Below are 57,671 nucleotides of genomic sequence, written 5' to 3'. Positions count from 1 at the left end.
AGGAAGCCCAGCTGGCTCACCGTACCGTAAGCGAGAATGAGCTTGATGTCGGTCTGCCGCAGCGCGCGGTACCCGCCCACGAGCATGGTCGCCAGGCCGAGGCCCAGCACCACCGGCTGCCAGAAAGACGTCTCGGAGAAGCCCGGGGCCAGCCGCGCAACGAGGTAAATGCCTGCTTTGACCATCGCTGCGGCGTGCAGGTAGGCGCTGACCGGGGTGGGAGCGGCCATGGCTCCCGGAAGCCAGAAATGGAACGGGACCAGCGCCGATTTGGTGATGGCGCCGACCAGAATAAGTACGACGGCGGCGCTCACCATGGTGCCCAAAGGTCCGGCCATGAGTGCGGGCGCCTGCTGGAGGATGTCCGAGATACGGTAGGTGCCTGCCGCGTAGCCAAGCATGATCAGGCCCACCAGCATGGCCAGGCCGCCGGCGGTGGTGACCATCAATGCCTGGAGTGCCGACCGCCGTGCCGCCAGCCTGGTCCGGGCAAACCCGATCAGGAGGTAGGACAGGATGGTGGTGAGTTCCCAGAAAATGAACAGCAGCAGGAGATCGTCCGCCACCACCAGGCCGAACATGGCCCCCGCGAAAGCCAGGAGCTGGGCTCCGAAGGCGCCGAGGTCGTGGTCCTTCCGCTTGAAGTACCGTGCGCAGTAGACGAGGACCAGCGAGCCGACGCCCAGCACCAGCAGGGACATGACCCACGCCAGGGCATCCATGCGGAAGGCGAACTCAAGCTGGAGGCCCGGAATCCAGGGGACCACTTCGGCCACCGCCCCGGGCTCCGAGTAGATGGGGCCGTGCTGGAACAGCAGCCAGAAGAAGGAGGCAGCGGGAACAGCCGCGAGTGCGTAGAAAGCGTTGCGGCCCCAGGCCCTGAAGAGCAACGGAGCCACCACAGCCACCGTAAAGTGCACGGCAAGGACTGTGATCACTGTTTTCTCCGCAACGTCAGGGATTCGATTGTCAAAAGTTAGGGCAGGCGGTCATTCGTAAGGTTCGGGAAGGCCCAGTTTATCAAGGCGCTGCTGCCGCTTCCCCCGTACGTGTTGTATCCTCCGGCCACATTCCCCGCCGTCACGGGATTCGGGTCCGCCGCCTGTTCGCCACGGGCGGATACGATGCATCGTATGAACAGCGCCAGCGCTCCCGGGGCCACGCACCCGTCCTCGGAACTTGAATCCGGGAATCAGGCCACCAGCAAGGGCAGGGTCCTCGCCTGGGCGTCCTGGGACTGGGGATCGGCAGCCTTCAACGCCGTGATGACCACGTTCGTGTTCACCGTGTACCTCACCTCCAACGCCTTTGGCGGGGAAGACCAGGCATCGGCGGTTTTGGGCGGGGCGCTGGCCGTTGCCGGCATCGCCATTGCGCTGCTGGCTCCGGTCACCGGGCAACGTTCGGACGCCGGGGGACGCCGCAAGCTGTGGCTGGGAGTCAACACAGCCGCCGTCGCCATCCTTACTGCGCTGTGCTTCTTTGTGTTTCCCCGGCCCGAGTTCCTCCTGCTCGGGGTGTCCCTGATCGCCCTGGGCAACGTGTTCTTCGAGTTCGCAGGCGTGAACTACAACGCCATGCTGGCCCAGGTCTCAACCCCGCGGAACATCGGGAAGGTCAGCGGACTCGGCTGGGGTGCGGGATACCTGGGCGGCATCGTCGCGCTGCTGATCGTCCTGCAGCTGTTCGTCCAGCCCAGCTTCGCGTGGTTCGGGGCATCCACGGAGGACAGCCTGAACATCCGGCTCGTGGCGGTTTTCTCCGCCCTATGGTTCTTCGTCTTCGCCCTGCCAGTGCTGTTCGCCGTCCCCGAACTGCCCAAGGCCCCGCAAGCCCACAGGCTGGGAATCGTGGCCAGCTACGGGCTGCTGATCCGCCGGATCAAGGCTATCTATGCCACCAGTCCGCACACCATCTACTTCCTGCTGGCGAGCGCGGTCTTCCGCGACGGCCTTGCAGCTGTCTTCACTTTCGGCGGAATCATCGCCGCAGGCACCTTCGGTTTCGAACTGTCCCAGGTCATCTTCTTCGCGATCTTCGGGAATGTGGTGGCTGCCGTGGGCGCTATCATCGGCGGTTTCCTTGACGACAAAATCGGGCCCAAGGCAGTGATCATCGGGGCCCTGGTGGGCCTGCTGATCGCCGGCACCGTCATCCTGGTCCTGGGCAACGGCAATTACGTCTTCTTCGGCATGTCATGGCCCGGCAGCACAACGTTCTGGGTCTTCGGGCTGTTCCTCTGCCTTTTTGTGGGGCCTGCCCAGTCCTCGTCCCGGGCATACCTGGCCCGCCTTGCCCCGCACGGTGAATCGGGCGAACTCTTTGGGCTCTATGCCACCACTGGCAGGGCCGTCAGCTTCCTGGCGCCGGCGCTCTTCACCCTTTGCATCACCCTGGCCACCCCGCTGGTGGCGCCGGGCGAGGCCCAGCGCTGGGGCATCCTGGGAATCATGGTGGTGCTCCTGGCCGGGCTCCTGGTACTGCTGCCGGTGAAGTCACCGGACAAGGCCCCCATCGCGGTGGTTCCCGCAGCCTGACTTTCCGCAGGTATTTTATGCCAGCAGCTGTTGACCTCTCCTGTTATCGATCACATAATATTGATGGTCAGCATTTGAATCCTTTCAAAGACGAACGAGGAGCACCATCCATGGAGCAGGTCCCACACCGCCCGCGCGCCGGCATCATCGGTACGGGCGGCATAGCCCACGCCCATGCAGAAGCCCTCGAACTTTCGGGCGCAGAGCTCGTCGTCGCCGTGGACATTGACGCAGACCGCGCGGCAGCGTTTGCGGCGAAGACGGGCTTCGCCCGTACGGCGCCAAGCCTGGCCGCGGCTGCAGAGGCGGGCCTGGACGTCGTCGCAGTGTGCACGCCGCCGTCGTCGCATGCTTCCCTTGCCCTCGAGGCGCTCTCCCTTGGCCTGAACGTGGTACTGGAAAAGCCTCCGGCGCTCTCACTGCGGCAGATGCGGGAACTGCAGGAGGCGGAGCGCGCATCGGGAAAGCACGTCAGCTGCGTTTTCCAGCACCGCTTCGGCAGCGGCGCCCGGAAGCTGGCGGCCCTGCAGGAGTCCGGAGTCCTGGGCAGTGCACTCACCGGCTTCTGCAACACCCTCTGGTTCCGCACCCAGGAGTATTTCGATGTTCCGTGGCGCGGCCTGTGGGACGTTGAAGGCGGCGGTCCCACCATGGGCCACGGCATCCACCAGTTCGACCTGCTGCTCCACCTCTGGGGCCCGTGGCAGGAAGTCACCGCCTTCGCCGGGAGGCTGGCGCGCCGCACGGAAACCGAGGACGTCTCCACCGCAATCGTGCGTTTCGAGTCCGGCGCCCTGAGTACCGTGATCAATTCGGTCATTTCGCCGCGGGAAACCTCCCAGCTCCGGTTCGACTACGAAAACGCCACGGTGGAACTTGAGCATCTCTACGGCTACGACGACTCCCACTGGCGCTTCACCCCGGCACCGGGCCAGGAGCACCTCGCGGGCCTCTGGGCAGACGGATCGGCCGCCGCACCCAGCGGGCATCCTGCCCAGTACGCGGAGATCATCGAAGCCATCAGCTCGGGTGCCGTCCCGCCGGTTACCCTCGCCGAGGCCTACCCCACCATGGAACTCGCCGCCGCGATCTATGCGTCCGCCATCACCGGCAAGACCGTCCGCGGCGGCGAGATCAATGAAGGACACCCGTTCTTCGACCGTGCCGACGGCCGGCTGGAACCCTGGAAACTCGAAAAGAGCAACGCATGAGCACCGCCACCCCCACCTCCTCCGCCACCTCCACCAGCCCCTTCAGCTGGTTCGACGACGGCGCCGCAGTCGCTGTATCCCTCGACGGCGTGCCCGTCCTGACGTACACCTACGCCGCCGACGATCCCCAAGTGGAATCGCCCCGGCCCTACTTCCATCCGGTCCGGACCCGGACCGGCGACCTCGTGAGCGCCTACCGCCCGCATGACCACGTCTGGCACAAGGGGATCGCCTGGTCGCTGCCGCACCTGGGGCCGGACAACTTCTGGGGCGGTCCCAGCTACCGCCGCGGCCACGATTACCAATGGCTGCCCAACAACGGTGCCATGCGGCACGGCGGGGTGCACCAGGCAGCGGACGACGCCGGCACGTTCAGTTTCGCCCATTCGCTGCAGTGGATCACGCAGTCGGGGTCCCTCGTGGTTGAGGAGGAACGGTCCTTCCAGGTAGTGCCGGGCGAAGACACCAGCTACACCCTGGTCTTCGACTCAGCCATGACCAACGTTTCCGGGGCGGACATCCACATCGGCTCGCCCACCACCGAGGGACGGGACAACGCCGGGTACGGCGGGCTGTTCTGGCGCGGACCGCGGTCCTTTGCCGGCGGAGCGATCATTGGACCCGGCGGGGCGACCGGTGAAGAGCTGCGCGGCCAGCGTGCGCCTTGTCTTTCCTTCGTGGGCCAGCACGATGAAACCTGCCGCTTCTCCACCGTTGTAATGGTGGACGACCCCCACAGCGACCGCCCCCAGCCCGAGTGGTTTGCCCGCTCCGAGCCCTTCGCCTGCATGGGTCCGGCGCCATTCTTCAGCCAGGAAGTTTTGTTCGAGGCAGGTTCCACCTTGCGCTACCGGTACGGGGTTGTCATCGCGGACGGCGAATCGGACGCCGCCCGGGCTGAAGCACTGGCCACTGCCGCCCGCGGTGTCCTGACGGGTGGGGCTGCGTCCCGGGCAGGACGATGAAGGGCCCACGCGGCACAATGCCCCAGGCCCCAGGGTTTCCCGGGGGCACTGCCGTGACTGGCCTGCGCGTCTACGACTGGGAGGCTGCCGACGGTCGTTGCGGCGGCTCACCGCACCTGCATACCGTTTCCACGGAGGCCTACCTCGTAACCGCCGGCGCCGGCCAGGTCCACACCATCGCGATGGACGGCACCGCGGAACACGACCTCGCCGCCGGATCGCTGTTGTGGTTCAGTCCAGGCACAGTGCACCGCCTGGTCAATACGGATGGGCTCACGCTCAACGTGATCATGGCCAATGCAGGCCTGCCCGAAGCGGGGGATTCCGTGCTGACCTTCCCACGGCACATCCTGCAGGACCCGGACCTTTATGCGGAGCACGCCGCCCTTCCCTCCGGTTCGGACCAATCAGTTGCTGCTGCTGCACGCCGGCGGCGGGACCTGGCCCTGGAAGGATACGCCGAGCTGCATCAATCGGTCCTTCGCAGCGGACCGGAGGCCCTTGCAGAGTTCCATCGCCTCGCGGCGGCGCTGGTCCGGCCAAAGGTGGAGCGTTGGAAGGAAATCTGGGCGGCAAGTGTCCGCAGCCAGGCGGCTGCAACCGGACAGGCCCTGCAGGAGCTGGAGGACGGCTCGCCCGCCTCCATGGCGGGAGCTGCAGTGTTCCAGGCCCGGCAGCGGGCGGGTGAAGGCTACGGAATGTGCGGGCGCCTGACCACGTGGGATGATTCGAGGCTGTGACGCAAACCCCCGCCGGATCCCGGCAACCCGCGCGCGCCGCCACCATCTATGAGGTGGCCCGGCTCGCCGGTGTTTCGCACCAAACGGTCTCCCGGTACATGGCAGACCGCTCCAAGCTGAGGGCAGCCACCGCCGAGAAGGTGGAGCAGGCCATGGCGGAGCTGAGGTACTCGCCCAACCTCACTGCGCGTTCGCTGCGGACCAAGGCCACACACCGGCTCCTGGCCCTGGTGCCCGGCGCCTCGCCATACTTCCCGTCCCGGATGCTCAACGGCGCCGCCGCCACCGCCCACGCTGCCGGCTACCAGCTCGACGTCGTGGCCCTTGAAGGAACGGGGCCGGAACGGACAGCGGGGCTCCGGCGGATCCTCGACGGCGGCCACTTCGCCGGTGCCCTGTCCTTTGTGCCGATTTCGGGCAGCGACCTCCTGCAGGCACAGGAACGCATCCCCGTGGTGGTTGCCGGGGAGTACGACGACAGGATGCGCGGCCAGGGCCGGATCTCTGACGGTTCCGCAGCTCAGGCCATCGTGGCGCACCTCGCCGGCCTGGGGCACCGGCGGATTGCCCATATCGCCGGTCCGCAGGAGTGGCCTGCTGCGCGCAACCGCCTGGCCGTTTACCGGCAGGCCATCAGCCAGGCAGGCATCGAGGACAGTGGCGTGGCCGACGCTGACTGGAGCTCCGCCTCCGGTTACAAGGCAGCCAGGGGCCTGATGGCCGACACCTCCATCACCGCCATCTTCGCCGCCAACGACCAACTGGCCATCGGCGCCCTGCGCGCGCTGCACGACCTTGGCCTTAGCGTGCCGGCGGACGTCAGCGTGGTGGGGTGGGACGACCACCCGGAGTCCGCCTTCCTGGTGCCCTCGCTGACCACCGTGCAGATGGACCTGGAGGCCCAGGGAAGCAGCACCATGCACCAGCTGCTCGCAGCCCTCGACCCTGATGCCCCGGCTCCCCAGGAGCCCGGCCCCACCGCGATGCGGCTGGTCCTGCGGGAATCCTCAGGGCCCGCCCCAAGTGGGCGGAGGCATACTAGGCTTAAGCCATGAACGTGGATGAGACGGACCTTCCGGGCCTCGGCCGGAGGAAGGATTTTATGACAGCATCCGGCCGCCGTATCGGCGTCGTGGAGCTGCGGGAAGGCCAGACGGAACTTATCGTGTCCACCTGGGATGATCCCGATACCTGCCAGGCCTCAATCCCCTTAACCGGTGACGAAGCTGCAACCCTCGGAAACCTCCTGGGCGGCCAGCACCTGGCCATGAAGCTGACCGAAGAACATAAAAATGTTCCCGGCATCGTCACCCGGCAATTCTCGATCGCACCCGACTCCCCGTTCCAGAACCAGCCCATGGGGAAGGCCTGCATCCGCACCCGCTGCGGCGTTTCGATTGTGGCCATCATGCGCGAAGGCGAAGTACTCCCCTCGCCGGGACCCGACGTCGTCCTTCACACTGGCGATCTGCTGGTGGCTGTCGGCACCCAGGAAGGCCTCGACTCGGCGGCCGATATCCTGCGTAACGGATAAACGCAATGGACCCGCTGGCCCTGACCCTCATCGAACTGGGGGCCGTTGTGTTCTGCCTTGGCCTCTTGGCAAGGCTGGCCGGACGGATCGGAATGTCGCCCATCCCGCTGTATCTCTTAGGCGGGCTCGCCTTCGGGGCCGGCGGGATCGTCAAGCTCGAAGGTATGCACGAGTTTGCACACCTCTCCGGGGAAATCGGCGTTATCCTGCTGCTGCTTATGCTCGGACTGGAATATACCGCCGCCGAGCTTTTTACTGGGCTGCGCCGCTCCTGGCAGGCGGGCGTACTGGACCTCATCCTGAACTTCCTGCCCGGCGCTGCCCTTGCGCTGCTGCTGGGCTGGGGCGGGGTGGGTGCGATGGTGATGGGCGGGGTCACCTACATCTCCTCGTCGGGCATCGCGGCGAAGGTCATCACGGACCTGGGCCGGCTGGGCAACCGCGAAACCCCCGTGGTGCTGTCCATCCTTGTTTTTGAAGACCTGGCGATGGCCGTTTACCTGCCCATCCTCACTGCGGTGCTCGCCGGCGTGAGCTTCCTGGGGGGACTGACCACCGTGGGTGTCGCGCTGGCAGTGGTGAGCCTGGTTCTTATGGTGGCGTTGCGCCACGGCCACCGGGTCTCCAAGGCCGTGCACAGCGAGAACTCCGAGGTGTTCCTGCTGAACGTCCTGGGTGCTGCTCTGCTGGTGGCCGGCCTGGCTTCGGCCATGCAGGTATCCGCGGCGGTGGGGGCCTTTATGCTCGGCATCGCCATCTCGGGCGCCACCGCCCACAACGCCACGCGCATCCTGGAACCGTTGAGGGATTTGTTTGCCGCCATTTTCTTTGTGGCGTTCGGGCTCAACACGGATCCCTCGTCCATTCCTCCGGTGCTCGGCTGGGCGCTGGTGCTCGCCCTGGTCACCGCAGTCACCAAGATGGCTACCGGGATCTGGGCTGCAAAGCGCGTTGGCATTGCACGTCCCGGCCGGTTTCGTGCCGGAGCCACCCTGATAGCCCGCGGCGAATTCTCCATTGTCATCGCCGGGTTGGCCCTGGCCTCAGGGGCGATTCCTGCCGAACTTGCCGCTCTGGCCACTGCCTATGTGCTGATCATGGCCGTTGTGGGTCCGCTCGCCGCACGCTATGTGGAACCCCTGGTGAAGTCCGTCCTGCCGCCCGCGGGAATGGCCGCGAAAGCCTAAACGGCGGTTGCGGCGAAAGCCTAGATCGATGTGCGGTGGAAGTTCAGGTGGCTGCGGCTGGCGGTCGGCCCACGCTGGCCCTGGTAGCGGTTGCCGTACTCGCCCTGCCCATAGGGGTACGCGGCCGCCGACGTGAGCCGGAAGAAGCACAGCTGGCCGATCTTCATGCCTGGCCACAGTTTGATCGGCAGCGTTGCCATGTTCGAGAGTTCCAGGGTGACATGGCCTGAGAAGCCGGGATCGATGAAGCCCGCGGTGGAGTGCGTCAGCAGCCCCAGGCGGCCGAGGGAAGACTTGCCTTCCAGCCGAGCGGCGATGTCGTCCGGGAGTGTGACGGTCTCATAGGTGGACCCGAGGACGAACTCGCCCGGGTGCAGGATAAAGGGCTCGTCCTGCTCCACTTCCACCAGGCGGGTGAGCTCAGGCTGCTCCTCCGCCGGATCGATGTGCGCGTACTTGTGGTTGTCGAACAGACGGAAAAACTTGTCGATCCGGACATCCACCGACGAGGGCTGGACCATCGCAGGATCATACGGTTCCAGGACGATCCGCTGGGAGTCTATTTCGGCACGAATATCGCGGTCAGAGATGAGCACCGTCCCAAATTACCGTATCGGTTATCCACAGCCACATTCTTTCGTTGTTCCTGTGGCCTGGTGGGACTAGTGTTGCCTCAGTGATTCAGGCGCCGGATGGTCTCCCGGATGGCCCAACAGAGCTGGGGATGTTGTGAATAGATTGGTCGCGCCCACGTTTATTGGCGTGCTCTGCGCATTGGCGCTGGTTTCCTCGTCCGTTGGTACAGCCCCCTTGCCGGTCGCTGTGAGCCAGGCCGCGAGCGCGGCAAGCCCGCGCGGCGTCACGCTGGGCCCGGCCAGTGTGAACGACGACGGCGGTGCCTCCTCAAGCGACAGCGCAGTTGCGTCCGGGCTCAACCCCGCCGTGGAACCAGATATACGTCCGGCATCACCGGCGTCACCCGCTGCAACACCGGTATCATCTGCTGCAGCAGCGGGCGCCGGAACGGACCCAGCAGCTGCGATTCCCGCGGCAGAGGCAGTGGCCCCGCCTGCACCAACGCCGGCCGCCCCGGCAGAAGAAGCACACGCCCCCGAGGTTCCGTCGATTCCCCCGCTCTGGGGGCCGGACGGGGAATCGGCCCCCTCGCCCCAGCGCCTTGCAGCCCCCGAGTCTGCTGCTGCCCTGCCCGCGCCGGAGGCCCTGGTTCCGGACAGCAACGCCGCCGCTGTTCTCACAGTGTTCAACAGAATCAATGAATACCGGGCGTCCAAGGGCCTGAATCCGGTGAAGTACCACCCCACGGTGGCAGGGCTGGCGCAGGAATGGTCCAACAGCATTGCCTCACGGGAAGTCATCGAACACCGAGCCAATTTTTGGACTGACCCCCGGGCCATGAGTCCCAACAACGGTGCCGGCGAGGTCATTGCCATCCGCACCGACCGGGACGCTGCACAACTGGTGGAGTGGTGGAAGGGCTCTCCCGGCCACAACGCCATGCTGATTGATCCGCGTTTCAACGTCATGGGCGCCGGAATCTCGTATACCAACAGCCAGTACACCATCTGGGGCGTCGTGAACTTCTTTGGCTACACCACGCTGCCGGCCGGCACGCTCAACTCCCCGGGCGGAGCAGGGTCGGGCGGCGCGTTCCCGCCGCCGGCGCCAACCATGTGCGATGCTTCCGTCAAGCACATGCCGCCCACTTTGGACCTTTCTGCCGCAGCCATCAAGGGGCCAGGCGACCTGGTGACCATCGACTCCGCAGGGCAGTTGCTCTCGCGGGCATCCACCGGTGCGCGCACTTATGCCGCGAGCAAGGTGATCGGGTCAGGGTTCGCAGGTGCCAAGGAAGTCTTCACCACCGACTGGGACCGCGACGGCGCGTACGACGTCCTGACGCAATGGAATGACGGCAAGCTGACCCTGCACCGGGGGATTGCGGCCGGGGGATTCCACGTGCCGGCGACGCTTGGAAGCAGCGGATGGCAGCCCTTGACCCTCGCAGTGGGCGGGTGGTGCGCCAACAACAGGCTCCCCCAGCTTCTGGCCCTTGACGGCGCCGGAAACCTGTACCTGTATCCCAATACTGGCCTGGGAGATCTTTCCGCCCGTGCAACGATCGGCAACATCGGCACCGCCCGGAAGCTGTCCATGGTGGATTACGACGCCGACGGGTTCCAGGACATCCTGGCGGTACGGACGGACGGGTCAGTCCAGCTCCACCGCGGCTGGGGCACCACCTCCCTTCGCGCCGAGGCCAGGGCTACCGTTGCCACGGGCTGGGGCGACGTCACCGGCGTTCGGCCGCTGCGGGACGTCACCTCGCTTAACTCCACCGGAGTGGCGCTGCGCCGGGCGTCTGACGTGGTGCAGTACTGGGACCTGACCGCCGGAAGCCTTGCGTCGCCGTCGAACATTCCCGGCCCGTGGGCGGGGCAGCGGCTGGCCCAGTAGGAGCCTAGATTGCCGGCTGGAGCTCCATGACGTCCTCCAGGCGGTCCAGTTGGGCTACCTCGGAGCTGAGGTTCCGCTGGGCCATCCTGCTCAGGAACCCGAGCCTGTGCAGGAAGGCCAGGCGGCCCTCCGGCCAGACTTCGAGGGCAAAGCGGACGCGGGTCCCCGAAGGTTCGGAGCTGAGGTAGTAACCCCCCACGCGGCGGCCCAGGCCGGAAGTGACCCGGAACTGGATCTCGGCGCCTGGCCTTGCCTCCGTGATCTCCAGATCGGCCGGAATGCTCAGCCCGGAACGCCCTGCCACCATTTTCCTATACACGGCGCCCTTGGTTCCGGCAGAACCTTTGAGCAGTTTGACGCTACGGACCCCGTCACGCCACAGCGGAAGGTTCGTAGCATCAAGCAAGTACAGGTAGACGGCCATGGCATCGCGCTGAATGAGGACCTCATGCTCTGCGAATGCCATCGGGATCTTTCCTGGTTGACGTCTACCGGCCAGCAGCTGCACCCCCCGGCTCTGCAGCTACCCGGAACAGGTTAGCCCGCGCTCCCCCACCCCTACCTAGCCCGAACCCGGTACGTTATTGAAGAGTTATTGGATGACGCTCAGGTGACCGGACACGGCCGGCCCGCCCCTTCGCTTGGGCGGCCAGCTGCCACTTCTGCGCTAAGCTATGTTCTGCCCCTGAAACGGGGTCATGCGGCTGTAGCTCAATGGTAGAGCGCTAGCTTCCCAAGCTTGATACGCGGGTTCGATTCCCGTCAGCCGCTCCAACCTTCGCCTCGCAGCCGCTAAGCCGCGGCCCGGCGCGCGATCTGCACCGGACGGCGCCGGTCCTTCAAATCCACCCTGAGCAGCAGCGAGCCTTTCCGGGCAAGGACGACGGCGACGGTCAGGGCAGCGAGCGCCGGGACTCCCCCGGCAACCAGCAAGGCCACGTGCGGGCTGGCGTGCTCCGAGAGCCAACCGAGCATCGGCCCGCCGATCGCCTGGCCGCCGATCAGCACCATGATGTACAGGCTCATGACCCGGCCACGAATACTGAGGTTCGAGCTCACCTGGACAAGCTGGTTGGAACCCGTCAGGAACATCAGGCACCAGAATCCGGACAGCACCATCACCGCCCCGAACACCGGCATCGACGGCGCCAGGGCCGCAAGGCAGAGCATGACTCCGTACATACCGGCGCAGAACACCACGGAGCGGAGCCTCAACTGGCGGCGCCGGGTGGACGCCACCGCTCCCGCTAACGCGCCGAGAGCCACGAGGGCATTCAGCAGCCCGTAGCCGCCGGCGCCGACGTCAAAGACGTGATCGGCGAAAGCAGCCAGCACTACCGGCAGGCTCATCGCAAACACCGCAATGAATCCGGCCATCAGCCACGGCCAGTAGATGGTGGGCTTGCTGAGGGCGTAGCGGAGTCCCTCCCGGAGCATGCCCTTGCTCTTGGGGGCCGGGGTGCTGACATGCAGCTGGTCCTTCCGCAGGATCAGGAGCATGGCCACCGTTGAACAACAGGCGGCGGCGTTGCCGGCGAATGCCCACCCTGCCCCCACCGCGGTGAGCAGCCAGCCGGCGAGGGCGGGACCGATCAGGCCGCCTAGTTGGAACGTGGTGGAGTTGACACTGATCGCATTGCGCAGGTACTTCGGACCCACGAGTTCATTGACGAACACCTGCCGGGCCGGCTGATCCAGCACGGTCACCAAACCGAGGACCAGGGCGATCAGGTAGACGTGCCAGGCCTCAACGGCGCCGGTCAGCGCAAGAACCGCGAGCGCGGCGGCCAGAATCGCGGCCATGCTCTGGCAGAGGATCAGGATCTTCCGTTTGGCGAACCTGTCCGCCACCATGCCGCCCCAGGGTCCCAGCAGCAGGGAAGGCAGGAACTGCAGCGCCACGGTGATCCCCACGGCCGTCACCGATCCGGAAAGCTGCAGGACCATCCAGTCCTGGGCTATCCGCTGCATCCAGATGGCGACGACAGCTATGAAGTGCCCGATCGCGAAGATCCGGAAGTTGGGGACCTTCAGCGAGATGAAGGTGTGTTTCCACGGAAGGTGTTCAGGCACGACGGCGAGGGGTTGGGTCTGGTGGTCCCGCGGTGCGGAGGCGGCTAAGTCAACAACGGGCTGGGTGATGGTTGCCGATGAAGGCGGTGGGGGTGCCACAGGAGTGTCCTCAAATTGCGGTCGGTCCGGGATGTGGTTAACGCTAGGCTGGGTGCAGGTCATTATGGAGCCGTATTGTAGCTATAACTCGCATTGCAAACCGCAATATGAGAACATCATTGCCCGTCGCCCGCCCCTTGCCACCGGAGTCAAAGTGTTTGAACCAGCCCAGCTGCGCTCCTTCCTGGCGGTCGCCGAAACCCTGAGCTTCACCAAGGCGGCGGAGCGGTTGGGCCTGGCCCAGCCCACCATCAGCCAGCACGTCCGCAAGCTGGAAACGGCCGCGAAGCGGGTGCTTATCACCAGGGATACCCGCGACGTCAGGCTGACGGACAACGGCGACGCGATGGCCGGGTTTGCGCGGAACATCCTCTCCGCCCACGACGCCGCAGCGCGGTACTTCTCCGGCTCTGCCATGCGCGGTAGGCTACGGTTCGGTACCGCTGATGACCTCGCCATCACCGGGCTCCCACGCATCCTTCGCGAATTCCGCCAGATCTATCCGCAGATCAACCTGGAGCTCACGGTCGGGCAGAGTGACCAGCTGTACCGGAAACTCAATGCAGGCCAGCTGGACCTCGTGTTTGTGAAATGGGTGGCCGGCGCCAAGGACGGCACGGTGGTCCAGCATGACTCCTTCTCCTGGGTGGGCCAGGAACAGACCGTGCTGGAACCAGGCGCGCCGGTCCCGCTGATCGCCTACCCCTCGCCCAGCCTGAGCCGCAAACTCGCCATCGATGCGTTGGAGTCCCACGGCAGGACCTGGCGCATCACCTGCACCACGCGGCAGATCAGCGGCGTCCTGGCCGCCGTCCGGGCGGGCATCGGGGTCGCGGTGATGCCCTCCTCCCTGGTCCCCGACGACCTGAAGATCATCACGCGGCGCTTTGACCTGCCGGCAGTAGGTGACGTGGACTTCACCCTGATCCGCAACCCCTTGGCCAACTCCGAGGTGATCGACGCACTGACGCAGTCCATCGTGGGCAGGACCATCAACCGGCCTGCCTGAGGCCGCGGCCGGAGCACCCCAAGCCGGGGGACGCTGAGGAGGGAAGACAACCCGTTCTCCATTGATGCCGGAAGCACGCATAACCTATGCTGGTTTTCCCATGGTCAAGCAGCTGGCCAGTTCTTCAATACGAGTGCGCCCCGCCTACCAAGTTGCGTGCTCGGGACAGGCAGCCAATGACGACAGCCAAGAACACCCATCTCAGCTCTGCACATGCCCGCCCGCATAACACTGCACGGCCCCAAGCCACCCGCCGTTCCAACCTTGGCTCCGGGCTGGCCACGACGGACTCCGGATACGTGGGCAAGCCCACCTGCGACAAGTGCCGCACGGACGAGTTCATCTACCTGGAGTCCTTCATTCCGCCGACATACCGGCGCGACGGTTCCGTCGCTTCCCTGGGCGAAGCCGCCTACACCTGCACACGCTGCGAGCAGTTTTCCGCCCACAGCGTGCCCGTGACCTGGTCACCGCCAGGTTGGTACCTGGGCTGAGGACTGCCGACCAGCAGTACAACGAAGGCCGGGCGGTCACCATAAAGGTGACCGCCCGGCCTTCCGCTTTGTTATGCAGGGAACGAAGCTAGATCAGGGCGTCCGAGAGGTGGTTCGGGGTGCCGAACCGGTGCGCGGTGATGCTGACGGCCTGTTCATGCAGGAACGGCAGCAGTTCCACACGGCCCGCCTCCGTGACCGGGTGAGCATAGACAGCAAGGTCAGGACGGCCGCCCGTCGTCTTCGCCAAGGCAGCGGGGTTCCCGCCGATCAGGCGGATGCGTGCGCCGGAAAGCTTGCCCGCAGAAGCGAGGTGGCCAACGGCAGCCAGCCACTCGCCGTCGGACTCAACCTTGACGTCGATATCCAGCGCGGTGAGGACCGGGCGCAGCTGGGCGGGAAGCTCGACGGCGGTGGACACCGTCAGCTCCGATCCCGCCAGCACGCCGGCTGCTACGGTCCGGACCAGGTGCGCGAGCGGTGCACCTTCGGACAGCCGTACCGTAACCGGCAGGCTGCGGTACCGGAAGATGTTGCGCTCCGCGCTGAGGCCCGAAACGTCCTTGGCCGCGCCGAACTCCTCAGCCCAGGCCTTCGCGTCGGATGCCAGGGCGCGCTGGACGGACTCAAGTTCGGCAGGCTCCAGGGCGGCGCCGGCGGCGTTGATGATCCGGCGGACCCCCGGGTGGGTGACAGCAGCCGTGGCGGTGCTCGTGGCGGCAGTCCAGTCGCCCAGGCCCACCAGGTAGTTGGGTCCGCCGGCCTTGGTGCCCGCACCCACTGCCGACTTCTTCCAGCCGCCGAACGGCTGGCGCTGCACGATGGCTCCGGTGATGCCGCGGTTCACGTACAGGTTTCCGGCCTGGATGGTCTCCAGCCAGACGCCCAGCTCCTCCGAGTTCAGGGAGTGCAGGCCGGCGGTGAGGCCGTACTCGATCTGGTTCTGAATGGCGATGGCCTCTTCCAGCGTGTCCGCGGTCATCACGCCCAGGACCGGTCCGAAGAATTCGGTCAGGTGGAAGTAGGAACCGCGCTTGACGCCGTTGCGAACGCCGGGGCTCCAGAGTCGGCCGGTGTCATCCAGCTTCTTCGGTTCGACGGCCCAGTTTTCACCGTCGCCCAGGGTGGTGAGGGCGTTGAGGAGCTTGCCGTTCGCGGGCTCGATGATCGGGCCCATCTGGCTGGTGGGATCCTCGGGGTAGCCCACCTTCAGGGAGGTGACGGCGTCGATCAGCTGGTTGTGGAACCGCTTGGATTTAGCCACCGAGCCAACCAGGATCACCAGCGAGGCGGCGGAGCACTTCTGTCCGGCGTGGCCGAAGGCGGAGTAGGCAACGTCCTTGGCAGCGAGGTCCAGGTCGGCGCTGGGGGTGACGATGATGGCGTTTTTGCCGCTGGTCTCGGCGAGGAGCGGCAGGTCCTGGCGGAAGGACCTGAACAACTCAGCGGTCTCATAGCCACCGGTGAGGATCACGCGGTCAACGGCCGGGTGTGCAATCAGCTGCTTGCCGAGTTCCCGCTCACCGAGCTGAACCATGGTCAGCACGTCGCGGGGCACGCCGGCTTCCCAGAGCGCCTCCACCATTACCGCACCGCTGCGGGCGGCCTGCTTGGCGGGCTTGATGACGACGGCGGAACCGGCGGCAAGTGCTGCGAGGGTGGATCCTGCCGGGATGGCAACCGGGAAGTTCCACGGCGGAGTGACCACGGTGAGCTTGGCGGGGACGAACGTGGCGCCGTCGACCTCGTCCAGCTTGCGGGCCGACTCGGCGTAGTAGTGGGCAAAGTCCACCGCTTCGCTGATCTCGGGATCGCCCTGGTCGATGGTCTTGCCGGTTTCGCTGGCCATGACCTCGAGCAGGTCCGCGCGGCGGGCCTCCAGGACGTCGCCGGCGCGGTGCAGGATCTCCGCGCGCTCGTCGCCGGAGAGCTTGCCCCAGGCTTTGCCCTTTTCGACGGCGGCGGCAATCACAGTGTTGAGGGTGGCCTCGTCACTGATGGATGCTGCAGCAACGGAAGCATTACCCAGCGTCGAGGACGGAACACGTCCCAGGATGGCGCGGCCCCAGTCCCGGTTGGCAGGCAGGGACGGGTCGGTGTCCGGGGTGTTTTCGAAGCCGCTGTGGGCCATCGGGACCGGCGGCAGGCTGCGGTTCTGCTGCCGGTTGGCCGGCGGAATCGCGTTGTCCAGCGCTGTCAGCGAAGCAAGGAAGCGCTGCTTCTCGCGTTCGAACAGGACTTCGTTTTCGCTCAGCTCGAAGACCGCCGACATGAAGTTGTCCTGGCTGGCCCCCTCTTCGAGGCGCCGGATCAGGTAGGCGATGGCGACGTCGAACTCGGCCGGGTGCACCACCGGGGTGTAGAGCAGCAGCGAGCCGACGTCCTTCTTGACGGCTTCGGCCTGGCCCTGGGCCATGCCCAGCAGCATCTCGAACTCGATGCCCTGCTGTGCGGTGTCCGCGATGCCGCGCTGCTTGGCCAGGAGCCAGGCGAAGGCGATGTCGAACAGGTTGTGCCCGGCCACGCCGATCCGGATGTTCTTGATGCGCTCCGGGTGCAGGGCGTAGTTGATGACGCTCTTGTAGCTGGTGTCGGAATCCTGCTTGGTGCCCCAGGTGGCGAGCGGCCAGTCATGGAGTGAGGATTCCACCTGCTCCATAGGCAGGTTGGCGCCCTTGACCACGCGGACCTTGATGGCGGCGCCGCCGTGGGCGCGGCGCTCGGCGGCCCAGTCCTGCAGGCGGATCATGGCTGAAAGGGCGTCCGGGAGGTACGCCTGGAGCACGATGCCGGCCTCGAGGTCCTTGAACTCGGGCTTGTCCAGGATTCTGGTGAAGACCGCGATGGTCATGTCCAGGTCCTTGTACTCCTCCATGTCCAGGTTGATGAACTTGGCCTTGCCGCCGCCGGCGGCAAAGGAGTTGGCGCGCTGAAACAGCGGGGTGAGCTTTTCGACGACGTGTTCCACGGCTTCGTCGAAGGCCCAGGCGGAGTGCGGGGCCACGGTGGAGGACACCTTGATGGAAACGTAGTCCACGTCAGGGCGGGCCAGCAGGGTGTGTGTGCCTTCGAGCCGGCGGGACGCCTCGTGTTCACCCAGGACAGCCTCGCCGAGGAGGTTGACGTTGAGCTTGATGCCGTCCTTGCGGATTTTGGCGATCGCCGGGCCCAGCTTGGCCTCGGTGGCGTCCACAATCAGGTGGCCCACCATTTCGCGCAGGACCTTGCGGGCGATGGGGATAACAACGTGCGGCATGACCGGAGCCATGGTTCCGCCAAGCTGGACCGCGCGTCGCATGTACCAGGGCAGGAACGCAGGGACCTTAGGGGCCAGTGCAGCGAGGTTGCGGGCGGCGACGTTCAGGTCTTCGGGACGGACCACGCCGTCGACGAAGCCGACGGTGAATTCGAGGCCGTTAGGGTCCTTCAGCACACCGGCGAGCTGCTGTGCTGACGCATCCACGGGAACCTTGGACGCTTCAGTCAGCCAGTGGCGGACCAGCGCGACGGCTTCGTTCGCCAATGCCTTCGCCTGCGGCACATCGACGTCGACGGTCTGCGCTGTTCCCGTCGCAACTCCGGGCTCCATTGCAATGTGGGTCATGGCTTTTTCTCGTTCTTTCCTGTGGTTCGGAGAGGTCTTACCCCCAGTATGAACTGTCGCTCACATAAGATAAAGCGATCTTTCCTAAGCAATACAGGTTAGAAAAAATGAAGTTTCCAGGACGTCCTCAATACCGTCAGACGCGTGCTCGCTAACGGCGGTTCGGAGGTCAACCCGCGCTCTCTTTTGGTGCTCAAAACCCAAACGCCCGCTCACCCAACAGCCATTAAATGGAGCAGCCCCTCCCGCACAGATGTGCAGGAGGGCTGGCTGGCCAAGCGCCGGGGTGAGCGGGCGTTCCCGGAAAAGCCGCCAAAGGAGAGCGGGCGTCGCCGGAAAAGCCGCCACAAGTGAGCGCGCGTCGAAAGGATGGGTCAGCGGAGAGGTCGGTGCATCTCCACAATCTCCTCGTGCCGCGGGCTGTTCGGGTTCATCAGCGAGTTCTTCTTGCCATAGAAGAAGTAGATGGCCAGGCCGATGATGAGCCATACGCCGAAGCGCGCCCAGGTTTCCCAGTGCAGCTGGAACATCAGGAACGCCGAGGACAGCACACCGAAGGCCGGGATGACCGGCATCAGCGGCAGGCGGAAGGTGCGCGGGGCATCCGGGCGCTTGTACCGGAAGATGATCACCGACAGGCAGACGACGACGAACGCTGCCAGGATGCCGATGTTGGTCAGGTCCGCCACTTCCTTAATGGGGAACACACCGGCAAGGAAGGCGGAAGCGACGCCGGCGATCCACGTGACGCGTTGCGGCGTGCCGTGGCGGTCCGTCTTGGCGAACCAGCCGGGCAGCAGCCCGTCGCGGCTCATGGCGAACCACACGCGGGTGACGCCCAGGAGGAATGTCAGCATCACGGTGAGGATGGACAGCACCGCAAAGACCGAAATAATGGTGGCGATAACGGGCAGGCCCACACCGGTGAAGGCGGACGCGAAGCCCGCAGTCGGGTCGATGTCGCGGTAGTTCTGCATGCCGGTCAGCACCAGGGTAGCTGCGACATACAGCAGCATCGCCACAATCAGGGACAGGATGATGGCCTTGGGCATGTGCTTCTTGCCGTCCGTTGCCTCTTCCGCCGCAGTACTCATGGCGTCGTAGCCAAACACAGCGAAGAAGACGGTGGCGGCGCCTGCCAGGACAGGGCCGAAGCCGCTGGGCATGAACGGGTTGTAGTTGTTGGTGTCGATGTAGAAGACGCCGAGCCCGATGATAAAGAGGATCAGGATGACCTTGATGGCCACCGCCACCAGCTCAAACCGGCCGAACGCCTTGGTCCCGCGGGAAAGGATCCAGGTCACCAGGAGGCAGACCAGGATGGCGGGGATGTTAACGATGCCGCCCTTGCCCTCGTCCGCAGTGGAAGTCATCCAGACCGGCAAGTGGATGCCGATGCCGGAGAGGAACGCTTCAAGGTAACCGGAGATGCCGATGGCCACCACTGCCACGATGGCGATGTATTCCAGCAGGAGGTCCCAGCCGATGAACCAGCCGATGATTTCGCCCAGCGCCACGTATCCGTAGGTGTAGGCAGAACCCGCACGGGGAATCATGCCCGCGAACTCCGCGTAGGACAGCGCCGCGGCCGCCGAAGCGAGGCCTGCCACCAGGAAGGAAATCAGCACGGCGGGCCCCACCCCGGGCGTGCCTTCACTGCCTGCTGCCACCAGCCCCGCAAGGGAAAAGATGCCGACGCCGATAATGCCGCCTACGCCGATTGCCGTAAGCTGCCACAGCCCGAGTGACTTGAAGAGGCCACTGTGTTTATTTTCTTCCTCAATGTCGTCGATGGGCTTGCGCCTCAGGACCGACTGGCTCATATCTCTAGTGCTCATCAGGAACTCCTGCTTGGGTGCGACCCCGCCGCGGCACGCCCGCAGGCGCAGTGACGGGGGTAACTCGATCCCAACAGTATGCAAGCATGCTTGCATTAGATAAAGTGACTACTTCTAACCTATATTCGTTAGTTTCAGTTAGGAATTCCCTATGCTCGACGTCCGCCGTCTCCGGCTGCTCCGTGAATTAAGCATCCGGGGGACGCTCGCGGAGGTGGCGGACGCACTCCAGTACAGCCCGTCGTCCGTATCGCAGCAGCTTGCCCTGCTTGAGAAGGAAGTGGGCGTGGAGCTGCTCCGGAAGACCGGGCGCCGGGTGCAGCTCACGCCGCAGGCAGAAGTGCTGGTAGCGCACACGGCGAGCCTGCTGGAAACCATGGAACAAGCGGAAGCGGACCTGGCGGCTTCCCTGACCACCGTCACGGGGACCGTCCGGATCGCGGTTTTCCAGTCAGCGGCCCTTGCGCTGATGCCGGACACGCTGACCAGGATGGCCAAGGCCTACCCGGAAGTCCGCATCGAGATGATCCAGCGCGAACCAGAAACAGCACTGCATGAGACGTGGGCACGCGACTTCGACCTGGTGATCGCCGAGCAGTATCCAGGGCACGCGGCGCCGCGTTATCCGGAGCTGGACCGGATCAAGCTGACCATGGACGCCATCCGGCTGGCAGTCCCGACGGAGTCCGACGGCGGACCCGCCGTCCGCTCGCTCGAAGACACCGCGGAACTTGCCTGGGTTATGGAACCGCGGGGTGCCGCCTCCCGCCATTGGGCGGAGCAGGCGTGCCGCAGCGCGGGGTTCGAGCCGGACGTCCGGTACGAAACGGCTGACCTGCAGGCGCAGATCCGCCTGATCGAGTCCGGCAATGCTGTGGCGCTGATGCCGGACCTGGTGTGGACCGGCCGCGGCACCACCGCCCGGCTGCTGGAACTTGCGGGCAAACCGCACCGCACCATCTTCACCTCCGTGCGCCGTTCCAGCGTCAAGCGGCCCGCCATCCTCGCCGCCCGGGAAACGCTCGCTGCCGCCGCAGAAGCCGTGGCGGGGAACGACGCCGGGTGACCAGCCGCCGTCGTACGCTTCTGTTCCCTGAGCGAGGCACTTCCTGGTGTTCCTTACGTCACTGCGCGGGCGGGCCCCCGGCGCTAGACTGATGCCGTTATGAATCGAACAATGTTCAAGTCCAAAATCCACCGGGCCACCGTCACGCATGCTGACCTGCACTACGTCGGTTCCGTCACCGTGGACCTGGACCTGCTCGATGCTGCCGACATCCTTCCCGGCGAGCTTGTGTCCATCGTGGACATCACCAACGGCGCCCGGTTGGAAACGTACACCATTGCCGGTGAGCGCGGTTCCGGTGTCATCGGCATCAACGGCGCAGCCGCTCATCTGATGCACGAAAACGATCTTGTCATCCTGATTACCTATGCCCAGATGACCACAGAAGAGGCCAAGGCCTACGAGCCCAAGGTGGTCCACGTGGACGAAAACAACCGGGTGATCCAGCTGGGCAACGATCCCGCCGAGGGCCTGACTCCGGGGATGATGCGCCCCCCGTTTGCCCTTAACAACGCTGCTCTCTAACCCGGAGCGTGCGTCCCGGTACCTGCCTCCGCCGCGCCCTGTGGGTTAATTCGCAGCGGCCTATCCCTTGTTAGGGGTACTGGCAGGTTTCTTTGTGGTCTGGTGCATCATCCTGGTGGGCTGGTTCGTGGGCCGGCAAAAGATCCTGGGCGATAACGCACGCCAGGTCCTCAGCTCCCTCACCTTCTTTGTGGCCAGCCCGGCGCTCCTTTTTGAAACGCTGAGCAAGGCGCGCCTCGCCGAAGTCTTCGCAGCTCCGCTGCTGGTGGCTGCCGTCTCGGCCATCGCCACCGCCGCCATATTTTTCGCGATCGCCAGGTTCTGGTTGAAACGCTCCCTGTCAGAGTCCCTGATGTCCTCGATGGCGGCCTCACTGGTCAACTCGGCCAACCTGGGTATTCCCATCGCAGTGTACGTCCTGGGCGATGCGAGCTACGTGGCGCCGCTGCTGATCTTTCAGTTGGCCTTCTTCACGCCGCTGTTCCTGATGATCCTGGATTCAAGCACCAGTTCGCACCGCACCACGCCCCTCAGCTTTGTGGTGATGATCCTGAAGAACCCCATGATCGTGGGCTCCGCACTGGGGTTGCTGGTAGCCGGCACCGGCTGGCAGGTTCCGCCGCTGGTCATGGAGCCCATCCACCTGATCGGCGGCGCGGCAATCCCGGCGATGCTGATCGCTTTTGGCATGAGCCTGAACGGCAGCCGCCCGCTGCAGGCCTCCGCGGCCCGCCGGGTGGACACCCTGCTGGCCAGTGCCTTCAAACTGGCAGTCCAGCCGGTGCTGGCGTACCTCTTCGCACGGTTCGCGCTGGGGCTGGACGGCCATGTCCTGTTCGCCGTGGTGGTTACCTCGGCGCTGCCGACGGCGCAGAATGTTTTTGTGGCTGCCAGCCGTTACAAAACGGGCCTTACCGTCGCCAAGGACACCGTGCTGATTACTACCGTGGTGGCGGTTCCGGCGATGATTGGCGTGGCGCTGCTGCTGACCTGATGGGAGATTGATGGGAACAATGCTGGACACAGTGGTGATCGGTGGCGGAGCCATGGGTTCGGCCGCAGCCTGGGCGCTGTCCCGCCGCGGCCGCCAGGTGACGCTGGTGGAGCAGTTCGGGCTGGGACACAAGATCGGGGCCTCGCACGGCAGCACCCGCAACCTCAACCCCGGCTACCATCGGCCGGAATACGTGGCCATGCTGGCCGAAGGTTTGAGCCTGTGGGAGGACCTGGAGCAGGAGAGCGGCGAACAACTGCTGGCCCGGACGGGAATCGTCAACCACGGCCCGGACCCCCGGCTGCCGGAAGTTGCCGCGGCATTGAACCAGGCAGGCATCCGTGCTGAGTTCCTGTCCCCGGCCGAGGCAGGGGAGCGCTGGCGCGGCATCCGCTTCGACCAGCAGGTGCTGCATATGCCCGACGGCGGCCAGCTCAACCCGGAGGCTGCCTTGCCCGCCTTGCAGCGGCTCGCCACAGCCCGGGGCGCCGAGATCCGACACCATACCAAAGTGGTTGAGCTCCAGGTGATGGCGGACGACGTTCGGCTCACTTTGGAGTCGGCCGCGGGCATCGAGGTGGTCACTGCGGGGCAGGTGGTTGTTACCGCAGGTGGCTGGACCGAAAAGCTGCTGGCCGGCGCCGGCGGAAGCACGGGCTTGCGGATTCCTAAGCTGCGGGTCACCCAGGAACAGCCGGCGCACTTCCGCGTGGTGGACCAGGGCGCCACGTGGCCCGGGTTCAACCACATGCCGGGCATAGGCGCGCAGTACAAGGACTGGTACTCCCCCGTGTACGGGATGCAGACTCCGGGTGAGGGGATCAAGGCCGGCTGGCATGGCGTGGGACCGGTGGTGGATCCGGACCGGCGCTCCTTCCAGCCGGAGCCCGCCCAGCTTGCCGCCCTGCAGGACTATGCACGGGCGTGGCTGCCCGGCGTCGACGCTGACTCGTTCGAGGCCATCAGCTGCACCTACACCACCACCCCGGACGAGGACTTCATCCTGGACCGGATCGGGCCCGTGGTGATCGGCGCCGGGTTCTCCGGGCACGGGTTCAAGTTCACTCCCGTTGTCGGGCGGATCCTCGCGGACCTCGCTACCGGCAACCGGCCAGCCCCGGAAATTTTCCGCGCATCCCGCTAGCCCACGCCACGCTCAGCGGCGGGAGCTGCCTTCGGCGTCGCTGGCGACAGGTTCGGCGTCGGCCTGGCCTGGCTCCCCCGCCTTCACCGCGGGCATTGCCAGCACTGCCGCCACGGTGAGGATGCCTGCCGCCAGCGCCGCCAGGAAGACCGCACCTGAAGCGGCGACGACGGCGGGCACGTCACCCTCCCCCGCCGTGTTCGCGTAGATTGCGTTGGCCACGGCACCAAACACGGCCACACCAAGTGCGCTGCCGATGGACCGCGCGAACATGTTGGTGCTGGTCACAACGCCGCGTTCATTCCACTCCACGCTGGACTGGGCAGCGATCAGGGTTGGCGTGGCAACCAGGCCAAGGCCGAGTCCCACAACGAAGCAGCTGGCAGCGACCAGCACCTCGTTGGGAGTGGCCGCAGTGAGTGCCAGGGCCAGGAGGCCAACCACGGTGATGGAGATACCGATGAGCGCGGTGGGTTTGAACCCGATCCGCAGGTAGAGGCGCCCGGCCTGCGAGGCGCTGATCGGCCACCCGAGGGTGAGCGCTGCGAGAGCCAGGCCGGCAATCAGGGGCGACGTGGACAGCGCCCCTTCCAGGAACGTGGGCACGTAGGAGGTCAGCCCGATCATTACCGCCCCTACTCCGAAGGACACCAGCGCAGTGGTGCCAAGAAGCCGCCGCGATACAACCCAGGACGGCAGGACAGGCTCCGCCGCGCGCCGCTCCACCACCAGGAACAGCGCCAGCAGCAAGCCGCCGACGGCAAAGATGCCAATGCTGACAGGGGAATTCCACTCCCACCCCTGGCCGCCCTCGAGGGCGCCAAGGATCAGCAGGCCAAGTGAAACCGCCAGCAATGCCGCCCCGGTGTAGTCCACTTTGTGCTTGGCGCGGTCAACGTTCTCGTGCAGGGTTCGGAGCAGCATCCACCCGGCCAGCAGGCAGAGCGGAACGTTGACCAGGAAGATGCCGCGCCAGATCCCCAGCGAGGAGAAGATGCCGCCGAGGCTGGGCCCCACCACGGACGAGACCGCCCACACACTGGCCAGGTAGCCCTGGACCTTGGCACGCTCCTCAACCGAATAGATGTCACCGGCGATGGTGATGGACACCGGCAGCACGGCACCCGCGCCGAGTCCCTGGAGCGCCCGGAAAGCGATCAGGGCGGGCATGCTCCAGGCGATCCCGCAGAGGATTGAACCGAGCAGGAACAGCCCGATGCCGGCCAGGATGATCGGCTTGCGGCCAACCATGTCCGAAAGCTTGCCGTAAATGGGAACGGAGACGGCCTGGGCCAAAAGGTATGCGGAGAAGAGCCAGGGGAATGACTCAAACCCGCCAACATCGCGGACGATTGACGGAACGGCGGTGGCCACGATGGTGGAATCGATGGCCACCAGTCCGGTGGACAGCATCAGTGCAATGAGGATGGGACCGCGTTTGGAGCGGAACCCCACGCCCTCGCTGGTGGGTGCCACGCTAGACCCGGGCCAGTCCGGCTGCCTGCGCGAGCAGTTCCACGGAACGCAGCCGAGAATCGGTACCCGTGCTTTGGTGCGCCACGATGAGTTCGTCGGCGTCGGCATGCGCGCCAAAGCTTTCCAGGTAATCCATCACGACGTCGGGCGTACCCACCGCAGAGTAGGTCATCATCTGCGCGACGTGCTGGCCCTGCGGGGAGTCGAGGATCATGTCCGCTTCGTCGTCGGTGAACTCCCGGCCCCCTCCGAAGAACAGGGAGACCCTGGCGCGCTTGGTCTCCTGCAGCATGGCCTGCGCCTCAGAGGCGGAATCAGCGGCAATCACGTTCACGCCCGCGATGACGTGCGGCGCATCCAGCTGGGCCGAGGGCTTGAACTCGCGGCGGTAAAGGGCCACCGCATCCTGCAGCGCGTTGGGGGCAAAATGCGAGGCGAAGGCGTACGGCAGGCCAAGCTGGGCGGCCAGGCGCGCGCCGAACAGGGACGAGCCCAGGATGTACAGCGGGACGTCGGTGCCCTTGCCCGGGGTGGCTTCCACGCCTTGAATCCGGGTGGGCCCGGTGAGGTAGCCCTGGAGCTCCAGGACGTCCTGCGGGAAGCTGTCCGCGGACATCGGGTCACGGCGCAGCGCGCGCATGGTGTTCTGGTCGCTGCCGGGGGCGCGGCCGAGGCCGAGGTCGATCCGGCCGGGGTGCAGGGTCTCCAGGGTGCCGAACTGCTCTGCGATGGTCAGCGGCGAGTGATTGGGGAGCATAACTCCGCCGGCGCCGAGCCGGATGCTCTCCGTATGGGCGGCGACGTGGGCGATCAGGACGCTGGTGGCGGAGGAGGCGATGGAGGACATGTTGTGGTGTTCGGCGTACCAGACCCGCCGGTACCCAAGCTTCTCGGCGCTCTGCGCCATGGCCACGCTGCCCGCGAAACTCTCTGCCGCCGTCTGGCCCTTGCCGATGGTTGCCAGGTCAAGAATGGAGAGGGGAAGAGCCACGGTGGGAGCCGACCTTTCAGAACGTTACGTAGAGTTCGCCGGCCGGGTCGCGCCGGGCACTCATTGCATAACCACCGCGGTGCCCGTCTTATTTCTGTGACGTTCGGAATACTCAGCACCCTTATGAGGTTGCCGCCCCCATGAGCCTAGACACAACGAACCAGTTGGAACTGTCCGCGACTATTGACCTGAAGGACCTCGGGACCGTGCACCGGCTCGGCTTCGGTGCCATGCGCATCGTGGGCGAGGGCGTCTGGGGCGAGCCCGCTGACCGCCGCACCGCCGTGGAGGTGGTGCGCCGCGCCGTCGAACTCGGTGTGGACTTCATCGATACCGCAGACTCCTATGGCCCGAACATCAGCGAGGAAATCCTGGCCGAGGCGCTGCACCCGTACAAGGAAGGGCTGAAGATCGCCACGAAAGTGGGCTTCACGCGGACCGGCCCCGGCAAGTGGATCCCCGTGGGCCGGCCGGAATACCTGCGCCAGCAGACCGAGCTGAGCCTGCGGAAGCTTAAGGTGGACACCCTGGACCTGCTGCAGCTGCACCGGATCGATCCGAAGGTGGATGCTGAAGAGCAGTTTGGCGTGCTCCGCGAACTCCAGGACGAGGGCAAGGTCCGGGCGCTGGGCCTCTCGCAGGTGGGCGTGGAGGAACTGGAAGCGGCCGGCAAGCATTTCACCGTTTCCACTGTCCAGAACCGCTACAACCTGACGGACCGGAGCTCCGAGGATGTGCTGCGGTACTCGGAGGAGAACGGGATCGGCTTCATCCCTTGGGCGCCCATCTCCGCGGGAGACCTTTCGCAGCCGGGCGGACCGCTGGACGAGGCCGCGAAGCGGCTGGGTGCCACCACCTCGCAGGTGGCACTGGCATGGCTGCTGCGCCGCTCCCCGGTGATGATGCCCATCCCCGGCACTGGCTCCCTGGAGCACCTTGAGGAGAACATGGCTGCTGCGGGCGTCACGCTCGATGACGATACCTACGCGGAACTCGAAGCCGCAGGCCAGTAAATCCCGCAAGACCAACTAAATCCCGCAGGACCGACAGACAGGAGCAGCACCATGGCAAATATTCTGATGGTTGTTTCAGCAGCAGATTCGCTCACCATGAAGGACGGCAGCGAACACCCCACCGGTTTCTGGGCCGAGGAGCTGGTGGTAGCCCACCAGACACTGCTCGAGGCTGGCCACACCGTCCATATTGCGACCCCGGGCGGCGTCCGGCCCACCGTGGACCAGGTTAGCCTGGCTGCCGAATCGGCTGGTGGCGAGGAAAGGGCAAGAGGCTTCCGGGACTACCTCGCGTCAATCGATAGCGAGCTGCAGCACCCGTTGGTGCTGGCCGGCGTCGGCATCTCTTCCTATGACGCCGTGGTGATGCCCGGTGGCCACGGCCCCATGACCGATCTGTACAAGGACGCCGACCTGGGCCGGCTCCTGGCGTCCGCAGACAGTGACGGCAAAATCATTGCGCCGTTCTGCCACGGTCCCGCCGGGCTGCTGAGTGCAACGGACAACGACGGCAGGTTTGTTTTCGCCGGCCGACGCCTGACGGTTTTCACCAACGAGGAGGAGCTGGGCGGCGGCACCGGTGAGAACACGCCGTGGCTCGTTGAGGACGCACTGAGGGACAAAGGCGCCGTCATCGAGAACGCGGCAGCTTGGACATCCCACGTGGTCCGCGACGGCAACCTCATCACCGGCCAGAACCCGCAGTCCAGCGAGGACGTGGCCAAGGAGGTCATCAAGGCGCTGGGCTAGTATTACTCGGTTCGCAAGGAAGTGGCCCGATATGGTTAACCGGGCCACTTCCTGCGGGGCACGTCCTTGCGCACCGCGCTTATGAGGTCAGGCGCAGCCGCCGTTAGCAATGGTCGGATCTATGGCCCTGATCTGGTTTTGCACGTTTGCCAGCTGAAGCTGCAGGTTGGCCACCACGGTCCTCTGTGCCTCCGCTGCGTCCCTTTTTACACCCTTCGCCGTCAGCAGGTCTCGAAGTTTCGCCTGGGCGGCCGTAAGTTGTCCGTCGAGGGTTGTGAGCTGCGCCTGCAAGGACGAGAGGTTTGCCTCTGCGGCGCTGATCTCACCGTTGAGCTTATCGAGCAGGGTCAGCAGGGGGTTCACTTGGTTCTGCAGGCCCACGATCTCGTTCTCTTTGCTCGTAATCTGACCGTTCAGCGTCGTGAGGTCCGCAGCCAGCCTTTCGCCGACCTCGTTGAGCGAACCAATCTGACCCGTCTTATCGGAAACCGCCTTGTTGGCATCGTCGACGGCCTTCTGAAGGACCGGGAGCTCCTCGTGCAGACCTGCCAGCTCTGCCTGCTTCGCTTCCACTGCCGCGTCCGCATCTTCCTGGGCTTTTTGCGCTTCAGCCAGGGTGGACTTACGTGACTCCAGCACTTTCTCCTGCTCGGCGATGGCGGCCAGCGCTTCCTCAACGTCGCTGTCCAGTCCCGGCAGTGCTTCTTGGAGGTGGAGCACTACATCTTCTTGGTAGGCAACAGCACGTGCCGCAGCCGCGGCCGCATCCCGGAGCGCAGGCAGCCCGTCCTGGAGGGTGGTCAGCTCCGCTTGCTTGACAGCGACGTCGCCGTTCGCCAGATTGACTGCATCCTGCAGCCCAGCGATCTGAGCGTTGAGCGCCGCGATATCAGCTTCCTTGGAAGTGACCGCGGCATTTGCCGCCGTCAGCACATCCTGGAGGGGCTTGGCTTTCAGTTGCAGTGCACTGCTTTCCGTTTGCTTTGCCACCAACTGGGCGTTCAAGGTGTTGACGTCATTCTGCAGTTTAGTCAGGTCTCCCTGAAGCGCGGAGATCTGGGAGTTCTTGCTGGTGATCTGGGTGTTAACGGCGTTCAGCTCTGTTCGGAGCACAGGAAGCTTGTCCTCCGCCTCCTTCTTCAGGCCGTCGCGGTTGTCCTTGATAGCTTCATAACGCTTTATCTCGCTTTCAAGGAAGACCTTTTTAGCCTCGAGCGTTGTGAGCTCACCCTGTGCTTTGGTGAGTTCTGCCCGCTTGGCAGTAATTTGCCCATCAGCGGTGCTGATCTGCCCCTGGAGTGCTGTTATCTCGCTCGTGGTCGCCGTAATCCTCGCATTGTTGTCGTCCACTGCCTTGGCTGCCGCAGCGGCCTCTGTCTTAAGTCTGGCGAGATCTGTCTGGGCTGCGGCTATTGCAGCGTTCTTGGCGTCGAGGGCGGTTTTGGCATCGGCTGCGACGGTGTGCAAAGATCCGAGATCACCTTCGGCGGTGGTGATCTGGCCCTTCTTGACCGCGACTGCCTCTCTTGCAGCAGCCTCAACCCTCTGGGCATCCGCCAGAGTTTCTTCCGCCGCGGCGATCTTTTCCTTCTGGGCTTGAAGCGCGTCGCCCGCGTCGTCACCAGCTGCCTCGAGGACCACCAGGTCCTCCAGGGCCTTATTTACTTCCTGGTTCGCGGTCCCGACAGCGGCAGCTGCCTGCTCTGCCTGCGCAGTCAAGTTGTCCAGCTCGCCCTGGGCGTCCTGGATCTCTTTATTCTTCGCGGACACGTCTTCGGCAGCCTTTTGAGCAGCCTGTTCCAGCAAGTCCCGCTCTGTCTGGGCTGTGGCGAGCGCATCGCTGTTGGCTGCCTGGTCCACGGCCAACTGGTCAGCCTGGCTACGAAGGTCCGCCTTTGCATCCTCGGCGGCCGCGAGCTTTTCCTGGAGGGGTCCCAACTCGTTGACCGCGTCGGACTCCTGTGTTTCCAGGGTGGCGAGTGTCTTTTCAGCGTCCGAGATTTCGGCTTTGGTAGTTGATATATCCATCTCAAGTCCATCAATGTCACCCTGAGCGGCCGTTGCGTCTTGTCCCAACTGCTTTACCTCTGCATCAAGGTTGGCAATTTCCTTGTTGGTCTCCGCGATCTGGTTCGAAAGCGTCGTTGCACTGGATTCCAGTGCACGCCGCTCGGCCGTTAGGTTGGCAATGGCGTCAGCGTTCCTTTTCGCCGCGTTCTTCAGCAGGTTCTCCTGAACTGCCCCCCGGTGCGCCAACTGGTTCACCACACCGCTGCAGACGGAAGAATTGGACGTTGTTCCTGCCGCAACCGCCGGCTGGACCAGCACAAGGCTGGTGGTAAGCAGTCCGGGCAGCACAACAGCTGCGGCGAGACGGCGGGAAAGGACAGACTTTGACGCTGCAGTGCGCATGTGAACTCCTGTTGAGACCAATAAGCGGCCCACCCGGGCCGCTGCCTGAACCCACCGTAGGGGGCGACACAGGTTGAGCACACGCGTAATACCCCACCTGTCTTTGCTCCTCAACTACTCGCTTTCTTAACCAGTACTCGACGGGCACTACGTGGTTTCATCCGGGTACTCGCTTTCGAATATGACCACCGTGGTCCTCCCATGACCTGCCGTTACTCCCCGTATCTCCGGGTTGCAGCGCCTTTGATTCCCCGTCTGGCCCTGCCGCATAGTTGCCTCAACGAACGCGCTTCGATGCATCCGCTACCTACCTCCAAGGAGGAAAAATGGCCTTTCCCAAGGCAAAACCAGCCGGCGTCGCCCTCACCATCACGGCACTCTTGGCGCTCACTGCCTGCTCCGACCCCGGCGCGACGGCGGCGACAGCACCGACGTCGGGATCCTCCGCCGCCACGGCAGGCAAGGCGTTCAACCTGTCGCCGGAGCAGGACCGTTTCAAGGTTTCGGTCCACTCCGGAGCCGCCGCTCTGGTTCCGGACACCATCAAAGCCGATGGCAAGCTCACGGTTGTCAGCACTGGCGGCACGGCCCCGCTCAGCACCTTTGCCACGGACAACAAGACCCTGATCGGCAGCGAGGTGGACATCGCTTACGCGGTGGGCGAGACGTTGGGCCTGCAGGTCGAGGTCCTTCCCGTGGCCTGGGCTGACTGGCCCCTGGGCATTGAGTCCGCGAAGTACGAAGCCGTGCTGTCCAACGTGACTGTCACCGAAGCCCGCAAGGAAAAGTTCGACTTCGCCACTTATCGGAACGACCTGCTGGGCTTCTACGCGAAAAGCGATTCGGACATCGGCGAGATCAAAGAGGCCAAGGATGTTGCGGGCAAGCGCGTCATTGTTGGCTCCGGCACCAACCAGGAAGCCATCCTGGTGCGCTGGGACGAGGAGAACAAGAAGAACGGCCTGAAGCCGGTTGAGTTCCAGTATTACGACGACGATTCCGCCTCCACGCTGGCCCTGCAGTCCGGCCGTGCGGACCTGACGTTTGGACCGAATGCCGGGGCCGCCTACAAGGCCGCACTGGACGGTAAGAGCAAGGAAGTAGGCACCCTCAACGGCGGCTGGCCGCTGACCGCACAAATCGCCTTCACCACCAAGAAGGACAATGGCCTGGCCGCCGCAGCCCAGGCCGCACTGAATGAGCTGATTGAAAACGGCACCTACAGTAAGATCCTGGACCGCTGGGGCCTCTCGTCAGAGGCCATCCAGAAGTCCGAATTGAACCCGGCGGGCCTGCCCAAGCAGTAGGGAAGTCTGCCGACGAAGGGATCCCCGCCTCACTTCGGCAAGGCGGGGATCCTTCACGCTTTTGGCAACAGAACCGCCACGTCCGTGCGCATATTCTAAGACGGAGCCGCACCCCCGACTTTCAAGGATCCCCATGCCCCACCCCACCCGTCCCTTGCGCAAGCTTGGATTCCTCACTATTGGCCTGTTCGATCCGGCGGATCCCGCCTCGGGCCACGAATCCACTTTGCAGATCATCGAACGCGGCGAGCAGCTTGGATTCGACAGCGCCTGGCTGCGCCACCGCCATCTGCAGTTCGGGATCTCCTCCCCCATCGCGGTGATGGCTGCCGCCAGCCAGCGCACCTCCCGGATTGAGCTTGGAACCGCCGTCACCCCGCTGGGCTGGGAAAACCCCTTGCGCCTGGCCGAGGACCTGGCCACCGTGGACCTGCTCGCCGGGGGACGCATCAATCCGGGGCTGAGTGTGGGGGAACCAATGCACTACGACACGGTGAAGCACGAGCTGTACCCGGACACGTCAGAACTTGAGGACTTCAGCTACGCCCGCGTGGAGCGCCTTGCACGTCTGGTCGCAGGGGAAAGGGTGCGGAACTTTTCGGGCAGGCAAGGTGTGGTGGAGGAATTCTCCAACCGGGTCGAGCCGCACTCCCCGGGCCTGCGGGATCGCCTCTGGTATGGGGCCGGCAGCTGGAAGTCGGCCGTCTGGGCCGGGGCGAATGGTTTCAACCTGCTCTCCAGCAGTGTGATCTTCCCCGAAGCGGATCAGGAACCGGACTTCGCCCTCGTTCAGCAATCACAGATTCGTGCCTTCCGTGAGGCCGCCGCAACGTCAGCCCAAGCGCAGGGACCGGCCCGTGTGTCGCAGGGCTTGGTGGTCATCCCCACCGATTCGGCGTCACCGGGACAGCGGGAGAAGTACCAGCGGTACGTCGAGGAACGCACGCCCCGCACACGGGCGCCGCAGGGGCCAAAAGGCATGATGTTCGCCCCGGACCTCATCGGCACCAGCGATCAAATTGCCGAGCAGCTGTACGCGCATGCAGGATTCCAGGAAGTGGATGAGGTGGCGTTCGCACTCCCCTTTAGCTTTGACCACGAGGACTACCTCCAGATCCTTACCGACATCGCCGGCAGGTTGGGTCCTGCCCTGGGATGGGCTCCGGCGGAGGTTCGGCAAGACTCACCGTAACCGCCCATGACCTAATCCGCCCTGCCACCCACCCTGAAAGTGCACGGCGGGCAGGTTCGGCCCTAGTCTGGCCAGATGGGGACCAATAGATCCGGGCGGCCCTGCACCGGGTAGACGAGCACGACCTTAAACTGGTCGCACCAGACCCATCGTCGGCCCCGGACGAACAGTTGCGCAAGGCCCTGCGGCGGGTTGCGGGCACCGAACTGCTGACCACACGGTACCTGTCCCTGCGACTGCACCTTTGGGCCCTCGCGCAAGCCGATGAGGACTACGCAGAGATTAATGCTGCAGCTTTTGACCGGTATCTCGACGGGCTCGCTTCGCTGGTGTCCAATGCCGTCCCCGGGCTCCCATGGGAGCAATGCAGGGAACGGGCAGCCGATATTGTCATCGTACAAAACGGCATGTGGCTCACCGCGCTTCTTGGCATAGACAAGGCAGCCATCCAGAGAAGTATTGCCCGCACCGAGCAGATCGCGTTCGCCCCGCAGCGGGACCAATAGCCGCAGCCAGGGCGCACGGCTGCCGGAGCGCATCGGTCGTCAGGCTTCGCCTTGCGGGCAGCGTCAGTCGAAACCGAGCGGAGGCCAAAGTACCTTAGATCTGCAGCTCCCATACAGTCAGCTGCAGCCTGACGCTCCCCAGGGAAGGGTCGACGACTGCACTCTCAGTACCGTCGTCCCTTTCCCTGTAGCCGGCCGCGCTCATAATGCCCGGACTGCCTCGGCAGGCACCGGCGCCGCGAGCCCGAGGTTTTCACGCAGGGTGCTGCCCCGGTACTCGGTGGGGTAGACGCCGCGCTCCTGCAGTTCCGGCACCAGGTGGTTCACGATGTCGTCCAGGCCGGTGGGAATAAGCCACGGGGAGATGTTGAAACCGTCCACCGCACCAACCCGCGCATATTCAGCCAATTGATCGGCCACTCCCGAGTAGGAACCCGTGAAGGTGGCGTCCACGCGTGCTGTGCGGGAGGTGACAAACTGGCGGATGGAGAGGCCCTTGTCCTTGGCCTCCGCCCGCCACTGGTCCGCCCAACTGCCTCGCCTTGGCTCCGTGGAAGCCGCTGCCGCGGGTCTCGGAGGTTTCCTCCACCACGGGATCTATCTCCGGGAGGGGCCCGTCCGGATCGTACCCGGACAGCTCGCGGCCCCAGAACTGCTCCAGGTACGCCACGGCCTGCTGCGGGCCGATCTGCAGGCTGCGCACCCACTCCTTCTTTGCGGCAGCTTCCTGCGCGGTGGGTGCCAGGATGAATTCGCTTGCAGGCATGATCTGCACGGCGTTGGCACCGCGGCCGGCAGCCAGTGAGCGTGCCACGAGATCCTTGCGGAATTCCACGGCGGCTTCGAACTTCGGGTGGGCCGAGAAGATGACGTCCGCCTGGCGGGCGGCGAAGTCGCGGCCTTCCGGGGAGTCACCCGCCTGGAACAGCACAGGCCGGTACTGCGCGCTCCGGGGCAGCCGCGGCGTCACGTCCACAGTGTAGTGCTGCCCTTCATGGCGCACCCGGCGCCCCGGCCCTTCCGCGGTTTCCCAGGAATCCCAGATGCGCTTGGCCGTCTCAACGAATGCTTCGGCGTGCTTGTACCTGTCGGCGTGGTCCAGGTATCCCCCGCGCCGGAAGTTGGCGCCGGTCCACGCGTTGTCCGTGGTCACGATGTTCCAGGCGGCACGGCCACCGGAGATGAGGTCCAGGGAGGCGAGCCGGTGCACCAAGTCCGCGGGATCGTTGTAGGTGGTGTTCTGGGTGGCCACGAGGCCGATGTTTTTGGTGACAGATGCCAGGGCGGCCAGCATGGTCTGGGCGTCCGGCCTTCCCACTACGTCCAGCGCGTGCGGGCGCCCCAGGTGCTCGCGCAGGCGCAGGCCTTCCCCCAGGAAAAAGGCCGCAAACAGCCCGCGCTCAGCGGTCTGCGCGATTCGGCGGAATGATTCGAAGTCGGTCTGCGAGCCGGATTCGGCCGCCTTCCAGATGGTGCCGGAGTTGACGCCCTGGAAAAAGACCCCGAACTGGATCTTGCCGCTCGGCGTGAACGTGTGGGATTTAGCACTGCTGTGCTGCGTCATGGTCTTCCCCTTAGTTTCCGGCGGCTGCGGCCGCGGCTGAGTCTGCGTGGCGGCTGGCCGGGCGCGTCAGTCCCAGCAGGTCGCGGAAGGTGCCGTCCTGCACCGGCGGCCGGAGGGCGCCCCGGCGCCGAAGCTCGGGAAGGACCAGCCGGCTAAGCTCGTCCAGCTCCAAGGCGAGCGACGCCGGGTGGAGACGGACGCCGTCGGCCTCCGCCAGCAGCGATTCGAGGAGGTCCGTGAGGCCGGCTGCAGTGCCGGCGTACTGGGCGCGGCCACGTTCCGAAGTGGCCACGCGCTCTGCGGCAGCCTGCCCGCGGGCATCAAGCACGACGTCGAGCTCGGCGATGATCGCCACGGACGCACCAAGGCGGCTTCGGACATCCCTGACTTCGGCGGCGAGCAATTCGGGCGTCGGTGCGGTGACGAGCACGGCATCCACGTCGTTCGCCAAAACCTGCCCGTGGCCCACCAATGACGACGCGGCAAGCACCGGCGGCTGCCCCTGCAGGGGCCTTGGAATGATGGACGGTCCCTTGACTGAATAGCCGCCGGGGAAATCGGCGGGGGTCTCAAAATCGACGTAGTGCAGCTTGTCCACGTCGATGTACCGGCCGGTGGCGACGTCGCGGATGACGGCGTCGTCCTCCCAGGAGTCCCAGAGCCGGCGTGACACCTCAATTGACGCGGCGGCTTCCTGAGCAAGCGCAGTGCCGCTGACGGAAGAACGCCCGACGGCGGCTGCCGCCTCGGGTGATTCCGCTGCGGTTGCGATCCACCCGGCCCGTCCGCCGGAGACGTAGTCGAGGCTGGCGAGCTGGGTGGAGACGTGGAACGGCTCGGTGTAGACCGTGTCCACCTCGGGGACCAGGGCGATGGTCCGGGTCACCGGCCCGGCGTAGGCTGCGCGCTGCAGGGCGTTGGCCCGGCCCGGAAGCGGTGAGTCCGTAAACGTGGCCACGTGGAACCCCGCGGATTCGGCGGCGAGGACGGCTTCGGCGAGTGTTGCGAAGTCCCCGCCGTTCCATCCGGCCCCGTCGAGCTCGATTGCCAGGAATCCAGCCGGTCGCGCTTCTGAGGTGTTCTTTTCCGTTGTGCTCACTGCTGGTCCTGACGATCGTAGGAGAGTGACCCGGGTGCATGGCCGTTGAACGCTGTCAGTGCCAGCTCCTGGCCGGCCAGCTTGAAGCGGATTTCGCCGGGTGCCTCGTAGACATGCTGGATGCCTTCGACGGCGACACCCTCCGTGGTGGGGCGCGGCGTCTCGAACGGCACATATGTTCCACGGAGGGCGTACGCAACGTCCGGCGAGTAGGCCGGGGTGCCTTGGTAGGCGCGCAGCAATGCGTTCCCCGGGTTCCGCGGCCGCACGATGTACTCGCCGCCGCGCTTGGCCAGCTCAATGACGGTGTCGCCGGAGGTGAGGTTCAGGCCGCCGCGCTCGGCGATTGGGCCGATGACCGTTTCCCCCACCGGCAGGACCTGCCCCTCCAGTTTCAGAACCTCGCCGGGCTCCAGGACCACGGTGACAACGTCATTGATGGCGCTCCAGGTTCCGGGCACACCGTCCAGGGCGGCAGGTTCGGCAATCAACCAGTGCAGGTGGGTGACGGCAAGGAAGCCGTGGGGGTGGGCGCGGTGGCGTTCATGGGCCGAATGCCATTCCTGCCATTCAACGTCAAAGGAGCCAAGCGCGGTTTCAGTGGGCTTGGCTGTAGTCGCTTTCATCGGGATTTCTCATTCTTCGTGGGAGCAGCCTGGGTGGCGGCGAAGTTCTCCTCGGTGATGGTTTTGGAGTCCGGCAGTGCTTCCTCGGACAGGCCCCAGCGCTCCAGCACCTCTGCGTAGGAGCCGTCCTTGATGGCGGCATTCAGGGCCTCCGTGATCACCGGCGCCAGCCCGTTGCCCCGCAAGGTCGTGGCAGCCACGAGGGTTTCGGACGGCCACCCCGCGTTGATCTTGCCCACCACTTTCAGGTCGTCCCGGGTGTTTTCGCGGTAGACGGTGGACGGGTAGGGCGCGATGTTAAGGTCGGTGCGTCCCGAGGACAGCGCCAGGATGGTGTCGGCGTCAGAGGAGTAGTACTGCAGGGTGGCCGGCGCCTTGCCCTTGCTTTCCAGCTCCTTGTTCCACGCCAGCAGGATCTTCTCCTGGTTGGTCCCAGACCCCACGGACACCTTCAGCCCGGAGATGTCATCGGCGCCCTTGATGTCGTAGCTGGCCGACTTCTTGGCCTCAAAGCCCATAAACGCCGCCCGGTAGCTGGCGAAGTCGAACAGCTTCACCCGGTCCTTGTTCACGCCCACGTTGGAAAACACCGCCTCGAAGTCGCCCGACTGGGTCTTCAGCGGCCAGTTCTCCCAGGACGTCACCTGGACGTCCAGCTCCAGGCCCAGCTTGTCCGCCACCAGCTGGGCGATGTCCAGCTCGGAGCCGATGGGCGTCTTGTCATCAGTGGCATGGAAGGACAGCGGGATGGAACCCGCCGTGGTGGCAACGGTCAGTTTGCCGTCCTTGCCGATCAGTTCGGGAACCTTGGCGGCGAGCGCTGCGTCCTTCTCCGCGCGGAGGCGCTGCTGGTCGGGGGAGGTGTTGTACACGACGCCGTTGCGTGCCGCCGTCGTCTGCGCTCCTCCGATGGAGGTGCCGGCGGCTGTTGCGCCGGGATCCGCGCAGGCGGACAGGCCGGCTGCGGCCAGCAGGACGACGGCGGGCAGCGCCGCCAGTAGACGCGTGCGGCGGGGGCGGCTCGAAGGGCCGGTGGGAAATGCCATGGGATGAATCCTTTAGATGTTGAAAGCCGGCTCGAGCACTTTGGAGAGGAAGCTCCGGGTGCGCGGTTCCTGCGGGTTGGTAAAAATCTGCTCGGGGGTACCCTGCTCCACGATCTGCCCCTGGTCCATAAACACCACGGTGTCCGCCACGTCGCGGGCGAAGCCCATCTCGTGGGTGACGATGATCAGCGTGGTACCGGATGTCGCAAGTTCACGGATGACGTCCAGCACTTCGTTGACCAGTTCCGGGTCCAGGGCCGAGGTGGGTTCGTCGAACAGCAGGATCTTGGGGTCAAGCGCCAGGGCACGGGCTATGGCCACGCGCTGCTGCTGGCCGCCGGAGAGCTGGCGGGGGTAGGCGCCGGCACGGTCCTTCAGGCCCACCCGGTCCAGCAGCTCCAGGCCGCGGCGCCGCGCTTCTTCCTTGGTGCGGCGCCCTTTGCCGGGTTGCAGGGCGACGACGGGAGCTTCGGCCACGTTTTCGAGTGCGGTGAGGTGCGGGAACAGGTTGAAATTCTGGAACACCATCCCGATGTCGGTGCGCTGCCGAAGAATCTCCTTCTCCCGCAGCTCATGCAGCTTCCGGCCCCGGACTTCGTAGCCCACCAGCTTGCCGTCAATGGCGATGTGGCCGCTGTCCACCTTTTCCAGGTGGTTGATGGTGCGCAGGAGGGTGGACTTGCCGGAGCCGGAGGGGCCCACGATGACGGCCACGCCGCCGGGCTCGACGGTGACGCTGACGCCCTTGAGCACCTCGTTGGCACCGAAGGATTTGTGGACCTTGGTGATTTCCACCAGGCCGCGGGTGGCAGCAGTGGTTGCCGGTGCTTCGGCAGTTGTGGTTGCGGTGCTCATCGGGCGTTCCCTGCGTTGTTGACCACGGCGTGGGCGGCGAAGAATTTGCGGGCCTTCTGCAAGGGCGTCAGTGGCAGGTTACGCACCGCGCCCTTGGAGTAGTGCCGTTCGATGTAGTACTGGAAGACGCTGAGCACGGAGGTGATCACCACGTACCAGAGGGTTGCCACGAGGAGCAGCGGGAGGACCTGCTGGGTGCGGTTGTAGATGACCTGCACGGTGTAGAACAGCTCGGAGTAGGCCAGGACGTACACAATGGACGTGCCTTTGACCAGGCCGATGATCTCGTTGAAGGCGGTAGGCAGGATGGCCCGCATGGCCTGCGGCAGGACGATGCGGGTGGACCTCCGCCAGGCCGGGATGCCCAGCGCAGCGGCGGCCTCAAGCTGGCCCTGGTCCACGGAAAGGATGCCGCCCCGGATGATCTCCGCGGAATACGCGGCCTGGTTCAGGGTCAGGCCCAGCACAGCTGCAGCGAACTGGCTGATCAGCGTGGTGGTCTGCACCTCGAAGAACCGGACGTCGGTGAACGGGATGCCCAGGATGATTTTTTCGTACAGGTACCCCAGGTTGTACCAGAGCAGCATCTGGACCAGCAGCGGTGTGGACCGGAAGATCCAGGAGAACGTCCAGGAAACGGAGACCAGCAGCGGCGAGGCGGACAGCCGCATCAGCGCCAGGATGAAGCCCAGCACGAAGCCGAGGATGCCGGATATCGCGGTCAGCTTCAGGGTCTCGATCAGCCCGTTGATGACGGACTGGGCGGTGAACCACTGCGCTACGACCCCCCACTCCCAGCGGGGGTTGGTGGCCAGGGACCAGGCGACGGCAAGGACGCCAAGCGCCACCACTGCGGTACCCACCCAGCGCCTGGGATGCTTTGCGGCCACCACGCGGTAAGCGGAGTAATCGGTGGCCACCCGCGCCGTCCCGTCCTCCGGCGGAACCCCGGCCGACCCGAAAGCCGCCGCCGCTGCAGTGGCGTCCGGCGCCAGCCCGGCAGCCGGATGTGCTGTCTGTGCTGTCTGTGCTGTTGCTGATTGTGTTGACTGCGCCGCCGTAGTTGCTGCCGAACTCATGCGCCACCTCGCTTCACTGGTTGGGCCGGAGCTGGTTGCCCCGGTAACTGGCTGCAAATCTAGGACCGGCCGGAAGGGCCCAGCAAGGCAGCAGGTTGCATAACTTCACCGGAGTTCGCACTGCGTCATGAGTCGGTTTTTTGCGTCCTTTGACGGGATGTGACGCCCAATTAACGGGCGTGACAACGCGCTCGACCGCCGCCGGAAACGCTGCCTAGCATGGCACTCCAGCCGCCCCCTACCGCCGCCACCAGGAGCCCCCATGCCAGCGCACATCCCGGCCGTCGTCTTCGTGGGCGGCGGACCCCGCACGGCCGGCGTCCTCGAGCGGATTGCCGCAAACCGTCGCGAGGTCTTCAGCGGGCCGCTGGAGATCCACGTCATAGAGCCGCACGTCCCGGGTTCCGGCCGTATCTGGCGCTACGACCAGGATCCGGGCCTCCTGCTGAATTCCACCGCCGTGGACATCACCATGTTCACTGATGAGTCGGTGGCCTGCGAGGGACCAGCGAGCCATGGCCCGAACCTGGTTGACTGGGCCGCGGGAGTGGTGGACGGCTCCATCACCGACGTGCCGGACTTCCCCCGCTCCTTGTACGATCAGCTCCGGTCCCTCACCGGCGTCACCTTTCCCACGCGCCAGCTGCAGAGCCAGTACCTTGAGTGGTTCTTCCGCCGCACTGCCAGCTCCCTCGGCCGGAGCGTCACCGTCCACCGGACCACGGCCGCTGCTGTCAGCCGGACAAATGACGAGGCTTCCCCTGCCGGTCCCTTGCCTCCGGGCCAACACATCGTCGAACTGGCCAGCGGCCGGGCCCTGCAGGCTGACGTCGTGGTGACCGCCCTGGGCCACACTGACTCCCGCCCTGACGCCGCCTCAGCGGCCTGGGCCGGTTTCGCCGAGCGGCACGGCGGCTACCACGCGGCACCCAGCTACACCACCGACGTCGACTACTCACCCATCGCCCCGGGGCAGGACGTGATCGTTTCCGGTATGGGCCTTGCCTTCATTGACCTCCTGGTCCTCCTGATGGAAGGACGCGGCGGACGCTTCGTTGAAACGCACGACGGCGGCCTGCGGTACCTTGCGTCCGGCAGGGAGCCGAGGCTTTGGGCAGGTTCGCGCCGGGGAGTGCCGTACCACTCGAAGATCTCGGCCACCCTCCGGGGTGAGGCGCCGGGGCCGCTGCGCTTCTTAACCCCCAACAGCGTGGGCGCCCTGCTGGAACGGCACGGGGAACTGGATTTCCGCGGCCATCTGTGGCCGCTGATCGCGAAGGAGGCCGGCTACGGCTACTACCGTGAGCTGCTGACCGGCAGCCCGGCCCGGGCCGCGATGGGCTGGGACGAATTCGCCGCCCGCTACTCGGACCTGGACTGGTACAGCGCCGCCCGCGAGGAACTCGTGGCCGCGGCCGTGCCGGACGCCGCCCTGCACCTTGACCTGGAGCGGCTGGACCGGCCCTTCACGGGCCGCCGCTTTGCCGGGCATCAGGACGTACAGGATGCGGTGGTGGAGCACATCGAGCACGATCTCGCCCTGCGGGACAGCCCCGACCACCCTGAAACCCTCGCCCTTTTCCTTGCGCTGCTCGGCGTGTACATGGAAGTGGGGCGCGTGGTTCCGCCGGAGCGCCTCAATGCCCGGTCCCAGCAGGTGGTTCACGGCTGGTGGCACGGGTTCTTCAGCTTCGTTGACTCCGGGCCTCCCCCGCACCGCCTCCGCCAGATGCTGGCACTGCACCGTGCCGGGCTGCTGCAGTTCCTCGGCCCGGACGTGGAAGTGACGGCAGACGAGTCCACCGGTTTGTTCCATGCCGGCTCGCTGCGTTCCGGCACTTCTGTGGCGGCGAAGGCCCTGATCGAAGCCCGACTGCCTTCGCCCACCGTGGCACGGTCGGTCAACCCGGTCCTCGAATCCCTGCACCGGAACGGCCTCGGCGCGGAGCAGCAACTGCTGACCGCCGACGGGATCCATTCCACGGGCAAGCTGCTGATCTCCAGCCAACACCAGCTGGTCAGCGCCGAGGGAAGACCGCAGCCGACACTCTTCGGAGTCGGCCCCGCCACCTCGGGCTGGGGCGCGGGAGCCTTCGCCCGCCCCGGCACAAACGCGGCGCCATTTCGCGAAAACGATGCACTGGCCCGGAACATCCTTACCGCTGTCCGTGACCTCGCCGCCCAGGAGTCCACCACCATGCCCACAGAACCAGCCGCCGTCGGAAAGAATTGAACCGTGACTGCAGAACCTGACCTCGCGCGCCAACCGCTTGGGATTGGAGGCCAACCCCAGGATGTTGACCGCCAGCCCGTCTCCGTCACGCGCCGGCCGCTTGATCCGGCGGCGCTGACGGTCCTGAACCTCCCCATGCACGATCCGCGGGTCAAGCCGCTGCTGGACGAACTCGCCGTCGAATACGACACCCGCTATGGTGACCTCTTCGGACGGAAAGCGGCGGCGGAGGAGCTGAACCGCTACCCGGCTGACGAGTTCGAGGGCCCGGGTGGCGCGCTCCTGGTGATCCAGGAAAACGGCGAGTCGATTGCCGGTGGGGCCTTCCGCCGCTACGACGCCAGCACCGCCGAACTCAAGCGGATCTGGACCCACTCGGGCCACCGCCGCCGCGGTCTGGCAAAGCGGGTCATGGCCGAGCTGGAAGCCCTCGCCGCCCGCCGAGGGTACACCAGGCTCTACCTCACCACCGGTCCCCGTCAACCGGAGGCAAAGCACCTTTACCTCACCACCGGCTACCAGCCGCAGTTCGATCTGGACGCGGACCCGGCGACGTTGAAGTTCCTGGCCTTCAGCAAGGAGCTTCCCGAGGTTCCGCCGAACTGACGTTTCCTACCCAGCCCGCTGGACGTTGCCGCCGCTAAGCTAGCGGCATGGCCAACAAAACCACAGCAGAGAAGCTTGCCACCATCCAGCAGGGGTACACGCTGGACGGGCCCGCCATCGAACTGGGCGCCGCCATTGTGGACGGTGAACTCCATAAAGAGGCGCAGGTCCGCCTGCCGCTGGCCATGATGAACCGGCACGGCCTGGTGGCAGGCGCCACCGGCACCGGCAAAACCGTCACGCTGCACATGATGGCCGAACAGCTGTCCACCGCGGGCGTTCCGGTCTTCCTGGCCGACATCAAGGGCGATCTCTCAGGCCTGGCCACTGCGGCCGCCGGCAGCGGGAAATTGGCGGCACGCACCGAAGGCATCGGCCAGGCCTGGCAGGGCAAAGCCTTCCCCGTCGAGTTCCTGGCACTGGGCGGGGACGGCAACGGCATCCCGGTCAGGGCCACCGTGACGTCCTTCGGCCCCATCCTGCTCGCGCGGATCATGGAGCTGAACGACACGCAGGAATCCAGCCTGCAGCTCGTGTTCTATTTCGCCGACAAAAACGGCCTGGAGCTGATTGACCTGAAGGACCTCCGGGCGGTCATCCAGTTCCTGACCTCGGCAGAAGGCAAGGACCAGCTGGAGGAGCTCGGCGGGTTGTCCAAGGCCACCGCCGGGGTGATCCTGCGCGAACTGGTGAACCTCGAGGCCCAGGGGCTGGAGAAGTTCTTCGGCGAACCGGAGTTTGATACCGCCGAGCTCCTGCGAACCGCGCCGGACGGGCGCGGCGTGGTCACCTGCCTGGAACTGCCCACCCTGCAGACCAAGCCCATGCTGTTTTCCACCTTCCTGATGTGGCTGCTGGCCGACCTGTTCGAGGACCTGCCCGAGGCCGGCGACCTGGACAAACCCAAACTGGTGTTCTTCCTCGACGAGGCCCACCTCCTTTTCAATGACGCCTCCAAGGCCTTCCTTGAGGCCATCACCACCACCATCCGGCTCATCCGCTCCAAGGGTGTGGGGATCTTCTTCGTCACCCAGACCCCCAAGGACGTTCCGGCTGACGTCCTCGGCCAGCTCGCCAACCGGGTACAGCATGCCCTGCGCGCGTTCACCCCGGAGGACGCAAAGGCGCTCAAGGCGACGGTCTCCACGTTCCCGGTGAGCGACTACGACCTCGAAGAGACGCTGACGTCCGCGGGCATTGGCGAAGCCGTCATCACCGTCATGAACGAGAAGGGCGCGCCCACCCCCGTGGCCCTGACCCGGCTGCGCGCCCCTGAATCCGTGATGGGGCCCAGCGACGAGGCCCTGGTTCGAAGCACCGTGGCCGGGTCGGCCCTGCTCAGCAAGTACGGGACCGCCGTGGACAACCTCTCCGCGTACGAGAAGCTCACCGGCAAGGCTGCGGCTCCCACCGGACCCGCCCGCGCCTGGCCAACCGCCTGTTCCCGCCGGCGCTGGTGCTCCTGGACGCGATTCAGGCTTCGGAACCGCCGGCGGTGCGGACATTGATGCCGAGGCACGGCGGATCGAAGAGGAGATCCTGGGCCGGCCCAGCAGCAGGCCTGCTCCCAAGCCAACGTCCACCAGGCAGAGTTCGGGCAGCGCCCGCGCAGAAGCACCCCGCACCACCCGCCCGGAGCCGGGGGACGGCATGATGGGCGACTTCGGCGGCGTTCTTGGCGGCGCCCTTGGAGGCGGGTTGAAGAGCATGGCCAGGTCCATAGGAACGCAGCTGGGACGCGAACTGCTGAGGGGTGTTTTCGGCACGTCGTCCCGGCGCCGCCGCCGCTGACAGGTACCGCTCACAGCTGACTCAACTGCCGTCGTCGGGCGCATGGCAGGTAACGTATGGAACGTGCAAATGAGTCAAGCGTTGGTGAGGATAGCGGCCGGATGGCTGCTGGGCCTCATGCTTGCTGTGGCCGGCGCCATCGTTGCCATTAACCTCGTGAACAATACTGTGGCCAGCCCGCAGCAGCCGGTACGCGAGTATCTGGACGCGCTGCAGAGCGGTGACGGCGGCAAGGCGCTGGGTCTTCTGCGGGCAACGGTGCCGCCCAGCAACGCCGCAATGCTCGATGGCACTGCCCTGCAGACCGCCGTGTCCCGCTTTACCAATGTGAGCATCGGAGAGGCTGAGGAGCGCCCCGGCGGCCAGGTGGTGGTGCCGATGGAATACACCATCGACGGCAGCCGGCTGCGCACCGAGTTCGCGCTGCAGAAGACCGGAACCGAGTGGATCTTCTTCAACACCTGGGCGTTTGTTCCGTCCCGGCTGCCTACCGTTGATGTCACGGTGGTCAATTCCAGCGAGGCAACGGTCAACGGCGTGGACGTCAACATGCCGAATGGCCGGAACTCCTTCGCTGTTTTCTACCCGGGCGAATACGAGGCCACGGTGAACGGGGAATACTTCTCTGCGCCCGCCAGCCGTGCCACCGTGACCACCCGTGACGTCCCCGTGGCACCGCTCAATCTGCTGACCCAGGCCACGGACAGCCTGAAGACGGACGTGGCGGCGAAGGTCAAGGAGTTCCTGGACGGCTGTGCGGCCCAGGCTGTCAAGGAGCAGAAGCTCCAGCCGGACTGCCCCTTCTACTACGCCAGCAACAACCGGGTCCAGGACGGCAGCATCAAATGGTCCGTGACTGAATATCCCAACGTGGCCATCGAGCCCTTTGACGGGCGCTGGGTGGTGGCGCCGCTGGACGGCAAGGCGAGAGTGGAGGCGCTCCAGCAGAACCTGTTCACCGGCGCCTGGTACCCCTTGGACGAAGAAGTGGACTTCAGCTTCACCACCCGCCTGGACGTCACAGGAGACACCATCAAAGTGACACCGCTGCTCAGCTTCTGAGTCTTTTACGGGCGAGCACCGACAGGACCTCACGGCATCCACCCCGACAGCCGCTTCCCTCCGGTGGGTACACATGGCGCGGCCCGGACGACGACGGCAAGCACCAGAGATTGTAGTGCCAAGGCTTTGTGAACCTCCATGGGGCCATGGTGGCCAATTGGTGCCATGCACAGCAGCTGTGGTCCGCGCTAATCCATACCGGAAAACCCGTCACGGCGAGCACGCTTTATGGGCTCTTGACCGCACCAGTCCCCGCAAACGCAAGGCCCTCCCAAGGGACACCACGCAAAAAGGCTGCCGCCCGTGACGCGTATGTCACGGGCGGCAGCCATTTCAGAATAAGGACGACGGCGGCGCGATCAGTCCATGCCGCGCAGGTCCAGCACCAGCTCGGTATCGCCGTCGCTCTGCAGCAGCACAGGGATGCCCCAGTCCTGCTGGTAAAGGTGGCAGGCCGCGTGGTCCGGGATTTCGCCGTCCTCGGTTTCGGGACCGTCGCAGGCCGCGGCGCGGGCGGTGATGTGCAGGACGCCTTCGGGCACGTCTGCGGACAGCTCAAGGGTACGGAGCAGTCCCACCGACGTTCCGCCGCCGGACACCAGCAGCTCGGGCGGAGTGGAGGAGATCTTCAGCTGGGTGGGGTCACCCCAGCGGTCATCCAGTTTCTGCCCGGTGGGCGCGGTGAAACGTACCGTCAGTTCCAAGGGGCCGGGTGCCACCGGGCTCTTCGGCCGGTGAGTCTGCGACGCGCCCTCGTCCACCTGCTGCGCTTCCTTGGGAATGGGGACGTACACCAGCTGGTGCTGGTTGGCCTCCACCACCACGAGCAGCGGCTCGGAACCGGCTGACTGAGTGTGGTCCACAATCACGTCCGAGGGCTCCAGAAGTCCACGTGCCAGCGTGGAAACAGTTCCCGCCGCGGGGTCGTAGCGGCGTACCGCACCGTTGTAGGTATCGGCGATTGCCACCGAACCGTCCGGCAGCACCGTCACGCCGAGCGGGTGCTGGAGCCGGGCTTCAGCCGCGGCACCGTCCCGGAAGCCGAAGTCGAACAGGCCCTTGCCGACGGCGGACTCCACGGTGATGGCGCCGTCGTCGCTGATGACGAGCTTGCGGAGGGCGGACGTTTCGGAATCCGCCACCCAGATGTTGCCCGCCGCGTCTTCGGCGAGCCCGGAGGGCTGGGCGAACCAGGCCTCGTGGGCCGGGCCGTCCAGCAGGCCTTCCAGGCCGTTACCGGCTTCGATGGCCACGGCACCGGTCAGCGGATCAAAGCTGAAGATCTGGTGCGTGCCGGCCATGGCGATCACCACGGCGTGGAGCTTGCTGGACCAGACAAGATCCCATGGCGAGCTCAGGGAGACCTCAAGCGGGTGTTCACTCAGGCGGCCGGTGAATCCGGCAGCGTCCTCGTCAACGCGGGCCGGGCCGGTCTCCAGCAGGCGCTGGATGCCGTTGCCCACGAGGGTGGTCACCTTCCCGTCCTGGAGTGAGAGTCCGCGGAGCCGGTGGTTCACGGAATCTGCAATCACGACGTCGTAGCCTGCCTTGGCTGCCACATCTTCCGGCAGCAGAACCAGGCCCTGGGGCTCGTTGAACCGGGCGGTAGCCTCAACACCGGCGGCGGGGCCGTCAGCGTAGCCCTTGGTGCCGGAGCCGTAGGTGCCCAGTACGGTGTGGAAGTCGGTGCCCAGTTCCACCAGGCGGTGGTGGCCCGTGTCGGTGACCAGCCACGAACCCCGTGCTGCTGAACCGTTGGACGCTGTGCCCTGCGTGGCGGCACCTGCCGCTGCATCGGCGTCGTCCGTTCCCTCTGCGGCGGCTGAACCGCGCCCGGCGGGCAGGAAGAGCGCCTTGCCGGGGAAGCGCAGCGTCCCTGAGCTGGGCTCAGGGGCGACGTACGGGCCGGAGCCGCGGTGCAGCGTCCCCTTGGCCTCGTGTTCGGCGATGAGCTCGGGGATCAGCACCGCCAGTCCGTCCGCGTGGCCTTCACCGGAAAGGTGCGCCACGATGTAGCCCTCGGGGTCGATGACCACCAGGGTGGGCCAGGCCCGCGCGGTGTAGGCCTTCCAGGTGTCCAGCTCCGGATCGTCCAGGACGGGGTGGTGGATTTCGTATCGCTCTACGGCGGCGGCCAGCGCAACGGGGTCCGCTTCGTGTTCGAACTTTGGCGAGTGGACGCCCACCGTGACCAGGACGTCGGAGTACTGTTCCTCGAGCGGCCGCAGTTCGTCCAGGACGTGCAGGCAGTTGATGCAGCAGAAGGTCCAAAAGTCCAGCAGCACGATCTTGCCGCGCAGGGCGTCAAGGTCCAGCGATTTGCCGCCGGTGTTCAGCCAATTGCGGCCCACCAGTTCGGAGGCCCGGACCCGGGCGTGGGTGCGTACGGTTTCGCTCATCAGCGTCCTTCCAGCTTGTTTCGTTCAGCCAGCTTGGCGTCGCGTTCAGCCAATTTGGCAAACATATCGTTGTAAGCGGTGAGATCGGCGTCGTTATTCCTGTCCGCCGCCCGGTCCACGCGTTTGGTCTCCCGCTGGTCTGACCGGGACCACATGATGGCAACACCGATGGCCACCAGGAGCGTTGGTACCTCGCCGATGCCCCAGGCCACCGCTCCGCCGGTCTGCTGGTCCAGCAGCGCCGACTGACCCCAGGCCCGCCCCAGGTTGCCGAAGTAGTCAGCCGCCAGGAGGTTGGTTCCGCCCATGATCGCCACACCGAAGAAGGCGTGGAAGCCCATGGTGGCAAGGAGCAGCAGCAGCCGCATCGGGTACGGTGCCCGGAGCGGCAGCGGGTCAGAGCCGATCATGCTCAGGACGAAGATGTAGCCCGTGAGCAGGAAGTGCACAATCATCAGTTCGTGCCCCACGTGCTCGCGCATGGCAAACCCGAACAGGTCCGAGTAGTAGAACAGGACGATCGAACCGGCGAAGTTTGCGGCGGCGAAGAGCGGATGCGTGACCACCTGCGAGAACCTGGAGTGCACAAATACCAGCAGCCATTCCCTCGGGCCGCGTGAACCGTCACCCCGCGGGGGCATCGCGCGCAGGGCGAGGGTCACGGGTGCGCCGAGGACCAGGAAGATGGGGGCCACCATGGTGAGCGCCATGTGGTCCACCATGTGCGCCGAGAACAGGACGCGGCCATAGACCGACGGCGGTCCGGACGTGATGTAGGTGAGCACCAGCAGGCCGATCACCCAGTTCACGGACCGGAACCACTGCCATGTGTCGCCCCGGCGGTGGATCTTCGCCACGCCGAGGAAGTAGGAGACCAGCCCGAACAGCGCGACGGCAATCCAAAGCCAGTCCAACCGCCACTCTGTGAGCCAGCGGGCGGGGGTCAGCTCCGGGGGGAGTTCGTAGCCGGTGAGGATGAACGCGGGCGAGGCATCAGGTGCATACGTGGTGGACTGGGGCGGGGCAGAACGGCCCAGGGCCACGGCCACGCCGGAGGTGGCCCCCATGACCAGGAATTCAGCCAGGACGAGCTGCCATAGGACCCTTCGCGAGGACATTGTGGAGCCCTTGCGGTTCAGCTGGGGGATCACCCATTGGCGGTGCATGAAGCCGATCCCGCCCAGGACCAGCGTTGCGGCGGACTTGGCCAGGATCAGCTGGCCGTAGGACGAGCCGAAGAGGTCGCCCCAGTTGGTGATCCGGATGCTGGCGTTGATGACGCCGGAGGCGAAGACCAGCACAAAGGCGAAGCCCGCCAGGGAAGAGAACCTTTTGAGTGTGGCCTCGGTGATATCCGCCGTCCCGCCCGCTTTGGAGCCTGTCAGGATCCCGGACAGCAGCGCCAGCATGATGATGCCGCCCACCCAGGTACTGACGCCCACCAGGTGCAGGCCAAGCGAGTTGATGGCGCCTTCGTGGTCTGACGAGCTCGAGGAGTGCCCGATCAGGGCCGTCGGCACCAGACCGATGAGCGCCAGGATCAGGGTCAGGGCCAGTCCGCCAAGGGACCTGACGCCGAACAGGGCAGTTGTCACCACGGCGGCGATGATGGTGACGGCGAGCCATGCCCGGCCCGTCTCGATGTCCGTCATGAAATAGACCAGGGCCTGGGTGAACTCTGCGTCACCGGAAACGCCCTGCCCGGCCACGTCAGAATAGGTGAGCACCAGGACTGCAATGGCGGACAAGGTCCAAACGGCGCCCGCAGCGGCTGCGAGGGCCAAGGCGCGGGTGAAGGCGGGATGTTCTGCGTCTTCTGCAGTTGCGTCCCGGTCCCTGCTGCGGAGTCCCAAACGCTTGGGCAGGATGCCTACGGCAAAGATGAGGCCGCCGATGACCGTAGCCACTGCGACGTTGTGGATCGCCTTGCTGACGGGCAGGCCCCAGCGAACCAAGGCGCCCGGATCCGAGACCTCGCGGGCGGCGGCCGCGCCGGAAAAGACGAGTGCCGCCACGAGTCCGAGAAAGAGCGCTGCCAGTCCCGCCAGCTGCCATGCCCTGGAGACGCCGAGGGCACCGATGCCTTGCCCAGGAGCTCCCTTGCCGGGAGCTGACTGGGTTGCTGTGGATTGGGGTTTTGCGGCAGAAGGCACCTATCCATTGTCCGCTACCCTTGCCCGGGCCGCGAATCGCCTTAAAAGCAAAAGGGGCGGCAACCCTGTGGTTGCCACCCCTTGTCCACGCCGGTCTGATGCCGGGAGGAAGAAGCTTTACTTCTTGTTGGAGACCGCAGCCTTCAGCTTGGAGCCGGCGGTCAGCTTGACGCTGTGGCCGGCGGCGATCTGAATGGTCTCACCCGTCTGCGGGTTGCGGCCGGTGCGTGCTGCACGGTCGGTGCGCTCGACGGCGAGCCAGCCCGGGATGGTGATCTTCTCGCCCGCGGCAACGGAAGTCTCGAAAACCTCGAACAGCGCGTCGAGGACGGAGTTGACGGCTGCCTGGCTGGTGCCGGCCTTGCCTGCTACCTCTGAAACAAGTTCACTACGGTTCTTAGCCATTGATGTCCTCCTGGACGGTCATGATTTCTGGAGCCTGCACGCGGCATGCGTACAAGCCACTCTTCGAAAACTTACCAGCTTGGGCCGGTCTGGTCGGCAAATTCCGCGTGTTTCCGCGACTTTTTGAGGTTAATCACCAGATTCTTGAGGAATCGCGGCCGTCCCGGGCATCAAACGCGCGCCCTTTAGCCCTTACCGCCGCACCTACGGAACAGCCCACCTCCTGCGCCTCCCGTCGCCTGGGACGCGTTGTCTTTTGCTGCGCCCGCCCCTGCAACGCTCTCGCTCTTTCTGGTGGTTAAAGGGCTCTTCACGGTTGATGGGGAATTGAGTTCGTGTCGTTGAAGACAAAGGGGCCCGTGGCCCTGCTGGGATGAGTGTGTCTAGCATTCAACCTGGAACAGGACCACGAGCCTTTGAACGAGCCTACCGGGGTCGCAGCCGACGCTGCCACCATCCTCTTCAACCTGCCCGACTACCGCGTCATCTCCACCACTATCACTGCCGGCCGCCGGCAGGTCATCATCGAAACCGACCAGCTGCCCGGCTGCCCGAGCTGCGGGGTCATCGCATCCCGGCGGAAAGAGCGCCGTCTTCAACGACTCCGCGATGTTCCCGTCGCCGGACCGGTAGACGTGCTCTGGTCCAAGTACCGCTGGTACTGCGAAGAGCCAGCGTGTGACCGGCTGTCGTTCTTTGAATCGACCCCGCAGGTGCCGCGCCGTTCCCGCTCGACGAGCCGGCTGCGGGACCAACTCGTCAACGCCGTCATCCGCTCAGGCAGGGCTGTCTCGGAGACAGCTGCCGGCTTCGCCGTGTCCTGGTGGATGGTCCGGGCGGCGGTGACCGAGGCCTGCGTGCTGCAGCTGCCTGACGTGGACAAACTGAGCCCGCGGATGCTGGGCATCGATGAACACCGGTTCCGGTCGGTGCGCTATTTTCAGGACCCGACCACGAAGGCGTGGACTCGGTTCGAGCCGTGGATGACAACGATCGTGGATCTGGACACCGGTCAGGTCCTGGGCGTGGTCGACGGGCGGGACCACAAATGCGTCGGGGAGACTGGTTGTTCGCCCGGCCCCTGGAATGGCGCCTGGCCGTGCAGGTCGTCGCGATCGACCCCTCGGCGGCATTCCGTAAAGCGTTGCGGATGTGGCTTCCCCGCACGGCGGTCGCAGTTGATCACTTTCACCTGATCTCGCTGGCCAACCAGGCCATGACCGAGACCCGGCAGAACCTCTCCCAACAGGTCAAGGGCCGCCGCGGCCGGGCCATCGACAAGGCCTGGGCCCACCGCATGCTCCTGCTGCGCGGCGGCGACAACCTCAGCTGCCGAGCAGCCCTCCGACTCGAGGAAGTGTTCGCCCTGGACGATCCAACAGGCACGCTCCAAGCCGTCTGGAAGTCAAGGAACAGCTCAGGGCACTGCTTCGCACCGGCTCCCTGGAAGACGCGACGGCGGCCAAGAAGGTACTCGAGGAGCTGGTCAAGGCAGCCGCGAGGGCGGTGACGAACAGGCTCTACCGCACCGTCTGCCGGTGGTGGAAGGAGATCGAGGTGATGATCATTACCGGCGCCACTACTGGCAAGGTCGAGGCCAACAACACCGCGATCAAGAACATCAAACGCACCGCCCGCGGCTACCGCAACCCAGCCAATTACAAATCGGTTATTCTCTTGAGAAGTGCCGTCCGGACGGCGGCATGATGCTCATCTCAGGGATTCCATTTCCCCACGAACCGTGAAGAGCCGGTTAAAGTGCTGGCTTCTGCCGCTGCTGCGCTGCCTCATGGTGGTTAAAGTGGTAGGGCCCTGACGTCGTGTCAGGGCCCTACTCTAATTTATGTCCGGCGGTGACCTACTCTCCCACACCCTCCCGGGTGCAGTACCATCGGCGCTGTGGGTCTTAGCTTCCGGGTTCGGAATGGGACCGGGCGTTTCCCCCACGCTATGACCGCCGTAACCCTTGCTCCGCACCCTGGCACCCGGGGCGTGCCCGGGCGGGTGGGAAAATTTTTGGTTACAACATCGCTCCGTGTGTTGGAGCTGTGGTGTTGTTATTCAGTTATCGGTTCTCAAGCAACGGGTTTGTTGTTCGGGAACCACATAGTGGACGCAAGCAGTCTTGTTTATCTTTTACCACCCTCTTGGGTGCAAACCTCTTTTGAAGGATTGGTTTGCGGGGGTGGTGTGTGGTGTAAGTTATCGGCCTATTAGTACCGGTCAGCTTCACGAGTCGTTAGTCCTCGCTTCCACATCCGGCCTATCAACCCAGTGGTCTGGCTGGGGGCCTCTCACACACAAGGTGTATGGAAATCTCATCTTGAAGCGAGCTTCCCGCTTAGATGCTTTCAGCGGTTATCCCATCCGAACGTAGCTAATCAGCGGTGCACTTGGCAGTACAACTGACACACCAGAGGTTCGTCCGTCCCGGTCCTCTCGTACTAAGGACAGCCCTTCTCAAATTTCCTGCGCGCGCAGCGGATAGGGACCGAACTGTCTCACGACGTTCTAAACCCAGCTCGCGTACCGCTTTAATGGGCGAACAGCCCAACCCTTGGGACCTACTCCAGCCCCAGGATGCGACGAGCCGACATCGAGGTGCCAAACCATGCCGTCGATATGGACTCTTGGGCAAGATCAGCCTGTTATCCCCGAGGTACCTTTTATCCGTTGAGCGACGGCCATTCCACAATGTACCGCCGGATCACTAGTCCCGACTTTCGTCCCTGCTCGAGATGTCTCTCTCACAGTCAAGCTCCCTTGTGCACTTACACTCGACACCTGATTGCCAACCAGGCTGAGGGAACCTTTGGGCGCCTCCGTTACTTTTTAGGAGGCAACCGCCCCAGTTAAACTACCCATCAGGCACTGTCCCTGACCCGGATTACGGGCCGAAGTTAGATGTCCAAAGTGACCAGAGTGGTATTTCAACGATGACTCCACCCGAACTGGCGTCCGGGCTTCAACGTCTCCCACCTATCCTACACAAGCCACTCCGAACACCAATACCAAACTATAGTAAAGGTCTCGGGGTCTTTCCGTCCTGCTGCGCGTAACGAGCATCTTTACTCGTACTGCAATTTCGCCGAGTTTATGGTTGAGACAGCGGGGAAGTCGTTACTCCATTCGTGCAGGTCGGAACTTACCCGACAAGGAATTTCGCTACCTTAGGATGGTTATAGTTACCACCGCCGTTTACTGGGGCTTAAATTCTCAGCTTCGCCTTGCGGCTAACCGGTCCTCTTAACCTTCCAGCACCGGGCAGGAGTCAGTCCGTATACATCGTCTTGCGACTTCGCACGGACCTGTGTTTTTAGTAAACAGTCGCTTCCCCCTGGTCTCTGCGGCCCCGATCCCCTCCCACCAGCAAGTGGTGTTCAAGGTTGGGGCCCCCCTTCTCCCGAAGTTACGGGGGCATTTTGCCGAGTTCCTTAACCATAATTCTCTCGATCGCCTTAGTATTCTCTACCTGATCACCTGTGTCGGTTTGGGGTACGGGCGGCTAAAACCTCGCGTCGATGCTTTTCTCGGCAGCATAGGATCACCAAATCCCCCCAAACGGGGGTCCCATCAGATCTCAGGCATCATGAACAGCGGATTTGCCTACCGTTCGCCCTACATCCTTAGACCGGGACAACCATCGCCCGGCTTGGCTACCTTCCTGCGTCACACCTGTTAATACGCTTGCCTCCCAGGATCAGGTCCTGCGCTCCACCAAAACCCTCACACCACAAGGGTGATCGGGCAGGTCTCGGGCAGTTAGTATCCCCTGTTCAGCATGGGCGGTTTTTCGCCGGTACGGGAATATCAACCCGTTGTCCATCGACTACGCCTGTCGGCCTCGCCTTAGGTCCCGACTTACCCAGGGCAGATTAGCTTGACCCTGGAACCCTTGATCATTCGGCGGACGGGTTTCTCACCCGTCTTTCGCTACTCATGCCTGCATTCTCACTCGTGTAGGCTCCACCGCTGGTTTACACCGCGACTTCACTGCCCACACGACGCTCCCCTACCCATCCAGACGCCTGAACCACAAGGGCTTAGCTAATATCTGAATGCCACAACTTCGGCGGTGTACTTGAGCCCCGCTACATTGTCGGCGCGGAATCACTTGACCAGTGAGCTATTACGCACTCTTTTAAGGATGGCTGCTTCTAAGCCAACCTCCTGGTTGTCTTCGCAACTCCACATCCTTTCCCACTTAGCACACGCTTAGGGGCCTTAGTTGGTGGTCTGGGCTGTTTCCCTCTCGACTATGAAGCTTATCCCCCACAGTCTCACTGCTGCGCTCTCACTTACCGGCATTCGGAGTTTGGCTGACGTCAGTAACCTTGTAGGGCCCATTAGCCATCCAGTAGCTCTACCTCCGGTAAGAAACACGCAACGCTGCACCTAAATGCATTTCGGGGAGAACCAGCTATCACGAAGTTTGATTGGCCTTTCACCCCTACCCACAGCTCATCCCCTCCATTTTCAACTGAAGTGGGTTCGGTCCTCCACGACGTCTTACCGTCGCTTCAACCTGGCCATGGGTAGATCACTTCGCTTCGGGTCTAGATCACGCCACTGCAACGCCCTATTCAGACTCGCTTTCGCTACGGCTTCCCCACACGGGTTAACCTCGCGACGTAACACTAACTCGCAGGCTCATTCTTCAAAAGGCACGCCGTCACCAGAATCAGACTGGCTCCGACGGATTGTAAGCACACGGTTTCAGGTACTGTTTCACTCCCCTCCCGGGGTACTTTTCACCTTTCCCTCACGGTACTGGTCCGCTATCGGTCATTAGGGAGTATTTAGGCTTATCAGGTGGTCCTGACAGATTCACACGGGATTTCTCGGGCCCCGTGCTACTTGGGATACTCATCCAGGCGGTACACAACATTTCGGTTACGGGGCTCACACCCTCTCTGGCCGGCCTTTCAAGACCGTTCACCTATGCCTGCACATCACACCCCACCAGCCCGGCAGAACTGGTATGGAAAGTCCCACAACCCCGACCATGCAACGCCCGCCGGCTATCACACATGGAACGGTTTAGCCTGATCCGCGTTCGCTCGCCACTACTAACGGAATCACTATTGTTTTCTCTTCCTGCGGGTACTGAGATGTTTCACTTCCCCGCGTTCCCTCCACGCACCCTATGTGTTCAGATGCGGGTCACCAGGCGACTCGCGCCCCTGGCGGGGTTTCCCCATTCGGACACCCTGGGATCACAGTCCGGTTATCGACTCCCCCAGGCTTATCGCAGATTCCTACGTCCTTCTTCGGCTCCTAATGCCAAGGCATCCACCGTGTGCTCTTAAAAACTTGACCACAAAGATCAAAAAACTACTTCACGAGAGAACCACGAAAACCAACCACACCCAACAACCACCAACCCCGAAAGGTCAGCCATCATCACGCGCAGCCAGATCCAGGTTCATATTCTTGGAAATTGCTTCTTATAAAAGATGCTCGCGTCCACTATGTAGTTCTCAAACAACAACCCCAAACCACACACCCCACACACAAACGTGCATGATCGGTACGGCCAGGAAAACCAGAAACACAAGTCCCGGGCAAAAACCCGGTCCTGTTGCCTCAGGACCCAACAGTGTGCCAAACACCACCCAACAACCCGGACCAGCAAGCGTTCCTGAACCAACCCCCCAAAGGAGATCAACCCGTACTAACCACCAGACCGCGCCACCAGGCACCTATTCATTGATATTCCACCCTTGAGCACCCGCCGCAGAACAAACGTCTGCGCAACGGGCATATACTCCTGACAAACCCCACCACCCACATACATGAGGACGGCGCTTGTAGGTGCTCCTTAGAAAGGAGGTGATCCAGCCGCACCTTCCGGTACGGCTACCTTGTTACGACTTAGTCCCAATCGCCAGTCCCACCTTCGACAGCTCCCTCCCACAAGGGGTTAGGCCACCGGCTTCGGGTGTTACCAACTTTCGTGACTTGACGGGCGGTGTGTACAAGGCCCGGGAACGTATTCACCGCAGCGTTGCTGATCTGCGATTACTAGCGACTCCGACTTCATGGGGTCGAGTTGCAGACCCCAATCCGAACTGAGACCGGCTTTTTGGGATTAGCTCCACCTCGCAGTATCGCAACCCTTTGTACCGGCCATTGTAGCATGCGTGAAGCCCAAGACATAAGGGGCATGATGATTTGACGTCGTCCCCACCTTCCTCCGAGTTGACCCCGGCAGTCTCCTATGAGTCCCCACCATCACGTGCTGGCAACATAGAACGAGGGTTGCGCTCGTTGCGGGACTTAACCCAACATCTCACGACACGAGCTGACGACAACCATGCACCACCTGTAAACCGACCGCAAGCGGGGCACCTGTTTCCAGGTCTTTCCGGTTCATGTCAAGCCTTGGTAAGGTTCTTCGCGTTGCATCGAATTAATCCGCATGCTCCGCCGCTTGTGCGGGCCCCCGTCAATTCCTTTGAGTTTTAGCCTTGCGGCCGTACTCCCCAGGCGGGGCACTTAATGCGTTAGCTACGGCGCGGAAAACGTGGAATGTCCCCCACACCTAGTGCCCAACGTTTACGGCATGGACTACCAGGGTATCTAATCCTGTTCGCTCCCCATGCTTTCGCTCCTCAGCGTCAGTTAATGCCCAGAGACCTGCCTTCGCCATCGGTGTTCCTCCTGATATCTGCGCATTTCACCGCTACACCAGGAATTCCAGTCTCCCCTACATCACTCTAGTCTGCCCGTACCCACCGCAGATCCGGAGTTGAGCCCCGGACTTTCACGGCAGACGCGACAAACCGCCTACGAGCTCTTTACGCCCAATAATTCCGGATAACGCTTGCGCCCTACGTATTACCGCGGCTGCTGGCACGTAGTTAGCCGGCGCTTCTTCTGCAGGTACCGTCACTTTCGCTTCTTCCCTACTGAAAGAGGTTTACAACCCGAAGGCCGTCATCCCTCACGCGGCGTCGCTGCATCAGGCTTGCGCCCATTGTGCAATATTCCCCACTGCTGCCTCCCGTAGGAGTCTGGGCCGTGTCTCAGTCCCAGTGTGGCCGGTCACCCTCTCAGGCCGGCTACCCGTCGTCGCCTTGGTGAGCCATTACCTCACCAACAAGCTGATAGGCCGCGAGTCCATCCAAAACCACAAAAAGCTTTCCACCCCCCACCATGCGATGAGGAGTCATATCCGGTATTAGACCCAGTTTCCCAGGCTTATCCCAGAGTCAAGGGCAGGTTACTCACGTGTTACTCACCCGTTCGCCACTAATCCCCCCAGCAAGCTGGAGATCATCGTTCGACTTGCATGTGTTAAGCACGCCGCCAGCGTTCATCCTGAGCCAGGATCAAACTCTCCGTTGAAGTAAAACAAAAACAGAAACCACCCGGAAACCACGGAAATAACGCAGCAACCAGACAGCAAAAATTTGAAACCAGCTGTAAAAACCAGACCACCCACAGGGGCGGGCAGCCCGATCAATTCAACCAATCACTAAAACAATTGGTATCAACAAACTTGGCACACTATTGAGTTCTCAAACAACAGACACACCCGGCACCACCACAACAACAAGTCAAGGATCGCTCCGGAGCAACTTTTCAAACTTACCCGAACCCCCGAAG

The 57,671-nt window shown here is 64.4% G+C and carries 38 protein-coding genes, 1 tRNA gene, 3 rRNA genes and 5 pseudogenes (1 of these 47 running past the window's edge); 26 read left to right on the top strand and 21 right to left on the bottom strand.

Annotated elements, in window-relative coordinates:
• Nucleotides 1-938: the 5' end (the start) of a Na+/H+ antiporter subunit A gene (locus QFZ70_RS00240; RefSeq protein ID WP_307093532.1), read on the bottom strand. It extends 2,086 nt beyond the left edge of the window; the window shows 938 of its 3,024 coding nt (coding positions 1-938); its start codon is at nucleotides 936-938; its stop codon lies beyond the left edge, outside the window.
• A gap of 195 nt (nucleotides 939-1,133) precedes the next feature.
• Between QFZ70_RS00240 and QFZ70_RS00235 the strand changes: the two genes are divergently transcribed.
• The 7 genes from QFZ70_RS00235 to QFZ70_RS00205 all read left to right on the top strand — a co-directional run bounded on the left by QFZ70_RS00235 (nucleotide 1,134) and on the right by QFZ70_RS00205 (nucleotide 8,174).
• Nucleotides 1,134-2,537 (top strand): MFS transporter, encoded by a 1,404-nt coding sequence (locus QFZ70_RS00235; RefSeq protein ID WP_307093531.1) that lies wholly within the window; start codon nucleotides 1,134-1,136, stop codon nucleotides 2,535-2,537.
• Between the two features lie 110 nt (nucleotides 2,538-2,647).
• Nucleotides 2,648-3,748 carry a Gfo/Idh/MocA family protein gene (locus QFZ70_RS00230; RefSeq protein WP_307093530.1) on the top strand — a complete coding sequence of 367 codons (1,101 nt, stop codon included), beginning with the start codon at nucleotides 2,648-2,650 and terminating at the stop codon, nucleotides 3,746-3,748.
• The gene (locus QFZ70_RS00225) at nucleotides 3,745-4,713 is read left to right on the top strand and encodes a PmoA family protein (RefSeq protein WP_307093529.1); all 969 of its coding nucleotides are present in this window, start codon (nucleotides 3,745-3,747) and stop codon (nucleotides 4,711-4,713) included. Before QFZ70_RS00230 ends, QFZ70_RS00225 begins: the two co-directional genes overlap by 4 nt.
• Before the next feature lie 53 nt (nucleotides 4,714-4,766).
• Entirely contained in the window at nucleotides 4,767-5,453 is a 687-nt protein-coding gene (locus QFZ70_RS00220; protein WP_307093528.1) for a cupin domain-containing protein, read from the top strand.
• Entirely contained in the window at nucleotides 5,450-6,508 is a 1,059-nt protein-coding gene (locus QFZ70_RS00215; protein ID WP_307093527.1) for a LacI family DNA-binding transcriptional regulator, read from the top strand. The genes QFZ70_RS00220 and QFZ70_RS00215 overlap by 4 nt, the downstream gene beginning before the upstream one ends.
• Nucleotides 6,505-6,987 carry a cation:proton antiporter regulatory subunit gene (locus tag QFZ70_RS00210; RefSeq protein ID WP_307093526.1) on the top strand — a complete coding sequence of 161 codons (483 nt, stop codon included), beginning with the start codon at nucleotides 6,505-6,507 and terminating at the stop codon, nucleotides 6,985-6,987. Before QFZ70_RS00215 ends, QFZ70_RS00210 begins: the two co-directional genes overlap by 4 nt.
• A 5-nt stretch (nucleotides 6,988-6,992) precedes the next feature.
• Complete coding sequence (locus tag QFZ70_RS00205; protein ID WP_307093525.1) at nucleotides 6,993-8,174, top strand: cation:proton antiporter; 1,182 nt, start codon at nucleotides 6,993-6,995, stop codon at nucleotides 8,172-8,174.
• A gap of 20 nt (nucleotides 8,175-8,194) precedes the next feature.
• Here the strand turns inward: QFZ70_RS00205 and dcd are convergent, their stop codons facing one another.
• Nucleotides 8,195-8,770, bottom strand: coding sequence for a dCTP deaminase (gene dcd / locus QFZ70_RS00200; protein ID WP_307093524.1), 576 nt, complete (start codon nucleotides 8,768-8,770; stop codon nucleotides 8,195-8,197).
• Nucleotides 8,771-8,903: 133 nt separating this feature from the next.
• Between dcd and QFZ70_RS00195 the strand changes: the two genes are divergently transcribed.
• Nucleotides 8,904-10,649 (top strand): CAP domain-containing protein, encoded by a 1,746-nt coding sequence (locus QFZ70_RS00195; protein ID WP_307093523.1) that lies wholly within the window; start codon nucleotides 8,904-8,906, stop codon nucleotides 10,647-10,649.
• A 4-nt stretch (nucleotides 10,650-10,653) separates the two neighbouring features.
• Here the strand turns inward: QFZ70_RS00195 and QFZ70_RS00190 are convergent, their stop codons facing one another.
• Nucleotides 10,654-11,115 carry an SRPBCC family protein gene (locus tag QFZ70_RS00190; RefSeq protein WP_307093522.1) on the bottom strand — a complete coding sequence of 154 codons (462 nt, stop codon included), beginning with the start codon at nucleotides 11,113-11,115 and terminating at the stop codon, nucleotides 10,654-10,656.
• Nucleotides 11,116-11,349: 234 nt separating this feature from the next.
• Here QFZ70_RS00190 and QFZ70_RS00185 point away from each other — a divergent pair.
• Nucleotides 11,350-11,423: transfer RNA gene (locus tag QFZ70_RS00185), tRNA-Gly, on the top strand.
• 18 nt (nucleotides 11,424-11,441) lie between these two features.
• On the opposite strand, the gene QFZ70_RS00180 is transcribed toward QFZ70_RS00185, so the two are convergent.
• The gene (locus tag QFZ70_RS00180; protein ID WP_307093521.1) at nucleotides 11,442-12,821 is read right to left on the bottom strand and encodes an MFS transporter; all 1,380 of its coding nucleotides are present in this window, start codon (nucleotides 12,819-12,821) and stop codon (nucleotides 11,442-11,444) included.
• Between the two features lie 154 nt (nucleotides 12,822-12,975).
• Here QFZ70_RS00180 and QFZ70_RS00175 point away from each other — a divergent pair, with 154 nt between their 5' ends.
• A complete protein-coding gene (locus tag QFZ70_RS00175) occupies nucleotides 12,976-13,830 on the top strand; it encodes a LysR family transcriptional regulator (protein WP_307093520.1) in 855 nt (284 codons plus the stop codon).
• A gap of 176 nt (nucleotides 13,831-14,006) precedes the next feature.
• On the top strand, nucleotides 14,007-14,324 hold the full coding sequence (locus QFZ70_RS00170; RefSeq protein WP_307093519.1) for a hypothetical protein: 318 nt from the start codon (nucleotides 14,007-14,009) through the stop codon (nucleotides 14,322-14,324).
• Nucleotides 14,325-14,412: 88 nt separating this feature from the next.
• On the opposite strand, the gene QFZ70_RS00165 is transcribed toward QFZ70_RS00170, so the two are convergent.
• Together QFZ70_RS00165 and QFZ70_RS00160 are read right to left on the bottom strand one after the other, a co-directional pair.
• Nucleotides 14,413-17,928, bottom strand: a complete 3,516-nt coding sequence (locus tag QFZ70_RS00165; protein ID WP_307093518.1) for a proline dehydrogenase family protein — start codon at nucleotides 17,926-17,928, stop codon at nucleotides 14,413-14,415.
• 374 nt (nucleotides 17,929-18,302) lie between these two features.
• A complete protein-coding gene (locus QFZ70_RS00160) occupies nucleotides 18,303-19,766 on the bottom strand; it encodes an amino acid permease (protein ID WP_307093517.1) in 1,464 nt (487 codons plus the stop codon).
• Between the two features lie 151 nt (nucleotides 19,767-19,917).
• Between QFZ70_RS00160 and QFZ70_RS00155 the strand changes: the two genes are divergently transcribed.
• The 4 genes from QFZ70_RS00155 to QFZ70_RS00140 all read left to right on the top strand — a co-directional run bounded on the left by QFZ70_RS00155 (nucleotide 19,918) and on the right by QFZ70_RS00140 (nucleotide 23,495).
• Nucleotides 19,918-20,832 carry a LysR family transcriptional regulator gene (locus QFZ70_RS00155; RefSeq protein ID WP_307093516.1) on the top strand — a complete coding sequence of 305 codons (915 nt, stop codon included), beginning with the start codon at nucleotides 19,918-19,920 and terminating at the stop codon, nucleotides 20,830-20,832.
• Nucleotides 20,833-20,931: 99 nt separating this feature from the next.
• Nucleotides 20,932-21,357 (top strand): aspartate 1-decarboxylase, encoded by a 426-nt coding sequence (panD, locus tag QFZ70_RS00150; protein WP_307093515.1) that lies wholly within the window; start codon nucleotides 20,932-20,934, stop codon nucleotides 21,355-21,357.
• A gap of 67 nt (nucleotides 21,358-21,424) precedes the next feature.
• Nucleotides 21,425-22,351 (top strand): AEC family transporter, encoded by a 927-nt coding sequence (locus QFZ70_RS00145; protein ID WP_307093514.1) that lies wholly within the window; start codon nucleotides 21,425-21,427, stop codon nucleotides 22,349-22,351.
• Nucleotides 22,352-22,361: 10 nt separating this feature from the next.
• Nucleotides 22,362-23,495 (top strand): FAD-dependent oxidoreductase, encoded by a 1,134-nt coding sequence (locus tag QFZ70_RS00140; RefSeq protein ID WP_307093513.1) that lies wholly within the window; start codon nucleotides 22,362-22,364, stop codon nucleotides 23,493-23,495.
• 12 nt (nucleotides 23,496-23,507) lie between these two features.
• On the opposite strand, the gene QFZ70_RS00135 is transcribed toward QFZ70_RS00140, so the two are convergent.
• The gene (locus QFZ70_RS00135; protein ID WP_307097755.1) at nucleotides 23,508-24,908 is read right to left on the bottom strand and encodes an MFS transporter; all 1,401 of its coding nucleotides are present in this window, start codon (nucleotides 24,906-24,908) and stop codon (nucleotides 23,508-23,510) included.
• Between the two features lie 64 nt (nucleotides 24,909-24,972).
• Nucleotides 24,973-25,962, bottom strand: coding sequence for an LLM class flavin-dependent oxidoreductase (locus QFZ70_RS00130; RefSeq protein WP_307093512.1), 990 nt, complete (start codon nucleotides 25,960-25,962; stop codon nucleotides 24,973-24,975).
• A 140-nt stretch (nucleotides 25,963-26,102) separates the two neighbouring features.
• On the opposite strand from QFZ70_RS00130, the gene QFZ70_RS00125 reads away from it, so the two are divergent.
• Nucleotides 26,103-26,975 (top strand): aldo/keto reductase, encoded by an 873-nt coding sequence (locus QFZ70_RS00125; RefSeq protein ID WP_307093511.1) that lies wholly within the window; start codon nucleotides 26,103-26,105, stop codon nucleotides 26,973-26,975.
• A gap of 51 nt (nucleotides 26,976-27,026) precedes the next feature.
• The gene (locus QFZ70_RS00120; RefSeq protein ID WP_307093510.1) at nucleotides 27,027-27,725 is read left to right on the top strand and encodes a type 1 glutamine amidotransferase domain-containing protein; all 699 of its coding nucleotides are present in this window, start codon (nucleotides 27,027-27,029) and stop codon (nucleotides 27,723-27,725) included.
• Between the two features lie 87 nt (nucleotides 27,726-27,812).
• Here QFZ70_RS00120 and QFZ70_RS00115 read toward each other — a convergent pair whose 3' ends face one another.
• The gene (locus QFZ70_RS00115; RefSeq protein ID WP_307093509.1) at nucleotides 27,813-30,137 is read right to left on the bottom strand and encodes a chromosome segregation ATPase; all 2,325 of its coding nucleotides are present in this window, start codon (nucleotides 30,135-30,137) and stop codon (nucleotides 27,813-27,815) included.
• Nucleotides 30,138-30,463: 326 nt separating this feature from the next.
• Between QFZ70_RS00115 and QFZ70_RS00110 the strand changes: the two genes are divergently transcribed.
• The 3 genes and pseudogenes from QFZ70_RS00110 to QFZ70_RS00100 all read left to right on the top strand — a co-directional run.
• Complete coding sequence (locus QFZ70_RS00110) at nucleotides 30,464-31,444, top strand: ABC transporter substrate-binding protein (RefSeq protein ID WP_307093508.1); 981 nt, start codon at nucleotides 30,464-30,466, stop codon at nucleotides 31,442-31,444.
• Nucleotides 31,445-31,577: 133 nt separating this feature from the next.
• A complete protein-coding gene (locus QFZ70_RS00105; protein WP_307093507.1) occupies nucleotides 31,578-32,636 on the top strand; it encodes an LLM class flavin-dependent oxidoreductase in 1,059 nt (352 codons plus the stop codon).
• Between the two features lie 89 nt (nucleotides 32,637-32,725).
• Nucleotides 32,726-33,142, top strand: a pseudogene (locus tag QFZ70_RS00100) (TetR family transcriptional regulator C-terminal domain-containing protein); the annotation flags it as partial.
• Nucleotides 33,143-33,343: 201 nt separating this feature from the next.
• Here the strand turns inward: QFZ70_RS00100 and QFZ70_RS00095 are convergent.
• From QFZ70_RS00095 to QFZ70_RS00070, 6 genes and pseudogenes are all read right to left on the bottom strand, one after another.
• Nucleotides 33,344-34,706: pseudogene (locus QFZ70_RS00095) on the bottom strand (NtaA/DmoA family FMN-dependent monooxygenase).
• Between the two features lie 10 nt (nucleotides 34,707-34,716).
• A complete protein-coding gene (locus QFZ70_RS00090; protein ID WP_307093506.1) occupies nucleotides 34,717-35,805 on the bottom strand; it encodes an LLM class flavin-dependent oxidoreductase in 1,089 nt (362 codons plus the stop codon).
• A 2-nt stretch (nucleotides 35,806-35,807) separates the two neighbouring features.
• Nucleotides 35,808-36,431, bottom strand: a pseudogene (locus QFZ70_RS00085) (DUF1684 domain-containing protein); the annotation flags it as partial.
• Nucleotides 36,428-37,477 (bottom strand): transporter substrate-binding domain-containing protein, encoded by a 1,050-nt coding sequence (locus QFZ70_RS00080; RefSeq protein WP_307093505.1) that lies wholly within the window; start codon nucleotides 37,475-37,477, stop codon nucleotides 36,428-36,430. The pseudogene QFZ70_RS00085 and the gene QFZ70_RS00080, both read right to left, overlap by 4 nt.
• Before the next feature lie 12 nt (nucleotides 37,478-37,489).
• A complete protein-coding gene (locus QFZ70_RS00075) occupies nucleotides 37,490-38,332 on the bottom strand; it encodes an amino acid ABC transporter ATP-binding protein (RefSeq protein ID WP_307093504.1) in 843 nt (280 codons plus the stop codon).
• A complete protein-coding gene (locus QFZ70_RS00070) occupies nucleotides 38,329-39,411 on the bottom strand; it encodes an amino acid ABC transporter permease (RefSeq protein ID WP_307093503.1) in 1,083 nt (360 codons plus the stop codon). The genes QFZ70_RS00075 and QFZ70_RS00070 overlap by 4 nt, the downstream gene beginning before the upstream one ends.
• A 262-nt stretch (nucleotides 39,412-39,673) precedes the next feature.
• Here QFZ70_RS00070 and QFZ70_RS00065 point away from each other — a divergent pair, with 262 nt between their 5' ends.
• The 4 genes and pseudogenes from QFZ70_RS00065 (at nucleotide 39,674) to QFZ70_RS00050 (ending at nucleotide 45,103) form a co-directional block, all read left to right on the top strand.
• Nucleotides 39,674-41,644: an FAD/NAD(P)-binding protein gene (locus QFZ70_RS00065; protein ID WP_307093502.1), complete on the top strand. Its 1,971-nt coding sequence runs from the start codon at nucleotides 39,674-39,676 to the stop codon at nucleotides 41,642-41,644.
• Nucleotides 41,645-41,779: 135 nt separating this feature from the next.
• Entirely contained in the window at nucleotides 41,780-42,250 is a 471-nt protein-coding gene (locus QFZ70_RS00060) for a GNAT family N-acetyltransferase (protein WP_307097754.1), read from the top strand.
• 47 nt (nucleotides 42,251-42,297) lie between these two features.
• Nucleotides 42,298-44,041 (top strand): annotated as a pseudogene (locus tag QFZ70_RS00055) (helicase HerA-like domain-containing protein).
• Between the two features lie 69 nt (nucleotides 44,042-44,110).
• On the top strand, nucleotides 44,111-45,103 hold the full coding sequence (locus QFZ70_RS00050; protein WP_307093501.1) for a hypothetical protein: 993 nt from the start codon (nucleotides 44,111-44,113) through the stop codon (nucleotides 45,101-45,103).
• 359 nt (nucleotides 45,104-45,462) lie between these two features.
• Here the strand turns inward: QFZ70_RS00050 and QFZ70_RS00045 are convergent, their stop codons facing one another.
• The 3 genes from QFZ70_RS00045 to QFZ70_RS00035 all read right to left on the bottom strand — a co-directional run bounded on the left by QFZ70_RS00045 (nucleotide 45,463) and on the right by QFZ70_RS00035 (nucleotide 50,060).
• Nucleotides 45,463-47,502 carry an NHL domain-containing thioredoxin family protein gene (locus QFZ70_RS00045; protein ID WP_307093500.1) on the bottom strand — a complete coding sequence of 680 codons (2,040 nt, stop codon included), beginning with the start codon at nucleotides 47,500-47,502 and terminating at the stop codon, nucleotides 45,463-45,465.
• Nucleotides 47,502-49,655 (bottom strand): cytochrome c oxidase assembly protein, encoded by a 2,154-nt coding sequence (locus tag QFZ70_RS00040; RefSeq protein ID WP_307093499.1) that lies wholly within the window; start codon nucleotides 49,653-49,655, stop codon nucleotides 47,502-47,504. Before QFZ70_RS00040 ends, QFZ70_RS00045 begins: the two co-directional genes overlap by 1 nt.
• Before the next feature lie 117 nt (nucleotides 49,656-49,772).
• Complete coding sequence (locus QFZ70_RS00035; RefSeq protein ID WP_104045996.1) at nucleotides 49,773-50,060, bottom strand: HU family DNA-binding protein; 288 nt, start codon at nucleotides 50,058-50,060, stop codon at nucleotides 49,773-49,775.
• Between the two features lie 416 nt (nucleotides 50,061-50,476).
• Between QFZ70_RS00035 and QFZ70_RS00030 the strand changes: the two genes are divergently transcribed.
• Together QFZ70_RS00030 and QFZ70_RS00025 are read left to right on the top strand one after the other, a co-directional pair.
• Nucleotides 50,477-51,256: a transposase family protein gene (locus tag QFZ70_RS00030; protein WP_307093498.1), complete on the top strand. Its 780-nt coding sequence runs from the start codon at nucleotides 50,477-50,479 to the stop codon at nucleotides 51,254-51,256.
• A pseudogene (locus QFZ70_RS00025) lies at nucleotides 51,160-51,767 on the top strand (transposase). Before QFZ70_RS00030 ends, QFZ70_RS00025 begins: the two are co-directional and overlap by 97 nt.
• Nucleotides 51,768-51,905: 138 nt before the next feature.
• On the opposite strand, the gene rrf reads toward QFZ70_RS00025, so the two are convergent.
• From rrf to QFZ70_RS00005, 3 genes are all read right to left on the bottom strand, one after another.
• A 5S ribosomal RNA gene (gene rrf, locus QFZ70_RS00015) occupies nucleotides 51,906-52,022 on the bottom strand.
• Nucleotides 52,023-52,252: 230 nt separating this feature from the next.
• Nucleotides 52,253-55,379: ribosomal RNA gene (locus QFZ70_RS00010) — 23S ribosomal RNA — on the bottom strand.
• 506 nt (nucleotides 55,380-55,885) lie between these two features.
• Nucleotides 55,886-57,410, bottom strand: a 16S ribosomal RNA gene (locus tag QFZ70_RS00005).
• Together the 16S, 23S and 5S rRNA genes form the textbook arrangement of a ribosomal RNA operon.
• Nucleotides 57,411-57,671 lie beyond the last annotated feature (261 nt).

The organism is Arthrobacter sp. V1I9 (assembly GCF_030817075.1).
Classification (GTDB): domain Bacteria; phylum Actinomycetota; class Actinomycetes; order Actinomycetales; family Micrococcaceae; genus Arthrobacter.
This window is presented reverse-complemented; position numbering and strand designations above follow the sequence as displayed.

What these genes read in the sequence shown, in the direction of transcription:
- QFZ70_RS00235 (WP_307093531.1), top strand. Translation starts at nt 1,134, where the DNA reads ATGAACAGCGCCAGCGCTCCCGGGGCCACGCACCCGTCCTCGGAACTT.
- QFZ70_RS00125 (WP_307093511.1), top strand. Translation starts at nt 26,103, where the DNA reads ATGAGCCTAGACACAACGAACCAGTTGGAACTGTCCGCGACTATTGAC.
- QFZ70_RS00225 (WP_307093529.1), top strand. Translation starts at nt 3,745, where the DNA reads ATGAGCACCGCCACCCCCACCTCCTCCGCCACCTCCACCAGCCCCTTC.
- QFZ70_RS00170 (WP_307093519.1), top strand. Translation starts at nt 14,007, where the DNA reads ATGACGACAGCCAAGAACACCCATCTCAGCTCTGCACATGCCCGCCCG.
- panD (WP_307093515.1), top strand. Translation starts at nt 20,932, where the DNA reads ATGAATCGAACAATGTTCAAGTCCAAAATCCACCGGGCCACCGTCACG.
- QFZ70_RS00155 (WP_307093516.1), top strand. Translation starts at nt 19,918, where the DNA reads ATGCTCGACGTCCGCCGTCTCCGGCTGCTCCGTGAATTAAGCATCCGG.
- QFZ70_RS00140 (WP_307093513.1), top strand. Translation starts at nt 22,362, where the DNA reads ATGGGAACAATGCTGGACACAGTGGTGATCGGTGGCGGAGCCATGGGT.
- QFZ70_RS00135 (WP_307097755.1), bottom strand. Translation starts at nt 24,908, where the DNA reads ATGCTGTCCACCGGACTGGTGGCCATCGATTCCACCATCGTGGCCACC.
- QFZ70_RS00080 (WP_307093505.1), bottom strand. Translation starts at nt 37,477, where the DNA reads ATGGCATTTCCCACCGGCCCTTCGAGCCGCCCCCGCCGCACGCGTCTA.
- QFZ70_RS00065 (WP_307093502.1), top strand. Translation starts at nt 39,674, where the DNA reads ATGCCAGCGCACATCCCGGCCGTCGTCTTCGTGGGCGGCGGACCCCGC.
- QFZ70_RS00160 (WP_307093517.1), bottom strand. Translation starts at nt 19,766, where the DNA reads ATGAGCACTAGAGATATGAGCCAGTCGGTCCTGAGGCGCAAGCCCATC.
- QFZ70_RS00110 (WP_307093508.1), top strand. Translation starts at nt 30,464, where the DNA reads ATGGCCTTTCCCAAGGCAAAACCAGCCGGCGTCGCCCTCACCATCACG.
- QFZ70_RS00210 (WP_307093526.1), top strand. Translation starts at nt 6,505, where the DNA reads ATGAACGTGGATGAGACGGACCTTCCGGGCCTCGGCCGGAGGAAGGAT.
- QFZ70_RS00050 (WP_307093501.1), top strand. Translation starts at nt 44,111, where the DNA reads ATGAGTCAAGCGTTGGTGAGGATAGCGGCCGGATGGCTGCTGGGCCTC.
- QFZ70_RS00035 (WP_104045996.1), bottom strand. Translation starts at nt 50,060, where the DNA reads ATGGCTAAGAACCGTAGTGAACTTGTTTCAGAGGTAGCAGGCAAGGCC.
- QFZ70_RS00120 (WP_307093510.1), top strand. Translation starts at nt 27,027, where the DNA reads ATGGCAAATATTCTGATGGTTGTTTCAGCAGCAGATTCGCTCACCATG.
- QFZ70_RS00205 (WP_307093525.1), top strand. Translation starts at nt 6,993, where the DNA reads ATGGACCCGCTGGCCCTGACCCTCATCGAACTGGGGGCCGTTGTGTTC.
- QFZ70_RS00230 (WP_307093530.1), top strand. Translation starts at nt 2,648, where the DNA reads ATGGAGCAGGTCCCACACCGCCCGCGCGCCGGCATCATCGGTACGGGC.
- QFZ70_RS00070 (WP_307093503.1), bottom strand. Translation starts at nt 39,411, where the DNA reads ATGAGTTCGGCAGCAACTACGGCGGCGCAGTCAACACAATCAGCAACA.
- QFZ70_RS00075 (WP_307093504.1), bottom strand. Translation starts at nt 38,332, where the DNA reads ATGAGCACCGCAACCACAACTGCCGAAGCACCGGCAACCACTGCTGCC.
- QFZ70_RS00115 (WP_307093509.1), bottom strand. Translation starts at nt 30,137, where the DNA reads ATGCGCACTGCAGCGTCAAAGTCTGTCCTTTCCCGCCGTCTCGCCGCA.
- QFZ70_RS00045 (WP_307093500.1), bottom strand. Translation starts at nt 47,502, where the DNA reads ATGAGCGAAACCGTACGCACCCACGCCCGGGTCCGGGCCTCCGAACTG.
- QFZ70_RS00060 (WP_307097754.1), top strand. Translation starts at nt 41,780, where the DNA reads ATGCACGATCCGCGGGTCAAGCCGCTGCTGGACGAACTCGCCGTCGAA.
- QFZ70_RS00190 (WP_307093522.1), bottom strand. Translation starts at nt 11,115, where the DNA reads ATGGCATTCGCAGAGCATGAGGTCCTCATTCAGCGCGATGCCATGGCC.
- QFZ70_RS00165 (WP_307093518.1), bottom strand. Translation starts at nt 17,928, where the DNA reads ATGACCCACATTGCAATGGAGCCCGGAGTTGCGACGGGAACAGCGCAG.
- QFZ70_RS00105 (WP_307093507.1), top strand. Translation starts at nt 31,578, where the DNA reads ATGCCCCACCCCACCCGTCCCTTGCGCAAGCTTGGATTCCTCACTATT.